Source organism: Pseudoalteromonas pernae (assembly GCF_039831865.1).
In the GTDB taxonomy this organism is placed as follows: Bacteria; Pseudomonadota; Gammaproteobacteria; order Enterobacterales; family Alteromonadaceae; genus Pseudoalteromonas; species Pseudoalteromonas pernae.
Window position 1 is genome coordinate 317,286 of the sequence record NZ_JBDODM010000003.1, and the last position, 57,671, is coordinate 374,956.

Annotated in this window: 41 protein-coding genes (2 of these 41 cut by a window edge); 15 read left to right on the plus strand and 26 right to left on the minus strand. The window is 46.3% G+C overall.

Annotated elements, in window-relative coordinates; translation table 11 throughout:
* On the minus strand, nucleotides 1–2,185 hold the 5' portion of the coding sequence (locus tag V1358_RS09465; protein ID WP_347393377.1) for a TonB-dependent receptor. Its footprint begins 101 nt before the window's first position; only the first 2,185 of its 2,286 coding nucleotides appear in the window; the start codon lies at nucleotides 2,183–2,185; its stop codon lies beyond the left edge, outside the window.
* A 242-nt stretch (nucleotides 2,186–2,427) separates the two neighbouring features.
* On the opposite strand from V1358_RS09465, the gene V1358_RS09470 reads away from it, so the two are divergent.
* On the plus strand, nucleotides 2,428–3,432 hold the full coding sequence (locus tag V1358_RS09470) for a sensor domain-containing diguanylate cyclase (RefSeq protein ID WP_347393378.1): 1,005 nt from the start codon (nucleotides 2,428–2,430) through the stop codon (nucleotides 3,430–3,432).
* A gap of 332 nt (nucleotides 3,433–3,764) precedes the next feature.
* Here the strand turns inward: V1358_RS09470 and V1358_RS09475 are convergent, their stop codons facing one another.
* The 6 genes from V1358_RS09475 to V1358_RS09500 all read right to left on the minus strand — a co-directional run bounded on the left by V1358_RS09475 (nucleotide 3,765) and on the right by V1358_RS09500 (nucleotide 11,660).
* Nucleotides 3,765–5,720: an RICIN domain-containing protein gene (locus V1358_RS09475; protein ID WP_347393379.1), complete on the minus strand. Its 1,956-nt coding sequence runs from the start codon at nucleotides 5,718–5,720 to the stop codon at nucleotides 3,765–3,767.
* A gap of 67 nt (nucleotides 5,721–5,787) precedes the next feature.
* Nucleotides 5,788–7,008 (minus strand): aldose epimerase family protein, encoded by a 1,221-nt coding sequence (locus V1358_RS09480; RefSeq protein ID WP_347393380.1) that lies wholly within the window; start codon nucleotides 7,006–7,008, stop codon nucleotides 5,788–5,790.
* A gap of 122 nt (nucleotides 7,009–7,130) precedes the next feature.
* Nucleotides 7,131–7,715, minus strand: coding sequence for a beta-phosphoglucomutase family hydrolase (locus V1358_RS09485; protein ID WP_347389747.1), 585 nt, complete (start codon nucleotides 7,713–7,715; stop codon nucleotides 7,131–7,133).
* 68 nt (nucleotides 7,716–7,783) lie between these two features.
* Nucleotides 7,784–9,283, minus strand: a complete 1,500-nt coding sequence (araA, locus tag V1358_RS09490; RefSeq protein ID WP_347393381.1) for an L-arabinose isomerase — start codon at nucleotides 9,281–9,283, stop codon at nucleotides 7,784–7,786.
* Nucleotides 9,284–9,315: 32 nt separating this feature from the next.
* Nucleotides 9,316–10,011 carry an L-ribulose-5-phosphate 4-epimerase gene (locus tag V1358_RS09495; RefSeq protein WP_347389749.1) on the minus strand — a complete coding sequence of 232 codons (696 nt, stop codon included), beginning with the start codon at nucleotides 10,009–10,011 and terminating at the stop codon, nucleotides 9,316–9,318.
* Complete coding sequence (locus V1358_RS09500) at nucleotides 10,008–11,660, minus strand: ribulokinase (protein ID WP_347393382.1); 1,653 nt, start codon at nucleotides 11,658–11,660, stop codon at nucleotides 10,008–10,010. Before V1358_RS09500 ends, V1358_RS09495 begins: the two co-directional genes overlap by 4 nt.
* Before the next feature lie 158 nt (nucleotides 11,661–11,818).
* Between V1358_RS09500 and tal the strand changes: the two genes are divergently transcribed.
* Entirely contained in the window at nucleotides 11,819–12,772 is a 954-nt protein-coding gene (tal, locus tag V1358_RS09505) for a transaldolase (RefSeq protein ID WP_347393486.1), read from the plus strand.
* Between the two features lie 108 nt (nucleotides 12,773–12,880).
* Here the strand turns inward: tal and tkt are convergent, their stop codons facing one another.
* Complete coding sequence (gene tkt / locus V1358_RS09510; protein WP_347393383.1) at nucleotides 12,881–14,875, minus strand: transketolase; 1,995 nt, start codon at nucleotides 14,873–14,875, stop codon at nucleotides 12,881–12,883.
* A gap of 221 nt (nucleotides 14,876–15,096) precedes the next feature.
* Here tkt and V1358_RS09515 point away from each other — a divergent pair, with 221 nt between their 5' ends.
* Together V1358_RS09515 and V1358_RS09520 are read left to right on the plus strand one after the other, a co-directional pair.
* Complete coding sequence (locus V1358_RS09515) at nucleotides 15,097–17,016, plus strand: hypothetical protein (protein ID WP_347393384.1); 1,920 nt, start codon at nucleotides 15,097–15,099, stop codon at nucleotides 17,014–17,016.
* A 157-nt stretch (nucleotides 17,017–17,173) separates the two neighbouring features.
* Entirely contained in the window at nucleotides 17,174–19,081 is a 1,908-nt protein-coding gene (locus tag V1358_RS09520; RefSeq protein ID WP_347393385.1) for a hypothetical protein, read from the plus strand.
* 67 nt (nucleotides 19,082–19,148) lie between these two features.
* Here the strand turns inward: V1358_RS09520 and V1358_RS09525 are convergent, their stop codons facing one another.
* Complete coding sequence (locus V1358_RS09525; protein WP_347393386.1) at nucleotides 19,149–22,925, minus strand: S8 family serine peptidase; 3,777 nt, start codon at nucleotides 22,923–22,925, stop codon at nucleotides 19,149–19,151.
* A gap of 442 nt (nucleotides 22,926–23,367) precedes the next feature.
* Here V1358_RS09525 and V1358_RS09530 point away from each other — a divergent pair, with 442 nt between their 5' ends.
* Entirely contained in the window at nucleotides 23,368–23,829 is a 462-nt protein-coding gene (locus tag V1358_RS09530; RefSeq protein ID WP_347393387.1) for a carboxymuconolactone decarboxylase family protein, read from the plus strand.
* 17 nt (nucleotides 23,830–23,846) lie between these two features.
* Here V1358_RS09530 and V1358_RS09535 read toward each other — a convergent pair whose 3' ends face one another.
* The 10 genes from V1358_RS09535 to V1358_RS09580 form a co-directional block, all read right to left on the minus strand.
* Entirely contained in the window at nucleotides 23,847–24,014 is a 168-nt protein-coding gene (locus tag V1358_RS09535) for a DUF2986 domain-containing protein (RefSeq protein ID WP_347393388.1), read from the minus strand.
* A gap of 167 nt (nucleotides 24,015–24,181) precedes the next feature.
* Nucleotides 24,182–26,368: an OsmC domain/YcaO domain-containing protein gene (locus tag V1358_RS09540; protein ID WP_347389757.1), complete on the minus strand. Its 2,187-nt coding sequence runs from the start codon at nucleotides 26,366–26,368 to the stop codon at nucleotides 24,182–24,184.
* 263 nt (nucleotides 26,369–26,631) lie between these two features.
* Nucleotides 26,632–26,976 (minus strand): hypothetical protein, encoded by a 345-nt coding sequence (locus tag V1358_RS09545; protein WP_347393389.1) that lies wholly within the window; start codon nucleotides 26,974–26,976, stop codon nucleotides 26,632–26,634.
* A gap of 159 nt (nucleotides 26,977–27,135) precedes the next feature.
* A complete protein-coding gene (gene katG, locus V1358_RS09550) occupies nucleotides 27,136–29,346 on the minus strand; it encodes a catalase/peroxidase HPI (protein WP_347393390.1) in 2,211 nt (736 codons plus the stop codon).
* Between the two features lie 220 nt (nucleotides 29,347–29,566).
* A complete protein-coding gene (locus tag V1358_RS09555; RefSeq protein WP_347393391.1) occupies nucleotides 29,567–29,839 on the minus strand; it encodes a DUF4242 domain-containing protein in 273 nt (90 codons plus the stop codon).
* Nucleotides 29,840–29,971: 132 nt separating this feature from the next.
* The gene (locus tag V1358_RS09560) at nucleotides 29,972–31,552 is read right to left on the minus strand and encodes an ABC-F family ATPase (protein WP_347389761.1); all 1,581 of its coding nucleotides are present in this window, start codon (nucleotides 31,550–31,552) and stop codon (nucleotides 29,972–29,974) included.
* A 158-nt stretch (nucleotides 31,553–31,710) separates the two neighbouring features.
* On the minus strand, nucleotides 31,711–31,920 hold the full coding sequence (locus tag V1358_RS09565; RefSeq protein ID WP_347393392.1) for a hypothetical protein: 210 nt from the start codon (nucleotides 31,918–31,920) through the stop codon (nucleotides 31,711–31,713).
* A gap of 103 nt (nucleotides 31,921–32,023) precedes the next feature.
* Entirely contained in the window at nucleotides 32,024–33,595 is a 1,572-nt protein-coding gene (locus V1358_RS09570; RefSeq protein WP_347389763.1) for a sugar porter family MFS transporter, read from the minus strand.
* A complete protein-coding gene (locus V1358_RS09575; RefSeq protein WP_347389764.1) occupies nucleotides 33,592–34,596 on the minus strand; it encodes a LacI family DNA-binding transcriptional regulator in 1,005 nt (334 codons plus the stop codon). The genes V1358_RS09570 and V1358_RS09575 overlap by 4 nt, the downstream gene beginning before the upstream one ends.
* A gap of 46 nt (nucleotides 34,597–34,642) precedes the next feature.
* Nucleotides 34,643–35,980: a GH1 family beta-glucosidase gene (locus tag V1358_RS09580; protein WP_347393393.1), complete on the minus strand. Its 1,338-nt coding sequence runs from the start codon at nucleotides 35,978–35,980 to the stop codon at nucleotides 34,643–34,645.
* A gap of 146 nt (nucleotides 35,981–36,126) precedes the next feature.
* Between V1358_RS09580 and V1358_RS09585 the strand changes: the two genes are divergently transcribed.
* Together V1358_RS09585 and V1358_RS09590 are read left to right on the plus strand one after the other, a co-directional pair.
* Nucleotides 36,127–37,383, plus strand: a complete 1,257-nt coding sequence (locus tag V1358_RS09585) for a sugar MFS transporter (RefSeq protein ID WP_440589696.1) — start codon at nucleotides 36,127–36,129, stop codon at nucleotides 37,381–37,383.
* 2 nt (nucleotides 37,384–37,385) lie between these two features.
* Nucleotides 37,386–39,947: a glycoside hydrolase family 3 protein gene (locus tag V1358_RS09590; RefSeq protein ID WP_347393394.1), complete on the plus strand. Its 2,562-nt coding sequence runs from the start codon at nucleotides 37,386–37,388 to the stop codon at nucleotides 39,945–39,947.
* A 49-nt stretch (nucleotides 39,948–39,996) separates the two neighbouring features.
* Here the strand turns inward: V1358_RS09590 and V1358_RS09595 are convergent, their stop codons facing one another.
* Nucleotides 39,997–40,449 (minus strand): ASCH domain-containing protein, encoded by a 453-nt coding sequence (locus tag V1358_RS09595; protein WP_347389767.1) that lies wholly within the window; start codon nucleotides 40,447–40,449, stop codon nucleotides 39,997–39,999.
* A gap of 204 nt (nucleotides 40,450–40,653) precedes the next feature.
* On the opposite strand from V1358_RS09595, the gene V1358_RS09600 reads away from it, so the two are divergent.
* The 5 genes from V1358_RS09600 (at nucleotide 40,654) to V1358_RS09620 (ending at nucleotide 46,500) form a co-directional block, all read left to right on the plus strand.
* The gene (locus tag V1358_RS09600; protein WP_347393395.1) at nucleotides 40,654–43,080 is read left to right on the plus strand and encodes a TonB-dependent receptor; all 2,427 of its coding nucleotides are present in this window, start codon (nucleotides 40,654–40,656) and stop codon (nucleotides 43,078–43,080) included.
* Nucleotides 43,081–43,092: 12 nt separating this feature from the next.
* Nucleotides 43,093–43,794: a response regulator transcription factor gene (locus V1358_RS09605; protein ID WP_440589697.1), complete on the plus strand. Its 702-nt coding sequence runs from the start codon at nucleotides 43,093–43,095 to the stop codon at nucleotides 43,792–43,794.
* 2 nt (nucleotides 43,795–43,796) lie between these two features.
* On the plus strand, nucleotides 43,797–45,023 hold the full coding sequence (locus V1358_RS09610; RefSeq protein ID WP_347393396.1) for a sensor histidine kinase: 1,227 nt from the start codon (nucleotides 43,797–43,799) through the stop codon (nucleotides 45,021–45,023).
* Nucleotides 45,024–45,205: 182 nt separating this feature from the next.
* Complete coding sequence (locus V1358_RS09615; RefSeq protein ID WP_347389770.1) at nucleotides 45,206–46,033, plus strand: MipA/OmpV family protein; 828 nt, start codon at nucleotides 45,206–45,208, stop codon at nucleotides 46,031–46,033.
* Nucleotides 46,034–46,308: 275 nt separating this feature from the next.
* Nucleotides 46,309–46,500, plus strand: coding sequence for a DUF3185 family protein (locus V1358_RS09620; protein ID WP_347393487.1), 192 nt, complete (start codon nucleotides 46,309–46,311; stop codon nucleotides 46,498–46,500).
* Between the two features lie 65 nt (nucleotides 46,501–46,565).
* On the opposite strand, the gene V1358_RS09625 is transcribed toward V1358_RS09620, so the two are convergent.
* Nucleotides 46,566–47,897 (minus strand): alpha-amylase family glycosyl hydrolase, encoded by a 1,332-nt coding sequence (locus V1358_RS09625; protein WP_347393488.1) that lies wholly within the window; start codon nucleotides 47,895–47,897, stop codon nucleotides 46,566–46,568.
* Nucleotides 47,898–48,385: 488 nt separating this feature from the next.
* On the opposite strand from V1358_RS09625, the gene V1358_RS09630 reads away from it, so the two are divergent.
* Nucleotides 48,386–50,995, plus strand: a complete 2,610-nt coding sequence (locus tag V1358_RS09630) for a TonB-dependent receptor (RefSeq protein ID WP_347393397.1) — start codon at nucleotides 48,386–48,388, stop codon at nucleotides 50,993–50,995.
* A 100-nt stretch (nucleotides 50,996–51,095) separates the two neighbouring features.
* On the plus strand, nucleotides 51,096–52,139 hold the full coding sequence (locus V1358_RS09635) for a helix-turn-helix domain-containing protein (RefSeq protein ID WP_347393398.1): 1,044 nt from the start codon (nucleotides 51,096–51,098) through the stop codon (nucleotides 52,137–52,139).
* A 65-nt stretch (nucleotides 52,140–52,204) separates the two neighbouring features.
* Here V1358_RS09635 and V1358_RS09640 read toward each other — a convergent pair whose 3' ends face one another.
* Complete coding sequence (locus tag V1358_RS09640) at nucleotides 52,205–53,701, minus strand: serine hydrolase domain-containing protein (RefSeq protein WP_347393399.1); 1,497 nt, start codon at nucleotides 53,699–53,701, stop codon at nucleotides 52,205–52,207.
* A gap of 322 nt (nucleotides 53,702–54,023) precedes the next feature.
* On the opposite strand from V1358_RS09640, the gene V1358_RS09645 reads away from it, so the two are divergent.
* Nucleotides 54,024–54,335 (plus strand): hypothetical protein, encoded by a 312-nt coding sequence (locus V1358_RS09645; protein WP_347389774.1) that lies wholly within the window; start codon nucleotides 54,024–54,026, stop codon nucleotides 54,333–54,335.
* 55 nt (nucleotides 54,336–54,390) lie between these two features.
* On the opposite strand, the gene V1358_RS09650 is transcribed toward V1358_RS09645, so the two are convergent.
* The 4 genes from V1358_RS09650 to V1358_RS09665 all read right to left on the minus strand — a co-directional run.
* Nucleotides 54,391–54,558 carry a hypothetical protein gene (locus V1358_RS09650; protein WP_347389775.1) on the minus strand — a complete coding sequence of 56 codons (168 nt, stop codon included), beginning with the start codon at nucleotides 54,556–54,558 and terminating at the stop codon, nucleotides 54,391–54,393.
* A gap of 126 nt (nucleotides 54,559–54,684) precedes the next feature.
* Nucleotides 54,685–54,897 (minus strand): transcription antiterminator/RNA stability regulator CspE, encoded by a 213-nt coding sequence (cspE, locus tag V1358_RS09655; RefSeq protein ID WP_347389776.1) that lies wholly within the window; start codon nucleotides 54,895–54,897, stop codon nucleotides 54,685–54,687.
* A gap of 366 nt (nucleotides 54,898–55,263) precedes the next feature.
* On the minus strand, nucleotides 55,264–56,718 hold the full coding sequence (locus tag V1358_RS09660; protein ID WP_347393400.1) for a coniferyl aldehyde dehydrogenase: 1,455 nt from the start codon (nucleotides 56,716–56,718) through the stop codon (nucleotides 55,264–55,266).
* 86 nt (nucleotides 56,719–56,804) lie between these two features.
* A protein-coding gene (locus tag V1358_RS09665) for a parallel beta-helix domain-containing protein (protein ID WP_347393401.1) crosses the window boundary here: on the minus strand, nucleotides 56,805–57,671 show its 3' portion. It continues 657 nt past the right edge of the window; the window shows 867 of its 1,524 coding nt (coding positions 658–1,524); its start codon lies off the right edge, out of view — the gene reads right to left on this strand; its stop codon occupies nucleotides 56,805–56,807.

Consider the following 57,671-nt stretch of genomic DNA (forward strand, 5'->3'; position numbering starts at 1 on the left):
CGTTACCAAAGTTCAAACGTGTCGTCAGATTTTCGCTAAAGTTGTAAGTCGCGAACAGGTTATAAACTGTGTACGAAGGCACTTCTGGGCCCGTTGAACCGGTATCAGGTTGACCACCTGTCATACGTCCTTTGTAAGTTACATCGCCACCAAAGGCAAAGTCTTCCGTTAGCTGATAGCGCGCTTGTGCATAGAGGCTTTCTTTAGCGAACAAGGCCAACGGTAAACCTACGCTGTCAGGGTTCGACGCTGACTCTAGAATTTCTGAGTCCATCTTCGCCGCACTGATTTGAATGCTGAGCTCATCAGTAAGCTGGCCATTCATGGCAATTTCAATGCCTTTAACTTCGTGCTTTCCGGTGTTTAGCGCACCCGTTACTTCATAACCACTGCCCGCACCTTCCATGATGTCGTCTTTGGTTAGGCGAAATGCTGCGAGCTGCACAAACAGACTCTCGTCATTAAGCGACATCTTGGTACCGAACTCAAGGTTACGCACCGTTTCTGGTTCCGCATTAGCGCTGCCCTGTGAGTCCGTGCATACACCGCCGTAGCCACAGTTGCCGCCTACATCAGATTCACCACCATTGATGTTTGTTGCACTACCGTAAGAAGCGTATAAGTTGATGTCATCGAGCACTTCATACACGACCCCTAAGTGACCATTGGTCAGGGTGTCTGAAAATTCATACAAGGCTTCACCGTTGCGGCCATTGGTTAAATTGCTGTAATCGTAGTTATCGATACGAATACCGGCGAAAAGCATCAAGTCTTTCGTCACTTGCATGGTGTCCATGAATGAAAGTGCTGAGACTTCATAACTGTAATCTGAGGTGAAGTCACCTTTTACCGCTTGTGAACGGTCAATGATATTGTTCAAGTTTGTCGCTGTGTTGCCATTGGCATCGATCGCACAGAAGTTCTGGCCAACACCGCCACGCCCTGCTGTCCAACAATTTGGCGAATCGATACTGCCTATATCTGTATATCGACCATTGAGTACCGAATAGTCAGCGTATTCACCGCTTACAAGGAACTTGTGCTCAACTGAACCTGTCTTCAGTTCGGCGAAAAGATTCAATTGTGTGGCAAAGTGTTCCACATCTTGATAATTCGAGTGCGATCCGAAAGTGAAGGTCCCAAAGCCATTTACGCGGTCATTGGCGTCTTCTTCTGTGAAATAGCCGGTGGTACCGCCCGCACTCGTTGCTAGGTAGCCATTATCCGTTTTACCGTAGCGAGTGATGCTGTAGATTTTCCATGCGTCGTTGATTTCATACTCAACACGCAATGTACCCGAAGCAGCTTCTGAGTTAAGGAAGTCCCCCTCTTGTGCATAAACCGGGATATCTTCAATGATTTCGCCATTAACCATAGTAGAGCCTAGGTCAGGCACATCTTCAGCGTTGAGGTAATAGAAGTCAGTCCAGATCTTCAGATCTTCGAGGTTGTCATACAAACCAGAAGCCAAAATACCTTGTCGCTCACGCTCGGCACCGTCGCGTTTGGGTGCATCTTCTTTGGCCGTCATGATGTTAATGCGCGTAGCGAAGTTGTCAGTCAGTGGGGTGTTCACATCCACCGCCGCGCGCAGGTAATTATCGCTACCTACACCCACATCGACTCGGCCAAAGTCATAACCCAGGGATGCTTTTTTGGTGATACTGTTTACCGCACCACCCGATGAGCCGCGACCAGCAAAGGTTGCACTTGGGCCTTTAGTAATTTCGATTTGCTCTACTGAGAAGCTTTCACGAGTGTTCATACCTGGGTCGCGAAGACCATCAACGAACACGTCTGAACGTGCTTCGTGACCACGAATAATGTAACGGTCGCCGAATGCATTACCATTTTCACCCGTACCTAACGTCACACCTGCTTGAGTCGATAACACTTCTTTTAAGTCCGAGCGGCCAGACTCTTCAATTTGGTCTTTGGTCAGGACGGTGATAGTAGTGGGCATATCCACTAAATCTACAAGGCGACGTGCATCACCCGATTTCCTGACGTTATAGATAGAGTTTCGTACACCGTGGATTTCGATGAGTTCAATCGCTTCTTTCTCTTTTTCAACTGCGGTTTTCGCATTGGTTTGAGAGTTAGCATCATTTGCATGTGCAGCAGAAATAGTTAAAGCTAGCGTGCTCAATAAAGCCGTTGAGCCGAATACGTTGTTCTTTGACATTATGATTCTCTAGTATTCACAGAAGGTTGGAGGCATTGTAAATGAAAAAAACAAAATGTAAACGCAGTTGAGAATCATTATCACTACTATTTAAGTTAGTTAAGTTAACATCTGTTTTAAGCACTTCTTAATAGCACTTTTACGATTAGCTTATTGTGCCCTCGCCGCAGCACATCGCTCACAGAATCAAGACAAGATTTTTTCTAAACCCTCTTCTAAACTTTTATCAAGATTTACATTTTGTGACACCCGCAACCATGCCAGAAAATGAAAAGCTGCTAGAAATTATTCGCATACAGTCCGCCATCGCGAAACAAGGTCTAGAGTTCGCTGATGTAATGGAGCAAGTCGTTCAACAAAGCTTAAACCTCACAAGCTCTGATGGTGCAGCCATTGAATTAGCGGAAGATGGAGACATGGTTTATCGCGCTGCATCTGGTATCGCCAAAGACTTTTTAGGTCTGCGTTTAGACCAACAACGGAGCTTGTCAGGTTTATGCGTGCGTACCAGACAAAGCCAGTATTGCCAAGACACCGAAACAGATGAGCGCGTCGATAGAAATGCAACGCGCGCTCTAGGGGTGCGCTCGATGATAGTTATTCCATTGTTTTACGATGACGTTGCTGTCGGCGTGCTCAAAGTGATGTCACATCGAGAACATAACTATACAGATGAAGATGTTGAGGTGTTAAATTTACTGCGTGATGTTATTGCCTCTGCGCTCTATTTTGCACAACAACACAGCAGAAGCGATTTACATTATTTAGCTACCCACGATAGCCTAAGTGGGCTTCCGAACCGCGCATTATTTATGGACAGGTTTCACAAACTGCACCTCAATAGGCTTCATGATAACGAGCTATGTGCCATTTTCATGGTCGATATGAACGGGTTAAAAACCATGAATGACAAACATGGTCATCAATTCGGTGATGCAGCCATAGTTGAAACCGCAAAGCGATTGCTTTCTGCGACTAGGGCTACGGATACAGTTGCCCGTATTGGCGGTGATGAATTTGCTTTAATTGTGGCACCACTGCCAGACCCACATTACATCAATCAGGTGATAACCCGAATCAAAGACAAAATGGGACAGCCATACAGCCACCAAGCTCAAGACTTCGCTTTAAGTGTCAGCATAGGACATGCTGTTTATCATGACGATGCGTCTACTATTCAGGACTTGATGCACATTGCGGATCAAAGAATGTACAGTAACAAACGCGCGCATTATCAAATGCAATAAGTTAGATAGGTTCACTTCTTACATCACAATTCACAGACACATTTTTTGCTCTTTTATCGAGGCAAAAGCATCGCTTTGGCTCATTACACATCAAAATGGATTCCACCTACCGCGCTTTCTACCTCAGGCATATTCCTCTTTACTGGCAAAGTGCTCCTAGATTTACACTCTAACATTTCTCCGCGCGGCGCTTACACATCCACAATACTTGCGCTGGTTAATGACTACAGCACTGATTATTGGTGGATGCAATTCACCCCAGCTGTGTGATCACCATAAAAAAAGCCACTGCATTGCAGTGGCTTTTGTTCTTTTGGGCAACAATAATTCGCTTAATTAGGCTCGCGCAAATGGAATACTTGGCAACGGGTCGCCAGCTCGGGTTGCTGCGCGAAGTTGGTGTGCTCAGCCAAGCCGCAATCACTTAAACCTAACGTTTGTTTGGTGTAGCGGTTGATAAGCATTACACCGCCGCCAGCAACAGGGTTAATACGCCACTGCGCTGTTTTCTCGCTACATGCCGCCATTTCGACATTCGCGCCTGGTACTACAGCATTGCTCGCTACAGCCACACAGGTATCGCTTTGTAAGTTGTTTTTCAAACTCACATAGCCGGTATCGGTTGGTACAAAATGCCATTTCTGCGCATCACTGTGCTTGTAGGCTTGTTGCTCCACATTCACGCCCGCTTTTGCGCTGCTATCGGCTACAGCAAGGGTTTTGCCGCTTTGCTGATTCAACACCACAACTTCACCCACAGGCTGTAGTTGCCATTGATTACACGCACTTTGCTCGTTGCTTTGCAACACAGCTTGGTTTTGTGCACTTGAGCAGCCTGCAATTGCAAGTGGCTTGCCTGAGTAGCGGTTAGTGATCGTCACATTACCGTCAGACGCTGGAGCAACCTGCCATTGCTGGCAATAAGTGTTGCGCCATGCCGCTGATTGCGCTTTAGCATTGTCGGTTGTTGCACATTGCGCTACTTCGAGGAATTTAGAGTCTTCTCGGTTGGCCAAGCGGATATAACCATCTGTCGTTGCATCAAGTACCCACTGGCCGTTAGTGCCAGTACATTGGCGCTGCACTGCTTTAGGGTCTTGCGGGTCAGAGGCGATGTCCAAACAAAGGTTAGTTGTGGCATTAACTAAATGATAACGCTGACCTTGTACACGAGTCACCAGCGGGCCATATTCACCTGAAGGTGGCGCCACTTCCACACCCGGTGTGAGTGGTTTGCCAAAGTTAGGCGTACCGTCATCATTCCAGTCGAACTTTTGTGCGCGCAGCGAACGAGTGGCGCTACAGCCGTGCTCTACCGAGTCATTACCATGGTAAACAAGCCAATCTTCACTGCCATCTGGCGACGTAAAGAAGCCATTATGACCTGGGCCAAATACTTCGTCGGTGCGGCTAAAGACGGGTTCATCAAACTTTTTCCAATGGTCGATGTTCATTGGGTCGTCGCCCACTAACTCAAGCAAGCCTAATTTGTAGTCTGGCGTATTACAGAAACTCGCCGAGTAAGTCATGAAAGTGCGGCCGTTGTGCTGCAGGATTTCCGCGCCTTCAGTTACCTTGCGACCACTGATCTCCCAATCAAGCTCGGGGCGAGTTAAAATAACATGCTCAGTACCTTCTTTGAGCTTCCATGGGTTTTCCATTTCGGCAATGATGTTGAGCTGCTGATCACCCTGCCACTGCGAGTAAATCACATACAATCTGCCGTCTTTTTCGAGGTAGTTACCATCAATGTTCCACACATCAGGCATTAACGCGCCTTTGTATTCGTAAGGGCCCATTGGGTCGTCACCGGCACTTTCCAGTACATTCAGATGTTGGTGATCGAGCGTGCCATCTTGGCCAGCCGTATACATCATGTACCAGCGATAACCGTTAGGGCCTTTTAGGCGATGAAATTCAAATGCCCAGAAGTTACAACAACGTTTTGGGTCGGTATCAGACCAGACATTAATTGGCGTCGCATCAGCAAGGCCAGCAAGCGTTGGCGATTTACGCATCACTAACTCAGATGTCCATGTCGTAGTGGTGAGGTAATAGTTGCCATCCCAATACTCTAGCCATGGATCGGCACCATTTGGAAACAGTGGGTTGGTGAAAATACCATTGTCTTGAATAGGCGCGGCTTGCGCTGGTGCAACCGTTGGTGCAACCTGAGCCAATTCTTGCGTCTGCTCTTCATTGGTTGAAGCACAGCCGCCGAGCAAAAGGCTGCTCAGCACAGCTGCGCTCAGAAGGCTTTTACGCTGCTTTGTTATTGCTCTAATCATATGAAACTCATTGTGTGAATTAAAAAAACACCACCGTTAACTGCCCGTCACGGTGGTGATAATGTATTTACTTAACACCAAACTCATAGACAATACGCGTTGAATACACGCTGCCTGGATGCAATACAGTGGATAAGAACTGAGGCTGGTTAGGCGAGTCTGGATTGTGTTGTGGTTCTAAACAAAAGCCGCTACGAAAATCGTGCTTCAGCCCCGGTTGCGAAGTACTGCCATCGAGAAAGTTACCAGAATAAAACTGCACTGACGGCTCTTCCGTGAGGACAGTCAAAGTGCGTCCAGAAACCGGCTCATACACCTTAGCTGCTTCGATAAGCTGACCATCAGCCACATCTTTAAGTACAAAGTTGTGGTCGTAACCTTTACCTAGTTTGAGTTGCTCGTCTTCGTCATTGATATCTTTACCAATCGCTTTCATCTTACGAAAATCAAACGCAGTACCTGCAACCTTAGTAATTTCGCCAGTAGGGATGAGACCACTATCAACAGGTGTCATCGTTTGTGCATTGATTTGTAGCTGGTGATCTAGGATGTCGCCCTTGCCCGCAAGATTAAAGTAACTGTGCTGGGTCATGTTCACTATGGTTGGCTTATCTGTGGTCGCAACAAATTGCATGTCTAGTGAATTATTGTTGGTCAATGTATAGGTTACTTCAGTAGCAAGGTTACCCGGATAGCCTTGATCACCGTCGGGGCTCAACAACGTGAGCTTTACACCTGCACTGTTGGCTGTCGTGAATGGCTGCATTTGCCATACTTTTTTATCGAAACCTTGCACACCGCCGTGGAGATGGTTATCACCATCGTTCTTAGCCAGTTGATACTCAGTACCATTTAAGCTGAATTTACCGCCAGCAATACGGTTACCGTAGCGCCCGATAATCGCCCCGAAATACGTGCTTGAAGCCACATAATCTGCAACGTTATCAAATCCTAGTACGATATTGCCGCTGTTACCTTTCGCATCTGGTGTAGTAATACGGGTAATAATGCCACCGTAACTGATCACATCTACTTCAACACCGTTGGCGTTAGTCAAAGTCACTTTATTTATTGGGGTACTGTCTGCGAGGGTATCGAAATGCTGCATCGTAGCCGTAGGCACTGAGTTCATAGCGTCTCCTTGGTGAGCAAAAGCATTCGGCACTACAAATGATACTAACACGCCCACCATGGCAAACGTTGAAGCATAGTTTTTGGCTTTGCTCTGTAAGTTTTCATATTCTGTGAGGCTGTTGTAGCGCTCGCTCATAGCTGTGTTAGATAACATTGTAGTCGCCTTTTATATTTATTTTATACTTTTATATTACAAATATAGTAGCATATGCAAGGTTATCACGGTGAAAAGTTGCAAAGGAGCGCCCAATCACCGGGAAATTGAAGGGATTAAATCTAGTCTTGGATCTTGCCGTTTTTGACCATAATGCAGTCCATTCCCCCTGCAATCGCAGCACGTCGGCCGATATCAGTGTCTTCAAACACCACGCAACGCGTTGGCTCTACACCGAGCTGTAATGCCACACTCACAAACGTCTCTGGATGTGGTTTACCGTGGGTGACATCACTGGCGGTGACCAAGGCTCCTAGTCGAGGCAATAAACCATGCTTTGCTAGCAATTCTTCTGCATGGGAGCGCTCAGCACCAGTCCCGACTCCGATTGGCAATTTACCGTGGTACTGTTCGAATACAGCGAATGTTTCCGCAATCGGCGTTGGGTCGTGATCCATAGCCACCCAAAAGTCATGTTTGCGAATCGCTATTTCCTCAGGGTCGTGGTCCAATCCATATTGCTCATTTAATAGCGCCACTGTTGCCTTGGTTGGCACACCACCGAGCGAGTGCATGTAGTCATAATCAAACGGGTAGCCGTACTCAATACAAACCTGCTCCCACGCTTTTAAGTGCGAGCCCATTGAGTCAACTAAGGTGCCATCCATATCAAAGATAATGGCGTCATAGGCGCTGAGATCTTTCATCACTACTCCTGTTTTTAAATGCAAAAAGCCAAGGGAAAACCCTTGGCTTATTCGTTCACTCGCTTGGCTTACAGGCCGTTTTTAAGTGCATAGTAAGCGGCGTTATGACGTAGCTCGGTCTTCAAACCACGAATGGTGGTTGCGTCATCAATAACCACAGTTTCGACACCCGCCATTTCCGCGAAATCAACGATCATATCCGTTGTTACCGCTTGGCTATAAGCCGTGTGGTGCGCGCCACCAGCGTGGATCCACGCAGCTGATGCAACAGATAGATTCGGTTTTGGCTCCCACAATGCTGATGCCACTGGCAAATGCGGCAGTGCCGCTGGCGGCTCAACAGTATCAACTTCATTAATAATGATACGGAAACGATTACCTAGGTCAATTGGCGATACGTTAATAGCAGGACCAGGCTTACCGGTAAACAGTAAGCGAGCCACATCACAACGCATACCAATGGTGTGTAAGTGAACATCAAGTGTTGGCTTTTGTGCCGCAATTGACGGACACACTTCTAACATGTGCGCACCGAGTACTTGGTCTGTACTGCCCATGTTGTAGGTGTAATCTTCCATAAATGAACAACCGCCTTCACGGCCTTCACCCATCACTTTCATGATGCGAACCATGGCTGCTGTTTTCCAGTCGCCCTCACCGCCGTAGCCGTAACCTTTAGCCATCAAGCGCTGTGTCGCCAAACCCGGAAGACCCGTTAAACCAGATAAGTTTTCGAAGCAGTTAGTGAATGCTTTAAAACCACCTTCGTCTAAGAAACGCTGCATGCCTAGCTCAAGGCGCGCTTCGTTTTTCAGCATATTCACTTTATAGTCGTCTGCCAAAGTCTCTGCTGGGATATGGTAGTCGTTTTTGTACACTTCAAGTTGTGCCGCAACGTCTTCGTCACTCACTTGGTCAACGATTTTGGCAAGGTCACCCAAACCAAAGGCATGTACTTCATAACCAAAAGTGATTTGTGCCGATACTTTGTTACCTTCAGTTACGGCAACTTGGCGCATGTTGTCACCAAAACGCGCCACTTTTAGGTTTTGGCTTTCGTTCCAACCCATTGCTGCACGGCACCAATCATCGATTTGCGCTTGCACATCAGGACGCTGCCAGTGACCGGCCACCACTTTGCGCTCTTTACGCATCACAGTGCCGATAAAACCAAACTCACGGTCTCCATGCGCACTTTGGTGCGTGTTCATGTAATTCATGTTGATTTCAGACCAAGGCAGTGCCGCATTAAATTGCGTATGTAGGTGCAGCCAAGGCTTACGTAGTTCGTTCAGACCCGCAATCCACATCTTCGCTGGTGAGAATGTGTGCATCCACAGGATCAGACCAATACAGTCAGGGTTGCTGTTTGCTTCTTGGCATACAGCATGAATTTCTTCAGGTGATTTTACAGTTGGTTTGCATACCAATTTCACCGGTAAGTTTGCAGCTTCGTTCAGGCCAGCAACGATTGCATCGCTATCACGCGCAACTTCTTCCAACACCTTAGGACCATAAAGATGTTGTGAGCCAGTGACAAACCATACTTCTTTCATCATTGTCGTCATGTGAGTATCCTCTTTATATTGCCACGGCGGCGTTACTTGCTCTGGCCGTAATAGGCGTTTTTACCGTGTTTACGTAAATAGTGCTTGTCCATGACCGACTGCTTCAGCACGTCGCTACGTGGGTCAAGGGTGCGTGTTAGATAGGCCATGCGAGCAATTTCTTCTAAAAGAGCCGCATGATAAACAGACTGAGCTGCGTCTTTACCCCAAGTAAAAGGCGCGTGTCCGGCAACCACCACCATAGGTGCAGCCATTGGGTCTCGGTCTAAGTAGGCATCAGTAATTTGAATGCCGGTTTCAAGTTCGTAATCACCGTTCACTTGCTCGTCGGTCAGTTCGCGGGTGCAGGTAATGTCACCGTGAACGTAATCTGCATGTGTGGTGCCCAAACAAGGAATGCTTTGTTTTGCCTGTGCCCATGCGGTGGCATAAGTCGAGTGCGTGTGAGTGACCCCACCAATCGCATCAAAGTGACGATATAAGTGCACATGGGTTTTAGTGTCTGACGATGGGCGCATGTCGCCCTCAACGATGTTGTTGTCTAAATCAACAATCACCATATCTTCGGCCTTCATTTGGTCATACGACACACCGCTTGGCTTAATGGCAATAACGCCTTTGTCGCGGTCGATTTGCGATACGTTGCCGAAGGTGTAAATCACTAAGCCGCGCTGTTGCAGCTCCATGTTAGCTTCATATACTTCGCGTTTGAGTTCTACAAAGCTCATACTGCACCTCCGTCTACATAGGCGCCAAGCGCTTGATATTTCTTATAAAGCGCGTCATAAACAGCGACTCGCTCTGGGTTTGGCTGATATTGCTGACACACAGGCGATGCCATCACTTTTTGGGCACTAGCAACGTCACTATGCGCACCTGCGGCTACGGCAGCCATAATCGCAGCACCCAAGGCGCAGCTTTGCTCGCTCTCAAGCACATCAATTGGGCAATTCCATACATCTGCACAGGTTTGCATTACATATTCTGATTTCTTAGAAATACCACCAATGACCACAACCGATTCAATCGGTACGCCTTCATCGCGAAAACGCTCAGTAATTGCGCGGGCGCCGAATGCAGTCGCTTCAACTAGCGCCTTGAAGAATTTGGGCGCATCAGTGCCCATCTTCAAACCAGTTAATGCCATTGCAACTGTTTGATCGGCATCAGGAGTACGACGACCATTCACCCAATCAAGGGCTGTCACATCTTTCTCAGTCACAGGTAGGGACGCTGCAGCTCGAGAAAGATCGACCAACATCTTGTCTTCGATTTTCTCGAGCAGCGCCTGCTCTTCACCACTTAACCCAGTTTGTTGTTTCAGCGGCCATGCAAGTAAGTTTTTGAACCATGCATATAAATCCCCAAATGCTGACTGACCTGCCTCAAGGCCAATCATTTGTGGGATCACAGAGCCATCCACTTGACCACAGATACCACGAACACAGGTATCGCCTAACTGCTCTTTGCTGGTAACGGTAATATCGCAGGTTGATGTGCCCATTACTTTAGTCAGCACACCCGGACGCACATTGGCAGCAACTGCACCCATGTGACAATCAAATGCACCAAAACCAACAACAATGCCCTGAGGTAGGCCTAAGCGTTCAGCCCATTCGGCGGTGAGCTTGCCAGCTACTTGGTCGCTCGGTTGGGTTGCTGCGTTTAGCTTATCGATTACTCCATCAAGAAGCGGATCGATGGATGTGAAGAAGTCATTCGGCGGGAATCCACCCCATGCTTCATTCCACATCATTTTATGACCTGTTGCACAACGACCTAATTCGAGTTGACGCGGATGTGTGGTGCCACACATCAATGCCGTGATCCAGTCGCAATGCTCAACCCATGTGTAAGTTGCAGCCTTCACAGCTCGGTCTTGGCGAAATACGTGAAGGGCTTTTGCGAAATACCATTCTGATGAATAAATACCGCCCATGTAGGCGAGATAATTGACGTCATTGTTGGTAGCTGCCGCGGTGATCTCCGCCGCTTCTTTAACCGCTGTGTGATCTTTCCACAACACGAACATCGCGTTAGGGTTGTGCTCAAACTCGGGGGTCAATGCCAACGGCGTACCCTCGTTATTGATAGCGACAGGTGTTGAGCCAGTTGTATCAAATGCCATCCCGATGACTTTATCAGCAGCACCAGCAGGCGCTTGGCTCCAAAGACCATTTACCACTTGCTCTAGGCTGTCGATGTAATCCTGAGGATGCTGACGGAACTGGTCTTTGCTTGGCTCGCAATATAGACCCTGCGCCCAGCGCGGGTAGTTCACCATGTTGGTCGCAATCTCTTCACCAGTTGCTACATCAACTAGCAGAGCTCGAACCGAATCAGACCCGTAGTCCAACCCTAACGTGTATCGAGACATAAGTACCTTCAATGATTTCTTATAAATTATTCATTACTTTTAATTGTATGATAATATCAATAATGTAATATTGCAAAGGTAATATATAAATACAAATAAACTTCATTGAAGCGCACGCAATGCAACGCATTGATCCACACTCAGGACAGGAACTCGTTATGACAAGCCAGTTAGAACAGCTTAAAAAAATGACTACCGTGGTTGCCGATACCGGCGACTTTGAAGCAATTAAGGTTTACCAACCGCAAGACGCAACAACCAACCCTTCTTTGTTGCTTAAGGCGATGCAAATTGAAAAGTATCAGCCATTAGGCGCCGAGGCTGTAGCGTGGGCGAAAGGTCAAGGTAAAAACAATGCACAAACAGTTAAACTAGCTGCCGATAAATTATCGGTCTTGATTGGCAGCAAGTTGATGCAACAAGTACCTGGCCTAGTTTCTACTGAAGTAGATGCGCGCTTGTCTTTTGACACCCAGGCAACTATTGAGAAAGCTGAGCAACTGATTGCCCTGTATCAGGAGCAAGATATCGATACCTCACGTGTACTGATTAAAATTGCCTCAACATGGGAGGGTATTCAGGCAGCAAAGTACCTTGAAGAAAAAGGCATCCGCTGTAACCTCACGCTGCTATTTTCATTCGCCCAAGCACGCGCCTGTGCAGAAGTGGGTGCCTATTTGATTTCTCCGTTTGTGGGCCGCATCCTCGATTGGTACAAAAACGACCAACCAGAGCAAGACTTCACCGGTGCAAACGACCCTGGCGTGCAATCTGTGACGAGTATTTATAACTACTTCAAAGAGCATGGCTACAGCACTGTGGTAATGGGTGCGAGTTTCCGCAATATCAGTGAGATTCAACAGCTAGCTGGCTGTGACCGTTTAACCATCAGCCCAGCGCTGCTAGAGGAGCTTGCCAATAACAATGAGCCACTGTCACAAATGCTTAGTGCTTCAACGGAAGTTAAACCTGCGCCAAGCGCACTGAGTGAGCAGGCATTTCGTTGGCAAATGAACGAAGATGCGATGGCGACACAAAAATTGGCTGAGGGTATTCGTCAATTTGCGATAGACCAAGAAAAACTTGAGGCAATGTTGGCTGAACTTATTTAAGTCTGCGTTGCCTACTAACAACAGTAGATATCCCAATAAACAAAAAGCCCAAGAGTTAGCGCCTTGGGCTTTTTTTATATCAACTTAATTGGGGGCCCTCGTTCTCACTTAGGCTAGTAGTGCATTGGCCTTACTGACAACATTCTCAACGGTGAAACCAAAGTGTTCAAGTAGCACACCACCCGGTGCAGATTCACCGAAGCTTTGCATGCCAACAACATCACCATTGTCACCGATATACTTGAACCAAAAGTCACTATGAGCCGCTTCAATAGCTACTTTTGCAACACCTTTTGGTAATACGCTTTGGCGATACTCTTGAGACTGTGCATCAAAAGCGGTTGTGCTTGGCATTGATACCACGCGCACAGCTTTACCTTGCTCGGTTAATGCCTGTGCTGAGTCAAGGGCTAGATTCACTTCCGAACCCGTGGCAATCAGGATGATTTCAGGGCTACCTTCACAATCTTTTAGAACATAACCACCTTTGGCAATATCTTGTACTTGCTGCTCGCTGCGCGCTACCGCTTGTGTACCTTGGCGTGAGAATACCAACGCTGATGGACCATCTTGACGAATGAGCGCTTGGCGCCATGCTTCTGCTGATTCGGTCTCGTCACACGGACGCCATGTTGCGAGGTTTGGCGTCATGCGCAAATTAGCAAGTTGCTCAATTGGCTGGTGCGTTGGGCCATCTTCACCCTGACCGATTGAGTCGTGAGTGTAAACAAACACACTTTTAGCTTTCATTAACGCCGCCATGCGCACAGCATTACGCGCGTACTCCATGAACATCAAGAACGTAGCGCCAAATGGAACAAAGCCACCGTGCAAGGCAATACCATTCATGATTGCGCTCATGCCAAACTCACGAACACCATAGAATACATAGTTACCGTCATCATGCTCTTGAATGCCCTTTGCTTGTGGCCAAAGGGTTAAGTTAGAGCCTGCTAAATCCGCTGAACCACCGATAATTTCACTCAGCTGATTAGCAAAAAAAGTAATCGCGTTTTGCGACGATTTACGCGTCGCAATGTTCTGCATGTTCTCTTGACACTGGCGAATGTAGGCATCCGCTTTGTCATTAAAATCGGCTGGTAGCTCACCATTAATGCGGCGAGTATATTGTGCCGCTAATTCTGGGTGTGCTTTTTCGTATGCCGCAAAAAGACTCTGCCACTGTGACTGTTGCTCAAGACCCCGCGCTTGCGCACTCCACTGGCTGTAGATTTCACTTGGCATTTCAAAAGGAGCATGCGGCCAGTTCAACTGCTCACGCACTGCGGCAATTTCCTCATCACCTAATGGTGCGCCATGGCAATCATGTGAGCCCGATTTATTAGGTGAACCAAAGCCAATTATGGTCTTGCAGCAAATTAGGGTTGGTTTATCCGTGTTTGCTTGTGCCGCACTGATAGCATCGCTGATGGCCTGCATATCATGACCGTCAACATCGCGAATCACATGCCAACCGTAAGCTTCAAAACGCGCCGGTGTATCATCTGAGAACCAGCCTTCCACTTCACCATCAATGGAGATGCCGTTGTCGTCCCAAAACGCGATCAATTTACCAAGGCCCAAAGTACCCGCTAGTGAACATGCTTCGTGAGAGATCCCTTCCATCAAACAGCCATCACCCATGAAACAATAGGTGAAGTGATCGACAACATCGAAGTTTGGTTTGTTGAACTGCGCCGCCAGCGTCTTTTCCGCAATTGCCATACCCACTGCGTTAGCAATACCTGCCCCTAACGGGCCCGTTGTTGTTTCAACACCCGGTGTATAACCATATTCTGGGTGGCCTGGGGTTTTCGAATGCAGTTGACGGAAATTACGTAAGTCATCCATGCTAACGTCATACCCACTTAAGTGCAGCAGCGCATACTGCAGCATTGAACCATGACCATTTGAAAGCACGAAGCGGTCACGGTTAGCCCACGTAGGATCGCTTGGGTTGTGGCGGTAGAAGTTTTGCCACAACACGGCTGCGATATCAGCCATACCCATCGGCGCACCTGGGTGGCCTGATTTTGCTTTTTGTACCGCGTCAACGGCAAGGATGCGCACCGCGTGCGCTGATTGTGATGTTGGAAGCGTCATAAGTCGTATTATCTTATCTATTAATATTATACTACAAATGTATATTACAACTGATACTGCAAATAGCAAGCTTTGCAGCTAAAGAGGCGGGTTGACTCTACCTAGGAGTCGCTACACCGCTAGAAAAAATGACTACAGAATAACAACTTGTTGAACCGGGTTGTTTTTACAACTCAAAAATTGAACAATGATGTTGGTTAGTTGTGCAAACAAGGATGAATATGAAAAAGCTAGGTTTTGTAAGTGCTTTTGTGTTGATAGTCGTTTTAGCTATCGTTTACTTGATGATTAAAAGAGAGATTCCTGCGCACGAACAGGCACAAATACAAAAAAGCACAGCACCTTCCTCTGGATTAAAGTCAACATTTAGCAATGCATCGCCTGATATTCAAATCAACGAATTTGAACCAACACCCAAGCCAGAAGTTTTTGTTTCTTCCGAGCGTTGTGAGCAACTTCAACGCAGTTATTACGAGCAACACAGAGGCAGAAATAACGAATACCTTGCCATTGCATCACAGCTTCGCAAACAAGGCGAAAGTGTCGACAACATTACTCTTGCCTTATTGCACGGTGGCGTTGACTGGATAACAACTGACATCTGGCGAATTCGCACACAGATTAGAGAGGCAACGTTAAAGCATCAACACGCCATCAAGCACTTCTTAGAGTCTCAAATCCCACAAGACGCATCCTCTGATGAGCAAAAACAGCACGCCCAACTCCTGCAATCTCAACTGAAAACACTCGATTTGATCGTTGCCAATGCCCACCAGCCTTTGGGTAATACGCCGCATTTAAACCTCGACTATGTGTATAACACAGTATTCGATATGCGTGACTTTCAGCTTCTGACCTTTTCAGATACCTCTACGCAAGTACTTGTTGATAGCGTCACGGCTATGCTCGAACACGTTGATGCAGAACTACTTAACTCGCCTGAGCTGTCGCCCATTCACCACTTCATTGGCTCGCTATTGTTCACTGGTAAAACAGAAGCTGCCACCTTACTTGCACAACGCTACCCGCAAGCATTTAAAAATGATTCCATATTTATTAATCGCTCTCAGCAAGCAACCATAGAGATTCTGACCCTGTACACAGCCGCACGTAAAGACAAAAGCATGGTAGCTCAATTACTTGATGCTGTTGACCTTAATCGCATGCAGCGCTATTTACCTGATGATTCTGGAGCGAAGATGAAGCTAAACACAACGCTGCTTGCAAACGAAGGCTTCAAGTTGAACGTCAGCCCATTTACATCGATACCACTTGAATCGCCCCCACTGGAAATTACCCTTGAGAGTGAACACCAATTTACTAAACAAGAACAAAGTGAGTTTGATACCTGTAGCTCGCAAAATGAATGGCTTACTGAGCGCACAAAAACACCGCAGCAGTGGCAACAGTATGAAACGTCACCGTTTATTGATTCCGTTATCAACTCACCTGAGTTTAAAGCCTGTGAAAATAGCAAAGCGATAGACGCCCAGGCCCTTGTCATGGGTATCGCAAGCGAAATATTAGGCAAAGGTAAAGGTCTTGAACAGTGGCAAAACCTCACTATGGATGATATTGACGTATCGTCACTCTCTGATGATAAACGCACTGCTTTAGCATTAATCGCCACGTCGATAGCCAGTGGTAATGAAGCCTTGTCACGCGAACAAATAGTAGGCCGATTAGCCAACATGGGGCTCACCCCCTCTTTTGACTCAACAGAAATACTATCTGAATTTGTAAACCAACCGGAACTGACCATGTGGCTAGAGACACTTACTGACTTACCACCAGATACGGCATTGAATCTCGCCAACGTCATAGCGCACCGTGGTTCGTTAAGGGAATACAAATTAATAGAGCCGTTTATTGTGCGACCCGACTCACAACAGCTAGATCCGCTATATTACCTGCTCCAACGCGATCCATTTGTAATAGACAACCGTCAACGTTCAAGTGCGCAATTCTTAAAATACCTTCTGGAAACAGGCTATTCCGTATCCAGTCAGCACGAAAGACAAATGGTGAGAATGCAGACAACAAATGCGCAAACTTATCTGAGAATTATTGAGCAATTTCCAGAATTAGCTGTCGGCGATCCAAACGATTACTTTGCTGTAAATTGCGATAATCAGAAATAGGTGCCTAAATAATAGTCACTGTGCAGTTTTATAATTGCTTTTCACTGACTACGCAGTTTGTGTAGTCAGTTCAATATTTTATTTTTAATAACGGTTGTTTTTTGTACTAAAAAATTAAAGAATGGAAGCTAGTTGCAAGTGGCTTACAAGGATGACAATGAAAAAACGAATCGCTTTTACGTTAGTAATAATATCAGCAACCTGCGCTTATTTTTGGCTGAGTACTGCCGATTCAAAGCAATCTCACACAGCGTTTAATATAAAGGCGCAAGAATCAACCACCAACGCCACAATCGCCAATTCTAAAGCGCCCAAAAAAACCTTCACTCCAACACCCGCGCCAAAGCCAATCGAAGACCTAGAACAATGCAAAAGTGTGCTCAAAGATTCGCGTAACATCAAAATGCAAAGACAAAAAGAGTACCTTGACCAAGCAGACGCTGCGCTTAAACATGGCGCTAACTTTGATGAAGTCACACGCGCACTCATTGCAGCCGGTGTAGATTGGCAAGCTTGGGAAAGCTGGCGTAAACATGTGCAACTGCGTACAGCGCTGTCACGCAACTTCGATATCTTGCAGGACTTCGTATTTCAGAAATACGAATCACCGCAAAACACGAGTAATAACTCGCAAGTGATGGAGGAACTCGACGTCAATCTTGCAACTTTGCAGGCAATGGCTGATGGTTCAAAACCAGTGGTTAACGGACTTTCAAACTTTAATTTAGACACCCTCTATCGTATATCGCTGGAATATCCTAAATTCAGAAAACAACTCAATGAAAACCCTGTAGCCTCATTGCTCGTCGAGCGCGCAACCGAGTTGGTTGCAAATGTGCCACCTGAGTTGCTCAATGATGCGCAACTGAGCCCAGTGAACATGCTTGTGGCTGAGCTACTATCAATGGGAAAAACCGAAGCAGCCACATTACTGATGCAAAAATATCCAAAGTCATTTAGTAATGAGTCAATGTTTGTTAGCCCTATTCAAAAGCAGGTTCTTAAACATTTTCAAACCTTCCCATCAGCCTCGCAAGACGCTGTCATTATGGAGCAACTTATTGCCGCAAGTGGTCTTGATGGACAAACCAAATACCTAACTCAACATAGCCTTTTATCAAATGACGTTAATTTAGACTCACTAAAAGCTCAAGGGATCACAGTTTCAGTGTCACCATGGAGTACAATCCCGACCAATGACCTCACAATCCAGTTGTCAGCAAGTGACTCAGCGCAGATGGACGAATATCAGCAAGCGCTTGTTGATGCGTGCCAATCCCCGCGAAAATGGCTCGCAGAGCGTTCATTTTCAGTCTCTCAGTGGAATGAATTTGAGGAGAGCGATTTTGTAAAAATGGTGAAGGCCTCCGCTGAATATAACGCATGCTCAAATTCTAAAAAGGTTTCTGAGAACCAGCTGAGGCAACGTGCATACAACATTTTAATGAACCAAAACAAAACCCTCGCGCAAATAAAGCAGCTTGAGTTGGATAACCTTAATCTCCCGGAGATATCCGATGCTGAACGCTCTGCTTTGGGTCTTACGGTGACGCGATTAGGCTTACGCGAAGGTTTTAGCAATGAAGCGATAATTAATAAACTGGCTGCAGCAAACCTCACCCCTAACCCACAACATAGTGAGGCTTTTTCCGCATATGTGGGTAAAGAAGTGATGACCTTGTGGCTAAAACAATATACGCAGTTGTCCGCAGCGGATGCACTTGGCCTTGCCAACACCATCGCAAAGTATGGCGACATTGCTCAATATCAACTCGTTGAGCCGTATTTGGATATTTCATCTAATGCCATCGATCCTTTGTACTCTCATTTAGCAAGTATCCCCTACAGACATCGATTTCCGATTTATCATCATGTACCTAAAGACCAAGCTGGACCATTTTTAACTTACCTTATGAATAATGGTGCTCAAGTCCAAAGCCACCACTTGCGACAAATGATGAAATGGCAAATTGAAGCGCCCGAGCAGTATCAAGCATTGACAACAATTTATCCCGAGCTCACCGTAACCCAGCCAGATGAGTATTTTGCGGTGCGGTGTGATTGAATTTATTTTCAATAAAGAAAAAAGCCGACGTTAACGTCGGCTTTTACATGTAGGGAGATTGCAACGCTTACTTCAGCATGTATGCGCGCATTGTTAGTTGCTCTGCAGTGCTTGTGCCGTAGTCAGCCATTTCAATACGTAGGTGAACAAAGTCACCTGCAGGTGCGTCGTTTGGTACAACAGCAACCCACTCGCCATCTACTTGTTTGATCTCTGCATCTACCCAGCTCTCAGGTGCGAACTTGGTGAACACAGGACAATAGATGTAAGCTGGAATGTTGCTCATTGTACATTCTTGACCATAACCGTATTGCAGTTTGACATCTGCCAGTGACACTTCACCCACACCGTCTAGCACACCAGACAGCTTAATGTGAGCAGGCTCGCCCGCATTCATGCTGTTATTGATGTCTACAGGTACATCGACAACTGGCATTAGGATAGGTTGTACACCCTGTACTGTTTCGTCAGTCATAAAGGTATAAGTACCTTGGTACAATGAACCCAGTGAATCTTTCACCGGTGAACGCTCACCTACACCGCGTAAATAAGAACGCATGGTTAAGCTAACTTCATTTGAACCGTGGTCAAGCGTCAAAGTGCCTTGATAAGGAGAAGCGTTTTGACCATTTACCATTAGACCGTATGCTGAGCTACCTGCGTAGCCAAGAATACCATCGTGTCCAGCGGCGTCGCCAAATGAAGCCATGTTGAATGACAATACATTGGTATCGCGGCCAATAATCGGAATACCACTTGTGCCTAAGCTACCTACACGTTGCGTTTTGAACCACGAAGTCGACTCTTCACCTGGGGTCATAATACGGACACCATCAAAGTACGCGCCTGAGCTATTAATTTGATAGTTTGGCATTACTACGTTTGTCCACGCATTTTTAGGTGTTGCAGTGAAGTATTCGTCACGCTCAATTGGCAACATGATCATTTGCGAACTACCTGTTGAGTAAAACTCACCAGTGCTGTTGGTCATGCCCATCACGTCGGTCCAAGCTGGACGCTCGTCGCCTTGCGAGTGGTATTTACTCTCAATCTTACGCATTTTGTGTTCTTGCAACACAATTTGACCCGCTTCAATGCGACCATCTGTGATGTGATTGATAGAGTAAGCATAAGGTGAGCGCTCAGCCGCGACACCAGACCAGCTAACCGTGTTACGACCTGCGGCGATTTCCGCTGCAAGTAGTTCACCTTCAGCTGAGCTAATACCGATCACTGGCACTTTTGGTGTACCGGTGATGCTGCCTTTGTAGCGACCATCACGACCAGGACGATAGAAAATCACGCCGATAGCGCCATGTTTCATGGCATTACCTACCATGTAACTGGTGATGTAGTTAGGGTTAGCGATAAGTGCAATTTTACCTTCTAGGTCGAACTGGCTCCAATCTGTGTTGTAACCGGCATCGCCTACTGGTAACACTTCTGCTGATCCTTCACCGTGGAAAGACAGTGCCAAACCTTGTTTGATGTAATCAAACTCAGTGCCGTTTTCCATCATTACTTTTGTTTCTGGTGCCACTGCACGCGTGGTAATGAATGAACGGAAACGATCATCATGGCCTTGTGACCAAGCATACATATCGTTTACGTAATCAGGTGCCATTTCGATAGCAGCTAACTTAGCTTGTTTCTCGTCATCAAGTGCGTAGGTAAAACCAAATGAGTAACCTTGCGGGTCAAGTGGTTGTGACGCTTTGAACGTTACTTGTTGTGCATTTCGGGCATCAAGGTTCAGTACCGTTGCGCTTTCAATCTTGCGATCCAAAATAGCCATCTGGGCTGCAGATTCAACCAAACCAGAATTTGAATCTGGGTTATCGAACGTCATGATGTTCGCAACGATCGTGTAATTACCTGTTGGTACGCTTACTTCAGCTTTGCCGCCAGTTAAGCGCAGCAGACTGCCCCAATCGTCTTCTTCATTGATCAAGTAAACTTTTGAAGGGAATGATGCACGATTACCCCAACGGTCTGTCAAATTAACCGTCAATGGTACTTGTGGTTGGTCAACCCAAAAAGACACTGGAACAACAATCTGTTCATCTTGGCCACCAACGGTTGTGCCTGTGATTTTACCTGTGATTGCGCCGTATGCACCATCGCGCATCGCCACAGAAGGCTCAATCCATACAGGTACATCAACCTGACCATTTGCAGGTACGGTAATAGACTTAACACCCAGACCAGCAACGGTTGCTGGCAATTGTGTTTTACCATCTTCACCGATCAAATCTAATTTCAAGTTAAAGGTGATTTCTTCGCCTGTCGTGTTTTCAAACGTGACGCTGCTTTGAGTGTATGCGTCATTTTGACCGTAACCGAAATAACCTAATTCACGGTTCGGCTCAGCAATAACTGCTTGGCTTACCGCACGGTTAATGTCCATCGCACCCGCACCTTGCTCTAACACATGTTTGTCAGAGAAAACGGCTGATGAAGTCAGTACTTTTTTAATCTCTCTTGGTGATAGGTCTGCACGAGCTTGCATCACAATAGCTGCACCACCCGCTACATGCGGCGCAGACATAGAGGTACCTGAAAGTGCACGGTATGCCGTCGCACCACGACCACCTGAAGCTGCTGCTACTACCGCAACACCTTGTGAAGCAATATCAGGCTTCGCTGAATGACCATCTGGTGATGGACCACGAGAAGAGAATGAAGCGGTATTGCCATCACGGTCAATCGCGCCCACAGTCAATGCGCTTGGCGCACAGCCTGGTGAACCCACCGTTTCACGGGTAAAACTGTTGCCCGCTGAAATAACGAATAAAGCACGGTCACTAAGCGCTTCAACCATATCCACAAGAGGACCATCACATGATGTCGCCGAACCACCAAGAGACATGTTTACGATGTCTGCATTTTCTGACATGACTGCCCATTGCATGCCATTAAGAATGCCATACATTGAACCGCCGCCGTTATTGCTCAGTACCTTACCAATCACAAGATCAGCGTCTGGAGCTACACCTACCCATTTACCGTTTGATTCAGCACCTGTACCTGCAATCGTCGACGCAGTGTGCGTACCGTGGCCATTAGTGTCATCCACAGCATTCATTGAATAAGTAAAGTCGCGTGATGCTACCACTCGGCCCTGTAAGTCTGAATGCTCAAGATCATAACCGGTATCAAGAACCGCAACCTTCACGCCTGCACCTGTGTAATAGCGCGCTGCATCACCATAGGCCCCTGTAAGCGGCACTGTTGGCGTTAACGTGTCTGCTTGGTTAACCTTATGGGCAAAAATAGCCGCATCAAGCCATACGCCGTCAATATCACCCTGGGCTACAAGCGCTGAGAATACATCCGCAGCTTTGCTCTTATCGATGCTAAACGCCGCGCTGTCGATTAATTCAATTTCACCTGTCAGTGACGTGCCTGCTAACTCTTTTGGTGTTGCCGCACCTGCCAGCGTACCATCGCGATATTCGACGATAATTGGCAGCTTATCGGTCATTTCATCTGCATATCCTGATGCATGCAGCTTGTTGATGTTGAATAGCTCTAGGTCAATAGCACCTGAGTCTACCAGCTCTTGCGCCTGGCTAGGCATAACATAAGTGTTACCACCACGCATGAAAACACTGGTAATGACTTCATTGCCATCTTTACCCAGCATACGAATACCACCAAGTTCACCTTGCTTGTTCACGACAGCCGATACTTTGTCGCCAGTAATCAGTGTGAAAGTCAGTGCTTGCGCGTTTGTGTTTTGTGCCAAGTCGTCACTTTGAGCTAGCACTGGTTGTGCTAAGCCCAAACTTAACATGGCCAGATAGGTCGCTTTCAAGCGCCCAAACCTACGTGGTTGCTTCATCTTCAACATCCTAAAAATTGGTTATTTATTTGCACGGGGAGCGTGTCATCCGCTCTTCAATAAACCTTATTCATATTGTCATATGAATGTGATTAACCTATTTACGGTATCGGTTTGAGTAAATTACGACCATCAAATTTGTGTACTATTTTGTCGGACACATGTACCAAAATGTATCATTTACGTTTGTTATAAGCGTAATAAACGAATAGCTATCTGAGGACATTGAAGTTTTATGAAGGCGCCGATATTCATCAAGAAACGGTGGCGGAAAATTACACAACTAATTTGGTCGTAATACCCATGACACTTTCTCACCCTTGAAAGCCAAAGTACGCACTAAAAGAGTGAATCAAGAAGTTACGAGCATGTCGTAAATATTCAATTATCTTTGGTGCTCATTCGCTAATTTTTCCGAGACCACAACTTAGGAGAAACAAATATGGCAATACGTACAAACTATTATGAATTAGCCCCCAAGGCGATAAAGATATTGATGGCGCAAGAAGACTATCTAGCAACCCAATTCAATACCAGTGCAACGCTCACACAGGGAATTTGGGAATTAGTTAAACTGCGAGTATCACAGATAAATCAATGTGCTTATTGTATTGATATGCACAGTAAGGATTTACTGCACAACGGTGAATCGGTAGAGCGAATTATTGGCTTGAATGCTTGGCGTGACATGCCTTGTTATTCGGATATTGAAAAAGCGGCACTAGCGTGGAGTGAGCACATAACAGCGGCGCAGTCTGTGGATGATAACGTTTATCAGCGTCATGTTCAGCAACTGGGCGAGCAGGCACTACTTGATTTGACTCTAGCGGTGAATGCTATTAACAGCTGGAATCGCGTCGCCAAAACGTTTAAGCCGGATGTGGGCAGCTATAAAGCACGCTAACTAAGTAAGCCCTAGGATCACTGTTCAGTAGATGAAGTTTCTTCTGCCGAAGTGTCTTCTTGTTGCGCTAACTTTTCGCGCTCGGCTTTTGAAACGTAAGCCGGTTTATTGCTCTTGTGCAATTTGGCATTGGCGCGTTTGTCTTTCGCTTTAAGCTTGGTGAAAATCTTCTTTTTACGGTTCATGGCTACAAAATACAGGGGATTTCTGTGGCTATTATACCTTGTAATAATGGTTCAAGCCGAGATGATTTTAAATGCAGCCTGATCAACCACAACCCAATAAAAAAGCGGATCATTAAGATCCGCTTTTTATATTTAAATTCAAAGCCCTACTTCGGACTATGAGCATATCAGCCTTTGTTATACAGCTCACCACGCGCTTTGTGTAGTTTCTTATAACTGTCGATTAGACGTAGGTGCTTGTCCAAACCTTCTAGCTTCATGTTGGTCGGGGTTAGGCCGTAGAAACGTACATCACCCGTGACCAAGCCCACCGCATTGTCCATGGTTTCTTGACCAAACATGCGTGTGAAGTTGTGAATGAAATCGTCTAGTTCCAACTCGTCATCAAGCGTGACTTCCAACACTGCGTTCAACGCTTGATAGAACAAGCCACGCTCAACCGTGTTGTCGTTGTACTGTAAGAAGTCACCAACTAATTCAAATGCTTCTTCTAACTCACCTAACGCTAGGTAAATTAGAATCTTAAGTTCAAGAATAGTTAACTGGCCCCAGACTGTATTTTCATCAAACTCAACACCAATAAGGGTGATGATGTCGATGTAGTTATCGAGCTGGCTCTCTTCTAAACGCTCAACCAATGCCGCTAATGCATCGTCAGACAATGAGTGCAGGTTTAAAATATCTTCTCGGTATTGCAGTGCTTTATTGGTGTTATCCCAAATCAAATCTTCCACCGGATACACTTCTGAGAAATCAGGCACAAGGATACGACACGCACTGCCAATTTCTGTAAATTCAGCGATGTACGCTTCTTTACCTAGGTCAGCAAGAATGCCAAACAACGCATCGCTCTCTTCTTCGTTCGTGCCGGAGAAATCCCACTCAACAAAATCGTAATCCGCTTTAGCACTGAAGAAACGCCATGAGATCACACCCGTTGAATCAATAAAGTGCTCAACAAAGTTCTCAGGCTCAGACACTGCCATCGAGTTAAATGTTGGTTTTGGCACGTCATTCAAGCCTTCGAAGCTACGCCCTTGCAACAGTTCGGTGAGGCTTCGCTCAAGCGCTACTTCCAAGCTTGGGTGTGCACCGAATGATGCAAATACGCCGCCTGTTCTTGGGTTCATCAAGGTCACGCACATCACGGGGAATTGACCACCTAGTGACGCATCCTTAACCACGATTGGGAAGCCTTGCTCTTCTAGCTTTTCAATCCCTTCAACAATGCTTGGGTATTTGGCTAGCACCTCTTGTGGTACATCTGGCAGCACAATTTCTTGTTCAATGATTTGGCGTTTAACCGCACGCTCAAAAATTTCCGATAAACACTGTACCTTCGCTTCGTTGAGGTTATTACCTGCACTCATACCGTTGCTTAAGAACAAGTTTTCAATCAAGTTCTGCGGGAAGTACACCGTTTCGCCGTCAGAGTGACGAGTATACGGAATTGAACACACGCCGCGGTCCACACGACCTGAGTTGGTGTCTACTAAATGTGATGCTTGCAGCTCACCTTCAGGGTTGTAAATCTCTAAACAGTAATCATCCAATATGCCCTCAGGTAGAGCATCATCTTCACCTGCTTGGAACCACTTTTCATTCGGATAATGAACAAATTCACTGTTTGCAATTTCTTCGCCAAGGTATTGATCGTTATAGAAGAAGTTACAGCTTAGACGCTCGATGAATTCCCCTAATGCCGAGCACAACGCGCTTTCTTTAGTGGCACCTTTACCGTTGGTAAAACACATAGGCGATGCCGCATCACGAATGTGCAATGACCACACGTGCGGCACGATATTGCGCCAAGACGCGACTTCAATCTTCATACCCAAATCAGCGAGCATGCGCGTCATATTTTGAATGGTTTGCTCAAGCGGTAAGTCTTTACCTAAGATATATGTGCTGTGGTCAGGGTCTGCTTCAACCATCAGCATGGCTTGGGCATCTTCGTCGATGTTATCAACAGGGTCGATTTGGAATTCAGGGCCGGTTTGCACTACGCGCTTCACCGTACAACGTTCAATTGAACGCAAGATACCTTGACGGTCTTTGTCAGAGATACTCTCAGGTAGCTCTACCTGAATTTTAAAAATCTGATTGTAGCGATCTTCAGGATCAATAATGTTGTTTTGCGAAATACGGATACCGTCGGTTGAAATTTCTCGCGAGTTACAATACACCTTAACGAAATACGCCGCACACAGAGCAGATGACGCCAAAAAATAATCAAACGGGCTTGGCGCTGAGCCATCACCTTTGTAACGGATTGGCTGGTCGGCAATCACGGTGAAGTCGTCAAACTTGGCTTCTAGTCTGAGGTTATCGAGAAAATTAACTTTAATTTCCATAAGTTATCGGTACCCTAAAAATCGCAAAGACCGAGCTTAGCCAAGCTACATTGCAGCGAATATGGCAAAGTCGGTCAATCTATAAAATTTAATGTTCCAATTATCGTCTTTTTGAGCGCAATCGTCTTGGTTTATTTTGGAATTATTTAAACCAAGTTATTTCAAGTCGCAAAATGACGTTGGATTGAATGCAAGTAAGCGCTTGCTCAAAATTAAAAAGGCAGCTTTCGCTGCCTCATTGATGCCACTCAAGGTGGTAGTAATTATTTATCTACCGGCTCAAAGCGTAACGACATCAAACCTAAATCGCGTACCAGTACGTCACCATCTTCAATGAGCCAAGTTTGTTCTTCATTGCCTGATTTAAACACCAGATAGTCGCCAGACTTAAGTTCACGCACAAAAATTTCATCAAACTCAGTACGCTGACCATCCGCTTCAATGAAGTTTTCACCAATGTAGATTTTCTTTACGCCAGCCAGTTCAGACAAGGCGTTAAACACTTTGTTATCCGACGTGCTGACATAATGCCCTTCAAAGCCGTGGCCGCCACAGCCCAACATGAATAAGGTGGTTAAAATGATAAGGGAATATTTTACGTACTGCATATCTGATACCCATTTAAATAATACGACGAGCCCTACACAGGCCCCATGGCTGGCGCTTTTGCAAGGACGGTGAATTTTACACCATCCTTAATGCGATACCAATACGCATAAAAAAAGGGCCGCGTTTGCGGCCCTTTTGAGTAACATCACAACTGTTATTTATTTCAAATCGAAACGATCTGCGGTCATTACTTTTGTCCAAGCATCAACGAAGTCATTTACGAACTTCTCTTTCGCATCTTGTGAAGCATACACCTCAGCAATAGCGCGTAATTCAGAGTTTGAACCAAAGATTAGGTCAACGGATGTTGCCGTCCACTTCTTCTCGCCGCTAGCACGGTCGAAGCCTTCGTATACACCCTCTTCCTTGCTTGATTTGCTCCATTTGGTAGACATATCAAGTAAGTTCACGAAGAAGTCGTTGCTCAATGTGCCAGGTTTGTTGGTTAACACACCGTGATCAGAGCCTTTGTAGTTGGCATCAAGTGTACGCATACCACCCAGTAGCGCCGTCATTTCTGGTACGCTCAAGCCGAGTAGATTTGCACGTTCTACTAGCATGCCAGTCGGTGATTTCCATGCACTGCTGTAGTAGTTACGGAACGCATCAGCTGTTGGCTCAAGTACTTCGAATGATTCAACATCGGTGTACTCAAGTGATGCATCCATACGACCTGGCTTGAATGGTACAGTGATAGTGTAACCTGCATCCTTCGCGCCTTTTTCAATCGCAGCCGCACCACCAAGAACAATCATGTCAGCAAGTGAAATTTGCGTTTTACCTGCTTTTTTGTTGAATTTGGTCTGAATTTTCTCAAGTACTTTTAGTACTTTTGCGACTTCTTCAGGGTTGTTCACTGGCCAGTCTTTTTGTGGCGCTAAACGTAGACGTGCACCGTTTGCACCGCCACGCATGTCACTGTCACGGTAGCTAGATGCTGATGCCCACGCAACGCGCACAAGTTCAGACACTGTGAGTTTAGAATCAAGAATTTGCTCTTTCAAATCAGCAATTTGTTTGTCATTCACAAGGGTGTGGTTGGCCTCAGGAATGTAGTCTTGCCAAATTAATATTTCGCTTGGTACTTCATCACCTAGGTAACGAGCACGCGGACCTAAGTCACGGTGATTCAGTTTGAACCATGCTTTAGCGAAGGCCAGTTCGAATTTTGCAGGATCGGCGCGGAAGCCTTCTGCAATCTTGCGGAACTCAGGGTCTTTCTTAATGGCAATATCTGTGGTGAACATGATAGGCGCGTGACGCTTACCTTTAACATGCGCATCAGGAACTAAATTTTTCGCAGCTTCATTGGTTGGGATCCATTGAATCGCACCCGCTGGGCTGGTTGTTTGTTTCCATTCAAAGTTGAATAGGTTGTCTAAGTAGTTCGTTGTCCACTGTGTTGGTGTCACTGTCCAAGCACCTTCAAAGCCACTGGTCATAGTGTCTTCAGCCATGCCTTTACCACACTTGTTCTTCCAACCAAAACCCTGGTCTTCAATTGGTGCTGCAGCTGGCTCTTTGCCAACGCAATCTGGTTTTTTAGCACCGTGTGCTTTACCGAATGTGTGACCACCAGCGATAAGTGCAACGATTTCTTCGTCATTCATTGCCATGCGACCAAATGACATACGAATATCGTCAGCTGCAAGCAGTGGATCAGGTTTACCGTGCGGGCCCTGCGGGTTTACGTAGATAAGACCCATTTCAACTGCAGCGAGAGGACCTTTCAATTTGCCCTTTTTATCGCGACGCTCGTCTGTCAGCATCTTGCCTTCTGGACCCCAATAAACCAAATCAGGTTCCCAATCGTCTTCACGGCCACCGGCATAGCCAAAGGTTTTGAAGCCCATGTCTTCGAGCGCTACGTTACCCGTTAACGCCATCAAGTCTGCCCATGAAATATTGCGACCGTATTTTTGTTTTATCGGCCACAGTAAACGACGCGCTTTGTCTAGGTTACCGTTATCAGGCCAGCTGTTTAGTGGGTCGAAACGTTGCTGACCGCCACCTGCACCACCGCGGCCATCGAATACTCGATACGTGCCTGCTGCGTGCCAAGCCATGCGGATAAAGAAAGGACCGTAATGACCATAGTCTGCTGGCCACCAGTCTTGTGATTGCGTTAACACCGCACGGATGTCTTCTTTCACCGCTTTAAGGTCGAGGCTCTCAAACCCTTTCGCGTAGTCAAAATCTTCGCCGTAAGGGTGCGACTCTACACCGTGTGCACGAAGTGGGCTAAGGTCTAACTGTTCTGGCCACCAAAATTGGTTTGACTTAGGTTCAACAGCTTGCGCGCTGATCGATACCACTGACGATACAGCCATCGCGACTGCCGTGATAAGTGGAAGTGTTTTTTTACCCATGAATATTTCTCCCCGTTTGGAGTAGTGTGATTAACGGGAATAAATATAGACCATGGTTTTAATCGATTGGAGTGAGAAAAAACGATTGAATCAATCGGTTATTTAGATGCTCAGTGAATATCAGTGCTAGGCAGGTTTTTTACTTATTTACGAGAAGCTTAAGAACTATTTGAGGGAGCCTAAGTACGGCACATGATGCGCTTAGGCCACAAAACTTACGTTATTCCGCGGTAGTTGGGTCAATCATGGTCTTCACCTCGTGGATAGCCTTGATGGGAAAATCGCCCATTTCACCATGCTTGCGGATCAGTGTTTCATCCGGTGCAATATACACGCAGAACACTTTGTTGTCGGTTACATAGCTTTCCAACCACTGTACTTGAGGGCCTAGTTGCCCCAAAACATCACAAGACCGCTGGGAAATTCCTTGTAAATCATCCTCTGATAACTGCCCTGCTCCTTCAATTTCTCTTTCAATTACGTACTTTGGCATTGTCCGTCTCCTTCAAGAGTAGGAGCTAATAAGTATAGTCAAATTCACGTAGTTACGGAGGGAAAAGTCAGGAAGAATATGAAGTACAAGCTTCCCGTTGGCACACTCAGCCAACAGGAAGTAAGGTAAGAATTAAAGGCCTAAGCTCTTTAAGTACTCTTCGTATGTACCATGGAAATGAACGATACCCTCAGGCTGAATATCGATAATCTGCGTTGCCAAGGAAGATACAAACTCACGGTCATGACTCACGAAGAATAACGTGCCTTCGTAGTTTTCTAAGGCTAGGTTCAACGCTTCAATTGATTCCATATCAAGGTGGTTAGTTGGCTCATCAAGCACCAAAACGTTTGGATTGATCAGCGACATTTTACCAAACAGCATGCGCCCCTTCTCACCACCTGAAAGTACTTTTACTTTCTTTTTCACGTCATCGTTTGAAAACAACATGCGGCCAAGGGCACCGCGCACGACCTGGTCATCGCCAGTCGTCCACTGCTTCATCCAATCGAACAGAGTTGCATCTTCTTTGAAGTCATCCGCATGATCCTGTGCGATGTAGCCAATTTTTGCCGCCTCAGCCCATTTAACTGTGCCTTGATCCGCTGCGACGTCACCGAGTAAACAACGCAGTAAGGTTGTTTTACCCGCACCGTTTTGACCAATAATCGCTACGCGCTGCCCAGCTTCAACTTGTAGGTCGAAATTGTTGAATAGTGGTTTCTCGAATGCTTTTGACAAACCTTCAACAGTGACAGCTTGACGGTGCAGTTTCTTGTCTTGGTCAAACTTGATGTATGGGCTCACACGGCTCGAAGGCTTGATATCTTCAAGCTGAATTTTATCAATCTGCTTCGCACGTGACGTTGCTTGCTTCGCCTTAGAGGCGTTGGCAGAGAATCGGCTAACAAAGCTTTGTAACTCTGCAATTTGCGCTTTCTTCTTGGCATTTTCGTTGAGCTGCTTTTCACGGGCTTGCGTTGCCGCGGTCATATACTCATCGTAGTTACCAGGGAATAGACGTACTTCACCATAATCTAAATCAGCCATGTGCGTACACACAGTGTTTAAGAAGTGACGGTCGTGCGAGATGATAACCATAGTGCTTTTACGCTCAACCAAGATCTGCTCTAACCAACGAATGGTGTTGATATCCAAGTTGTTGGTAGGCTCGTCTAGAAGTAGCACTTCTGGATCGGAGAACAGCGCTTGGGCAAGAAGTACACGTAGCTTCCAACCTGGCGCGACTTCGCTCATTGGGCCGAAGTGTTGCTCAATAGGAATTTCCAAACCAAGCAATAACTCACCAGCACGACTCTCTGCTGTGTAACCATCCATTTCTGCAAATTGCGTCTCTAAGTCGGCCACTTCCATGCCTTCTTCTTCGCTCATTTCTGGCTGGCTGTAAATGTAGTCACGACGCTCTTTGACCGCCCAAAGTTCAGTGTTACCCATCAATACTGTGTCCATGACACTGTATTCTTCGAATGCAAACTGGTCTTGGCGAAGTTTACCTAAACGCACGCCTTCGCCTAGCATCACATTGCCTGCAGAAGGTTCTAAGTCGCCACCCAAAATTTTCATAAAGGTCGACTTACCACAGCCATTCGCACCGATTAAACCGTAGCGATTACCGTTGTTGAACTTTACTGATACATTTTCAAAAAGAGGCTTGGCGCCAAACTGCATGGCGATATTAGCTGTAGCGATCAAAGAAGTGTTACCTTTGGTTGGTCAAAAAAAGGACGCGCAGTGTAACTGAATACGCGCTACATATAAACCAAAAGCGTGATTTTTAGCGCCGTTTAACGCAAAAAGCACACTCTGTAAGTGTGCTTTTGTTAACTCGGCTTATCTGTGAGTAACTTACGCTAGATTTGCGGCTTCTCTTTGTTGATGGGTGCGGCGAAAATGTATACCACCCATGTGAACCAAAACAGGAAGACTTGCACCAGTATCCAAATCAGCTTTTCTGTGCCGCTGGTTTTGTTAGAACGGGCGATTAAGATCGCAGGCAACAGCCACACAAGCAATAAAATGGGTATCACGAGCAGCATTGCCATTGTGCCATCAGAAGACATACAAACATCCCTTTAAGTTATTGATGATTAAATTATTTTTATTCTAAGCTTCTAAATAATAGTCGCAAGGTGATGTTATCTCAAACAATTGTGAACTGCGCGATTATTTTCCCGAGGAGCTTAAATCGAGTTCTAATTGCTCTAATGACTTACCCTTTGTCTCAGGCAAATAACGCCATACCAAGGCTAGCGACACAATAGCAAAGATGCCATAAATCGCGAACGTCGGCGCAGCACCATAGTTGGCTAATTCCCACGGGAATATAAGCTGCACTAAGAAACTCACCGCATTGTTGACCACAGTAACCACGGATATAGCCACAGCGCGTACTTCGTTAGGGAAAATTTCCGAAAACATCACCCACATCACAGGCCCAAGCGATACCGCAAATGCAGCGACGAACAAGGTAATGCCCACCAGCACAAGCGTCGCGTTCATGGCAATGGCCTTAGCCATAATGGCTCCTTGATTGGCAGCTGCATCCTCGCCTAAAGATTCTTGTAGTGCGCCTTTAAATGCCACATCGTTGTCGTATGTTTTGCCAATCATCGGGGTCAGGCGCTGCATCACAGAATCAGGAAGTTGTTCTGACAACTGTGCGACCGCTTGTGGTTTTATTTGGTAGGTTGCTTGATTAAAGCCCCAACTACACAGCGCCATGCTAATGGCAATGCCCGTTAAACCGAACAACAACAGAGGCTTGCGGCCATAGCGGTCGATGGTCAGCATAGCTACAATAGTGAAAATTACGTTCACAACGCCAATCCATACTGCCTGCGCGAACGCCGTATTTGTGCCAACACCGCTTTGTTCAAAGATGGTCGGTGCGTAGAAGAAAATAACATTGATGCCAGTGATTTGCTGGGCGATTGCTATTAACAAACCAATCATTAACGCAAAGCGGACTTTAGTTCCAAACACTGTTTTAATACGCTGCATCAGTGGCGGCACTTTGCTTTGCAGTGATGCACGCATAGTACGTAATTGCTGCTCGATTTGTTCTGCCGAGAATAGTTTTGACGCAACCGACTCAGCTTCTGCGTCCAATCGCTGCATCAACAACCAACGCGGGCTACGAGGGATCACAAATAGCAATAGCAGCCAACATAATGCAGGGATGAGTTCCAAGCCAAGCATCCAACGCCAAAGGTGCTCACCTAAGGCGATACTTTGTACCCACTCGGCGTCGCTTTGTGCCCACTGTAATAGGCAATAGTTACTGAAATACGACACCGAGAATCCAAGCACAATATTGAGTTGGTTAATAGAAACGAGTTTGCCACGGTGCTCAGGAAGGCTGATCTCAGCGATGTACATGGGCGCAACCATGAGCGAGCAAAATGCCATGCCACCAATGAAACGGGCGATCACTAGCATCCAGTAGCCTTGCGCTAAGGCCGATGCTGCGGCGGAAATAACAAATAGCGCGGCGATGCCGATTAAAGTTTTACGCCGACCGATGGCATCACTCACTACACCTGCAAACAGCGTTGCCAGAAGACCACCGAGTGTGGGTGAACTCACTACAAAACCTTGCTGCCAACTGGTTAATTGGTATTGCTCAGAGATAAAACCGATAGCCCCCGAAATAACGGATGCATCAAAACCAAAGATGAATCCCCCCAACGAGACAACTAGGGTGTAAAACAGCGCTGGCGGGATCAGTTTATTCATTTAATTTCCATCAATGAGTCGCGCACCACCAATTTGGGTGCAAATAAGTTAGTGTGCGCGGAGGTTTTCTTTTGTTTGTATACGTGTTCAAGTACCCAATGAGCCGCTTCATTACCCATTTTTTGAATCGGGTTATCTATGGTTGTCAGCTTCGGATACAGATAACGTGCGAATAACACATCATCGAATCCCACAACGGAAAGTTGCTCTGGGATTAACACACCTTGTTCACGAGCAGCGGTCATAGCACCCGATGCCATTTCATCGTTAGCGCAAACCAAAGCGGTAAAAGGCTGATTCACGGCGACAAGATCTAAATAACCTTGCGCGCCTTCATCTTCATGGAAGCCACCTTCAACCATCAACTGCGGGTTAAACTTAATCCCCGCTTCGCTTAATGCACGTTTATGGCCCTGCAGACGCTCGGTTGCATCTTGTTTAAATAGTGGGCCACTAATGTAAGCGATGGACGTATGTCCGGCATCAATCGCAGCCTTTGTCGCCAAATATCCACCGAGCTCGTTGTCGGTGTAAAAGCAATGTTCAGCCATTTCTTCGATACGGCGGTTGATTAAAACAACTTCCACATCACGTTTGCTAAGTTCCAACAGATATTCATCGCTCACTGCTTCTGCATGCAAAATCAGCGCATCGCAGCGTCTATCCAATAAAAACTCAATAGCGTCTTTTTCTTGCTGCTCATCGCTGTGACCTGCGGTAATAATGACGTGTTTACCTGCGTTGCGCAGTACATCTTCCACTGTGCTCATCATGTTGCCAAAGAACGAACCGTGTAGTGCAGATACCAATAAACCCACACTGTTACTGCGATTTGAGGCAAGAGATTGGGCAATAGAATTGGGCTTATAGCCAAGCTCGTCCATAGCTTTGAGCACTTTATCGCGGGTGCGATCACTCACCCTCGCATTACCGTTCATTACACGAGAAACGGTAGCGAGTGAAACACCTGCAGCTTTTGAAACTTCGTAGATGGTTGCCATTATTGTTCTTGATAACTTCCTGATAGGCTAACGCTAATACAAACGGCTAATAGAGTCTATTGTTTAACAATGCTTTATACGCCAAAGCGCTGTGTTTCAGCGTGCGCTTTTGGGACGCATAATCGACATACACAATGCCAAATCGTTTGCTGTAACCAAGCGCCCATTCAAAGTTGTCCATTAAGCTCCAAGCAAAATAACCACGAATATCTACGCCCTGCTCAATAGCGCTGTTGACTGCGCGCAAATGACTATTGAAATAATCGATTCGAGGCTTATCAACCACTTCGCCATCAACAAGGTGATCATCAAAGGCTGCACCGTTTTCCGTGATGTACATTGGCGGTAAGTCATAACGCTCATGCAACTCAACAAGTAACTTGGTAAAGGCCAAAGGCACGATTTCCCAGCCCATCGCCGTTAAATCTTCTCCGTAAGGGGGAACTTGCTCAAACCAACCCTGCCCGTCGCTTTTGTAAACAGCGCGGGTGTAATAATTCACACCAATAAAATCATTTTTTTGCGCGATGATATCCATATCGCCCTGAGCGATATGGGGCTGCGCATCAGCACTAATTTGCGCCATCACATTCGGATAGGTGCCTTCAAGGAGCGGCTGAATGTACCAATGGTTGTGATATTCATCGCCCATACGCGCAGCGTCGATGTCTTCTTGAGAATCAGTGGCACTGTAGGCGGTAGAAAAGTTCAGGACAATGCCGCACATGCTGTTTGGCACGTTCTTTCTTAACACCTTCATCGCCAAACCGTGGGCTAGCAACAAATGGTGCGCGGCTTGTCGACCATAAGCTTGGCCCACTTTTCCTGGCGCGTGAATACCTTCTTCATAACCTAGGTACGCTGAGCAAAATGGCTCGTTGAGTGTGGCGTAAGAGTATACGTCTTCACCTAATGCCTTAGAAACAGCATCGGCATATTGAGCAAAGGCGTGCGCGGTATCACGGTTAAGCCATCCCCCTTGATCTTCAAGGTATTGCGGCAGATCCCAATGATACAGAGTGACAAACACCTTAATGCCTTTAGCGTTGAGGGCTGCAGTCAAGTTTTGGTAGAAGGCCAACCCCTGCGTGTTCACGGAGCCATCTTCATTCATGACTCTGCCCCATGCGATAGACAAGCGGTAGGCGTCTACTCCTAAACCTGCAATCATTTCCACATCTTGTTGCCACAACTTCACATGCTCACATGCAACATCTCCGTTGGTGTTATCCGCAATGGTGTTTGGCTGTGCACAGAAGGTATCCCATATACAAGGGATACGGGTATCAATTGCACCTTCAATTTGAAAGGACGAAGTTGCCACACCATAGATAAAATCGCGGCGTAGCATTGCTGACTCATCTGGCAAGCTGATTGTAGGCATCAAAGTATCAGATCCATTTTTTTGATCCCATATTTGGGATTTTTTATTTGAATTCGTATGCGCTTTCTGCAATTATCAAAATAAATGTAAGCGCTTTCATGATTAAATGTAAGCGCTTTCCTTCAAAAGATCAACAGGAGAACGCAGTGGCCATTTCATTACAGCAACAACCTGCGCAAGAACAGAGCGCGAGCGGCGGCGGTTCGTACCGGTTCGCACTTGTGGCACTCACGTCACTTTTTTTCATGTGGGGATTCATCACATGTCTTAACGACATACTGATCCCCTATCTAAAAGGGGCCTTTGAACTTAACTACACCCAAGCTATGTTGGTGCAGTTCTGTTTCTTCATTGCTTATTTCATGGTCTCTTTGCCAGCGGGTAAACTCGTAGGGCGCATAGGTTATCAACGCGGAATTGTTGTTGGACTTGTGGTGGCCAGCTTAGGCTGCATACTGTTTTATCCAGCAGCAAGCGCAGGTATTTATGCATTGTTTTTGATTGCGTTGTTTGTACTGGCATCGGGTATTACCATATTGCAAGTTGCAGCTAACCCGTATGTGAGCGCATTAGGTCCGGCTGAAACAGCTCCTTCACGTTTAACCATGACGCAAGCATTTAACTCGTTCGGCACCACTGTCGCGCCGTTCTTCGGCTCCATTCTTATCTTTACCGAAGGCGCAGAAGTGATCAAAGGCGACGCTTCAGCAACCCAAGGGCCTTACCTTATGCTTGCTGGGGCATTGCTGATATTGGCAGGCATTTTCGCCAAACTAGCACTGCCTCGAATCACCAGCCAAACGGGTGAAGATACCGCAGACACCCGAGGCTCTGCATGGCAATACAGTCACTTAACCCTTGGCGCACTCGGCATCTTTATGTATGTGGGCGCTGAAGTTGCCATTGGCAGCACTATCGTCAACTTCTTTACTCTTGATAGCATTGCTGGAATGCATGAAGGCGAAGCAGCTAAATACCTAACCTATTATTGGGGCGGCGCCATGGTGGGTCGTTTTATTGGCGCAGCTGTGATGCAAAAAATTTCGGGACGTACCGTACTTGCGTTCAACGCCATCAGTGCCATTGTGTTAATCCTTATTGCTGTATTTTTTGATGGTATGCTGGCGATGTGGGCCATTTTGCTTGTGGGCTTGTGTAACTCTGTGATGTTCCCAACCATTTTCAGCTTAGCATTGAACGGCTTGGGTAAGCATACTGCGCAAGGTTCCGGAATTTTATGCTTGGCGATTGTAGGGGGGGCTATTGTGCCACTACTACAGGGCATGTTGGCAGACGGCATCGGCTTACAACTGTCATTTTTATTACCAGCGCTTTGTTATGTGTATATCGCCTTTTACGGCATCAAGGGTGCTAAACCTCACGTTATCGAATCAGGAAAATAACAATGAAACGTACTTTAAGTTCTGTTGCGGTGAGTCTTGCTGTATTGGTTAACGCCGGTTGCTCACAAGAGCAAAAGCAGCAAGAAAACACGCAAATTGAAACTCAAACTGAAACTTCACAACAGCTTTGGCCAAAAATTAATAACCAAGTGGCTAAGTTGAATGACGTGGAAGAGCGTGTTAGCGAGATCATGGCAACCATGACGCTAGAGCAAAAAATTGCGCAAATGATCCAACCGGAAATTCGCGATATAACCGTTGAAGATATGCGCAAATACGGCTTTGGTTCATACCTCAACGGCGGTGGTGCATTTCCTAACAACGATAAACACGCCAAGGTCGAAGACTGGGTCGCCCTCGCTGAGAAAATGTATCAGGCCTCAATTGATGATTCACTTGATGGCAGTACCATCCCAACTATGTGGGGTACCGATGCCGTACATGGCCACAACAATGTTATCGGCGCCACACTATTTCCTCACAATATTGGTCTAGGCGCAGCAAACAACCCTGAGCTTATTGAAAAAATAGCCAAGGTTACTGCAACAGAAGTGCTGGCGACCGGTATAGACTGGATTTTTGCGCCAACGGTGGCAGCCGTGCGCGATGATCGCTGGGGTCGAACTTATGAAGGTTATTCAGAAGATCCGGAGATCATCAAAGCTTACTCCCACGCTATCGTGACAGGTTTGCAAGGTGAACCCGGTGAAGGCTTCCTTGGTCAAGGCAATGTGATCAGCACTGTGAAACACTTTGTGGGAGACGGCGGCACAGTAGGCGGTGATGACCAAGGCGATAACGTCAGTTCAGAAGAGGAGCTCTACAAGATCCACGCTCAAGGATACGTAGGTGGCCTCAATGCAGGCGCTCAATCTGTAATGGCTTCATTCAATAGCTGGCATGGTGAAAAAATTCATGGCAACAAGTACTTACTTAACGATGTACTCAAAGATCGTATGGGCTTTGACGGCTTCGTAGTGGGTGATTGGAACGGCCATGGTCAGGTAGCCGGTTGCACCAACGCCAGCTGCCCACAGTCAATTAACGCTGGCTTAGACATTTTTATGGTACCCGGTGATTGGAAAGCCCTGTATGACAACACGCTTGCACAGGTGCAAAGTGGTGAAATTCCACAAAGTCGAATTGATGATGCAGTACGCAGAATATTGCGTGTAAAAGTTCGTGCCGGTTTGTTTGAAAAGCCAAGCCCAGCACAACGTTTGTACGCAGCAAAAAGCGAGCTAATTGGTAAGCAAGAACACCGCGAAGTCGCGCGCCAAGCAGTGCGCGAGTCGTTAGTGCTGCTCAAAAATAATGAGCAAATTTTGCCTTTAAAACCAAACACCAAGGTTTTAGTTACAGGTGACGCTGCCAACAACATCGGTAAGCAATCCGGTGGTTGGACGATTACATGGCAAGGTACCAACAACGAAAATGCGGACTTCCCAGGCGGCACTTCTATTTGGGATGGCATTTCGGCTCAGGTTGAAGCCGCTGGCGGCAAAGCCGAATTGAGCGAAGATGGCAGTTTTGAGCAAAAACCCGATGTCGCCATTGTCGTATTCGGTGAAGAGCCTTACGCAGAGGGCCATGGTGACCGTGCCAATCTTGAATACCAAGCTAGCGACAAACGCGACCTTGCGTTGCTCAAGCAACTTAAAGAACAAGGTATTCCAGTCGTTGCCGTATTCATCAGTGGTCGTCCAATGTGGGTGAATCCTGAATTGAATGCCTCAGATGCCTTCGTAGCGGCATGGTTACCTGGTTCTGAAGGGTTAGCTGTAGCAGATGTATTATTCACAGATGCAGAGGGCGAAGTGCAACATGACTTCACCGGTCGTTTAAGCTATTCATGGCCAAAAACACCAACACAAATCGTAAATCGCGGTGATGACAATTACGATCCCCTACTCCCTTATGGCTTTGGCCTAAGTTATGGCGATCAAAGCACATTAAGCAACGAACTGGACGAGCAAGCTTCAAGTGCGAACTCACAGCAATCGAGTGTTGCTCTATTCACTGGCACAGTGCAAAAGCCGTGGCAAATGTGGCTTTACTCTGGTGATGAAAGCTTCACTGTCAGTGCCAATACTCATGAAGTAGGCGCGCTTTTCTACCGCACTATCGATAAGGTAGTTCAAGAAGATGCGCGCAAATTACGCTTTGATGGGAGCGCAAATGCGGGGATTCGCCTAGCGAGTAAGAGCTTCTTCAGAGAAGACCTGCGCGCTAAATTAGGCACCGATGTGCAATTAAGCCTCAACATTAATTTGGCGCAAGCACCGACTGACGCAGTGTATCTAACGCTAAATTGTGAGAGTGAAGGCGATGTGGCTGGTTCTTGTGTGGCGAAAGTAGGCATCAGCGAGCAACTAAAAGCGATGGAACTAAACACTTGGCAAGCGCTAAGCGTTGACCTCAATTGCTTCGCAGCGCAAGGCTTCAAACTGCAAAGCACGGTGGTTCCTTTTGAGTTGAGTACATCAGGCAAGCTCGATATCAGTATCGCCGACATCAACTTAGAGAAAAAGCCAGAGCAAGGCTCACAGCTAAGTTGTCATTAATCCAACTTGTTTTATCCTCCCAAAAGCGGCCTTAGGCCGCTTTTTTTTGCTATGGGAACACCACTTCAAATTGCTCGCATACGATTGGCATGTCTGCACATGGAGCAAAGCCTGTATCAGCTAATTCTCGATGATAATACGGCCAATGCACTTTCTGCCAATAGGCTAAGCTCCTATCACCTTCGCCTTCAATAAATGCATATTGCTCGGTAATTTGATTGTATGGAACGACATCAACCGCCACCGTTTTGATAATACACACCGCCTCTCCCGCAAAGTTGGTCACCACATTGAGATCACCTATTTGTGGAAGCGCTGTGTTTGTTGCTTCATACCACCAAAGCGAAGGAGACGTCGCACGTTTAATACCCGCCAGCACCAGTTGTGCACATTCGTCTGCATCATCTTGGTTATCACAAAAATGCCAGCTTTCTATCGCTGTTTGAGGTTGCCCAATTTTGTCGAAATAGGCAGTGACCATTTGATCTACGCACACACTCATATTGTGGTTCCTTTCTAATCAATCCCTAGCTACCAATGTTAAAGCGCATACCAATGCATGGGTTCTCTGCCGCTCCTTGCCTCTGCTCACTGTTTTTTTAGATATTTTATGTCTCTTAGACATTTCGGCGACATTTTAGTCACATTCGCTTTGCTAGCCTCAACGTGTTTCATCAAATTACCTAATTTTTTGGAGACGGGCAAAATGAGAACACAATTTATACAGGCAGTATGGTTAAAGATAACAAGGTGCGTGCAATTGGGCTCAATATCCATGCTCGCGCTTTGGGCGCTACTGATAAGCTTTCCACAGTTTATCTACGCGGCCGAAGCACCCGGCGCACTGACCATTTTAACGAAAGACCAGAGTTCAGATAGACCCCTTGCGAGTGTGCAGATCACCCTCAAGGAGCGAGAAACATCCAAAACCCAAACGTTTGCAACCGATGAACAAGGCCGCATAGTCATTGAGTCACTCGACCCAGGGCTCTACTCTGTAAGCCTAACAAAAGATGGCTTTGCTTCATTGTATGAACCGAGCTTACGAGTAATCACACGTAAAAATATCAAGGTCGCTTTTAAACTTACAGAGCAACCCATCGAGGTAATCGAAGTGCAAGCGCAACGAGGTTACACATCTTCCGCTGGGTCTAACACCTACCTCGACAGAGAAGCGCTACGAAGTGCGGTAGGAGGTGGCGCGGATCCGTTGTTGTCCCTTGATGGCTTGCCGGGGTTAGCCTCTGCCAGTGAATTCGCAAGCTTCAGCGTGCGAGGCAGAGGTCCCAGAGATAATTTGTTACTCGTCGATGAGTTCCCGTTTGATAAAGCCGTGCACTTTGATGCCACATTAGGGGAAGAAGAAGATGTTGGTGGCGGCGGCCGCTTTTCTATATTTGCACCCAATGTTATTGCAGGTGCTGATTTCTCACCTGGTGGTTGGGAGCCTGCATATGGAGGTCGAGCGGCGTCGCTACTAAAACTGGAGGTCGCTGACGGAAATCCAAGTCCATCTGCAAGCTTTCGTTACGACCTTGCCGGCTATGAAGTGGGATACGATGGACCTGTTGGCATCACTGATGAAGCTACCATGCTTGTTTCAGCAAGACGACTAGACTTCGGTCAATTGTTTGAAACTATCGAAGAGCTAGACATAGGCGAGCCAGTTTTGAGGGATGTGCTGGTCAAATCTGTCATTCCTATCAATCTTGAACACACCCTTGAAGTGCTGCTAATTGATACTCATGAGGACTACAGCCGAGACGTGACGCACGTGTTTGCATCACCTAATTTTGAAGATGCTTCACTGCAAAACTCCGAGCAAGACAGCGATTTATATGGCTTAACACTGCGCTCGCTAGTAAGCGACAAGGCCGTTTGGACCAACAAAATATACTACCGTAAAAGTGACAAACTGAGTTCCGAGGGCGAAGCCTTTCCAGACCAAGTGCCTGTGGGGACACCGGCAGAAGATATTCCGGTGAGAGAAAATATTATAACCATAGGTGAGAAGGAAACTGAGTACGGTTGGCGAAGCGATTTTGAAACAACAAACAAATGGGGAAAGCTCAGTACTGGTGTGCGACTTACTCAAGTTGAATTGGATTACAACACGGTTTTAGATGGTGAGTGGATCCGCTTTGTCTACGATGAAGATGATTTTCGGCCTGACCCCGGACAACAGTTTATTGTCCTGACGCCAGATAACATCAACTCCTCAATCAAGCAAAAAGAAACGAGCTATGTGGGTTACCTTAATCAAGTGTTTGAATTCAACAAGTGGGATGTTGGCGCGGGTATCCGATTTGAACATGACGGTTTTGCTGACGAAAATGTAGCGTCGCCGCGTTTCAGTGTTAACTGTCGACCAAATAATACAATCCGCTATTTCGCAACTGCGGGGGTATTTCATCAGTCACCTAGGTACTTAGATCTCGCTGCTAACGAATCCAATGATCTCAAGACTGAAAAAATAACCCATGGTAGCATTGGCTTAAAATATTTCCCGAGCAACAATTGGTCGTTATTAACGGAAGCCTACTATCAAAACCTTGACGACTTGGTGGTAGACCTTGACCGCACAAGTGGCACCTACGCCAACATAGGTGAAGGCAGCTCATACGGTATCGATTTTGTGCTCAATGGAACAATTTTCGAAGGGCTTTATACGTCAGCAACCTACTCTTACAACGATGCGGTTGTTGATAGAAAAGACGGCCAAGGTGAAGTTGCTGCTCAGTTTAGTCGCGAGCATGTCGCAACGCTGGGTCTGACATGGGAAATAAACGACCGCTGGAAGGTCGCTGGGCGCTACAAATATCTTTCTGGGCGACCTGACGACGAGTTTATTATTCATGAAGATGTGTTAGGGCCTGGGCAACCATTGCGCTACTCTAAGGAAATTACGCAGCGCAACGTCGGTCGTAAAAGCGGTTCTGGTCTATTAAATGTCCGTGTTGATTACCGCCGAGCGTTCGGCCCAGTTGATGTCACAGCCTTTCTTGATGTCATCAATATTACTGAAGCATCATCTAGCGATGATACCGATTTTGATTACCGTCGAGGTGTCGAAGTAATAGACAGCGGCGAGGCTGAGCCACTGATTGGTTTGCGATTGGATTACGCCTGGTAAGGGGAACAAAGTATGATACCTGCGTTTGGCGCAGCGGCCATTAGAGTGTTGATTGTTGAAGACAATCGTGACATTTGCGCCAACATTGCTGCCTATCTGGAAAATCATCACTATGTGTTAGATTTTGCCTACGACGGTATTAGTGCGATGCACTTGGCATTGACGAATCCCTATGATGTCATTGTGCTGGATTTAATGCTTCCAGGGATGGATGGATTAAGTTTGTGCCAAAAACTGCGTGCCGATGCCAAGGTAGATATCCCCGTATTGATGCTAACAGCAAGAGACACTCTCGATGACAAACTTAAAGGCTTTGCCGTGGGTGCCGATGATTATTTGGTGAAGCCTTTCGCGTTGCAGGAGTTACATGCCAGAGTGCAAGCACTTTACAAACGTAGCCATGGAAAATCAGATAGGTTGTTGGCTGTGGGTGACTTGGTTCTGAATAGGTCAACCTTGCAAGTGCATCGCGCTGGACGGCACATTGCGCTCAACCCTGCTTGTATGAAAATACTTGAACGTTTAATGGCGGAATCGCCTGCAGTCGTGACCCGCGAAACACTCGAAGCGCTATTGTGGGCTGATGAGCGCCCTGATGGTGATGCTTTGCGCTCGCACATGTACAAACTGCGCCAAGCGATCGATAGGCAATTTGAGCGCCCTCTACTGCATACTGTGCACCGAGTAGGCTACCGCATTGCAGAGGATGTTTAGTCATGTATCGACTCAGCTTACGTAAGCGCGTCGCCATAGCCTTTGCGATGTGTGTTGGCATACTCAGTGTGCTTTGGGGATTTGCGTTTTTCGCAGCAATAAAGCTCAGCGAAGACCGTGTGCTCACGAGCCAACTTCAATATGCAGCTGATAACTATCCCTCAATCGCGCTTAACCTCACGGGTTATGAAGACGCTAGCAGCTTGCCTGAATCTCTCCAAGAGTGGGCAAAGACACCACCACGCCCTGGTATTTACGAATTCGAAAGTGAAGAGTTGCATGTTGCAGTCATCTCTAAGGATGAGGGGCAATATGCGTTTGTGGTGTTTGATGTAGCAGGTGTTGAGGCTGCGTCACATGAGGATTGGTGGTGGTTGCTAGTGATCACGGGTGTGGTCGGCACTTTAGGCGTTCTTGGTTTTTTACTGGGTGTTGTGGTTATGCGCAGGGCAGTTCACCCCGTTATACAACTAGCTAAAGCAGTAGCTAACATAGACCCTGAACGACTCTCAGCGGATGACCTTAAAAGGATTGAAGCGTGCAGACTTGGCGATGATGAGGTTGGTTTACTTGCCAAAACGATAGAAAAGGCGCTTGAGCGTATCAGCGCCTTTGTTGAACGGGAGCGCTACTTCACCAGTTCAGCAAGCCATGAACTACGCACGCCGATAACGGTCATTACTGGCGCGGTTGAATTACTAGAGCAAAGCAAGATGTCGGTCGCGGATGGTAAGGCGTTAGACAGAGTCAAGCGAGCAACCCTTGATATGAAAACCATCATTGAGATGTTCTTATGTCTTGCACGCGAAGTGGATGATGGCCAATATGACGAGAGCTTCGCAGTGATACCGCTGTTAAACAAAGCACTGGATCAACAAGGGTACCTGCTTAACGGGAAGTCAATTGACATTGAAATCAACGATGATGTGGCCCCGACGGTCTGCGGACATCCACAGGCATTTTTCATAGCGGTTAATAACCTAGTGCGCAACGCGTTCGAGCACACGCTTACAGGACAAGGCCCTATTGCCATTGTACTCAAAGACCATGAACTCTCGATAACGAATCACGTCAATAATGACTCTGATGTGCAAGCAAACGCAGCTTCAGCGTCTCAAGGTTATGGCTTAGGATTGGGCATTGTACAACGTCTATGTGAGCGTAACGGTTGGTCATTCACACTTAATAGAGATGGCGCTCACATAGTCGCCAGCCTTTCATGGTCATAAGCAACGGGTAACCAACGACTGTGCCACCATCCAGCACTGTCTATATCACTTTAAACGATAGACATTAGCTACCTCCCCTACAGGTTGATTTCGCAATAACATCTCTTAATCATTTCCTATACTACACTTAAGAAAATTCGCTAAGACAATATGTTATATGACATTTATAGTGAGGGAACATCATGAATAATTTAATAAATGCGTCATTGGTCGTGCTTGCGTGTAGCTTCTTTTCTCAATCAGTGATGGCTCAAGAGGAGCGGTCAGTTTTAGTTCCTTTACCCTCTTTTGAAGACTTTACTGAAGGGCATGATGGATGGGCGTTCGGGTTAGGATTGGGCATTGAGTACGAATCAGCTTATGAAGGTTCTGACGAGTTTGAGCTCGAATTGGACCCTGTTGGCGCAGTACAGTGGCGCAAGGGCGATAACATTTTCTTCTGGGCAGGCGAAGCCATAGGTTGGCGAGGTCTTCGTTCTAAAACATGGCTGTTCGAAGTTGCTCTGGCCTTCGAGGAAGGGCGTGAAGAAAGTGATTCAGATGATGGCCATTTAGATGGTCTCGGGGAAGGTGAAGAAGGCGCTGAATTAGTACTGCAATTACGCCATGCCTTTGACGATGATTGGCGCTACTGGTTCGATGGCCGAGTTACGGCGGGAGAAAACGGCAACATCGGTTTATTAGGTTTTGGCCGACGTTTTGGTGATCAAAGTGATGGCAGCGGCCATGAGCTCTCTGTGGCCGTGGTATTTCATGATAGCGAATATGCAAATACTGATTTTGGTATAGATATGCGTCAAGCGGCTGCTTCAGGATTACAAGAAACCGATTTAGGCGGTGGCCTGCGCTCTGTGGGGGTCAATTATCATTATCGCCATTACATTAATGACCATTGGGAAGTCTTCGCTGAAGCACTGTATGAAGGTTATTTTGGCGACATCAAGGATAGCCCCATCACTCGTAACAATTATGAAGCTGAGGTAGGCGGTGGATTTGTATATGTATTTTAACTCTGCCTTGTAGTTAAACGCTTCTGTCTGTTGCGTTGCCACCAAAAGAGGCGGGGTTAACAATGACAGAAGCGGTCACAAAAATCAGCGCTAACAGAACATATCCAAGGGGAATGAGTTTGTAATTCGTTGGTTTTAAGGAAACAACATATAACTTTAATTCCTTTCACGGTTCAGGCTAAGTTTTCAATTTAGGCACTAAATACATGCAATTATCTGCATAAGCATGCTATGGTGACAAAGTCCTTAGTCTAAATAACAACAAATTTGAGGTCATTATGGGTAAAATTATCGGTATCATTCTAATCGTTGTGGGTGTTGCGTTAGTCGCATGGGGTTACAACGTGTATGACGCAGTTGAAGCGCAACTCACTCGTTCAATCAATGGCGAAACGCCGATTGAAGCGTGGATTGGCATGGTTGGCGGTGCAATTTGTGTGGCCATCGGTGTATTCAAACTCAAGTAATTAACTGATTTACTCATAAAAAAGCCCGCTCTAGCGGGCTTTTTTATTGCTGTTAACGTGACAGGTTATTTTACATAAACCTTAAAACCCCATGCCGGCAAGGTTAACGCCGACTCTGCTGTAAACACAGCGCTGCCATCAGTTAACGCTTCTTTGTATTCTCCTTGGAATAAGGGCTCTTTAAACGTTACGGTTTGCTCGGTGGCTGATAAGTTAAACACCGCAAATACTTTGTCGTCGCCTTTAGCGCGCACAAAGCTCAACACTTCTTTTGGTGAAGAGTTAGGCACATGCACCATGCGCCCACCAAATTGGCCATTCCATAACGCTTCATTATCATGCTTCAATGCAAACAAAGATTGATACAAGTCGCCAATCGGATGAGGCTGCCAATCAATTGGGTCGCGCTCAAAAAAGGCCAGCCTGCGGTTATTACCTGCCTCTTGGCCGTTGTAAATCATCGGGAAGCCCTCGCCCACAATCGACAACGCAATCACTGCCTCGAGCGCATCACCGTAGTTTTCAAACATGGTGCCTTCCCACGCATTGGTATCGTGATTGGCAACCCCTACTAAACGGTAGGCTTGTTCAGGAAAGGCGCTTTCATTCCAAGAGTAATAAACAAACAAGGCGCTGACATCCGCGTGTCCGTTAATAATCTTATGCATTTTCTCCGACCAAGACCATGCGTACGTCATATCGAATGCGTGTGCATGTAGATCCCGAGATTCCCACTCCGCGAGCATCAATACAGGCTTAATTTCATCGAGTTCACGGCGCACGTTGTTCCAAAAATCCACTGGCACAAAACCCGCTACATCACAACGATAACCATCCACGCCCACTTCTTTTACCCAGTACTTCATTGACTCGGTCATGTACTCACGCAGTTCAGGCTTTGAATAATCGAGGTCAATAATGTCAGACCAATCCCACCAAGGGGTCGGGCGGAAGTTACCTTGATAATCTCGCTCGTACCAATCTGGGTGCTCAAAACGCAGCCAGTTATCCCATGCTGTGTGATTCGCAACCCAATCCAAGATCACGTACATGCCCATGTCATGCGCTTCATCTACAAACGCTTTTAAATCAGCTAACGTGCCTAATTCTGGGTTAACTTTACGGTAATCTTTTACTGAATAAGGGCTGCCTAATGTCCCCTTGCGGTTTTCTTCACCTATCGGGTGGATTGGCATCAACCAAATAATATCAATACCCAGCTCTTTCAATCGCGGTAGCTGCTTTTGTGCTGAGCTAATCGTTCCCTCTGGAGTAAACTGGCGGGTATTAAGCTGGTACATGACCGCATTTTTTGACCACTCGGGGTGTGTGACTTTTACGTAGGGGGTCGGTTCATACTCACTTTTTGCCGTGTTGGTTTGGGCACACGCCACCATCAAACACAGGGCAAAAAAGAGAAAACTATGTCGTAAAAATAAATACATAGACGTCCTTAAACAGTGAACAAAAAATAAGCGTTGATTCGAATATACCCCCCATGATGTAGTGCAACAACAAACTGCATACGTATTCACTTTAAATTTACATAATCGATTAAGTTTTTGCGAATTATTGAGCAAATGAGTTACTAAGGTCGAAAAAAGCGACTTCAAAATCGCCCAAAATGATATGCTACTGCCATATTTCTGCTACCAAACGTCAACATGCTTTTCTCTAAAAGAAACCAGTAATACTGCGCTTTGCGTAAGATTTTTTAAAAATCACTCAGGCTTATTTCATTATTCGTCAGTATTTTTTAATTTCAGTTAAGCTTTTCTCAATCGCTCTCCCTATAGTGGTCTTGAAGAACAAAGGCTGTAACGTTGCATTAAACGTCGACTCTCGAACAATAATTACAACAAGCGCAAGCTTCGGGGAGAACACCATGTCACACGCGTCTGCATACAAGCGCACCCACACACTACAAAACCCAAACAAGATAATGCGGGCATTATCTCAGGCAATGATTTCATCGTTGCTTATCGCTCCTTTGTGTATTAATGCAGCTGAGCAAGCACAAGAAAAAGAAAACGATCTTGAAGTGATCACCGTCACTTCGCAAAAACGGGTGCAAAACATCTTAAAGGTGCCAATCACGGTGGGCACTGTATCCGCAGACACCATTGAAGAAACCAGCTCACTGTTACTCAGTGATATCGACAAATTCATCCCTGGCTTCAATTTTAGTGATGACAGCATGACCCAATCGGGCGTGAGTATGCGCGGTATTTCCAGTCCGAATATCAGCGTTGGTGGCGACCCTTCATCTGCAACCTTTTATGATGATGTGTACATGCCACGCGCCGCACAAAACGTAATGTTTTCAGATATGGCGCGTATCGAAGTATTAAAAGGCCCACAAGGAACACTGTTTGGTCGCAATGCGGCAATGGGTGTGGTGAACATGGTGCCAAACGCACCGAGTGATGAGTTTGAAGGCTTTGCTAAAGCAACGCTTGGCACCGATAACCTACAACGCTACGAAGGCATGATAAATGTGCCACTTGCTGACGCTGTGTATATTCGCGCCAATGTATTGTCGAACAACCAAGACGGCTTCGTTGATAACGTAAACGATGGGCAGTGGAATGCAGATTTTAAGACATGGCAAATGGGCGAACGGGCACATAACGCCGCACGCATTGCCTTGTTGTGGGATATCAGCAGCCAAACTAATTTCCAGATCTCCTATGATTGGGACGATTTAGAGCAAGCACCATCAATGAATATTGGTATCAGTGAATATGCCTACAATGGCGGCGCTGATTACATGGGCTCAAAAGCGGATAACGATGTAAGAAATGGCGTTGAAGCACGCGACATGTATGGCGTTACCGCCAAACTGAATCACACTTTCAACGACGAGTGGTCGATGAAGTACGTATTAAGCTATCGCGATTGGGAAACTGAAAACCGCCAAGATGAAGATGGTACCGGTGACATCCGCCGTTACTTTGATACCTCAAACAACGAAGACTCGGATATCTTCTACACGGAGCTGCAACTCAACTATGTGAGTGACAAAATCAACGCGGTAGCAGGTTTTTCATACTCCAAAGAAGACGTAAGCCAAACGACCGAACTGAACATGACCACTGATACCTATGCAACCTTGGTTACGGGTGATTTGAATAAACAAATCGCTGCACTCACAGGTGGCATGGTGCCGAGCATGGAACACATGTGGAATGCCGATGAATGGGCAAACACTCTCAATATGCTTGGTTTAGGTGACGCGATTATGGCCGCCATAGGTATGGCCGGCGTGCCACTCAGCGCAGATATCGTCAATGCCACAGGCAACCTGACTTACGATATTGTCTCAACGCAGCTTCCTGCTCTGGCCAATCCGGGTGTTCCACCTGAGTTTTTACCCGCATACGTGCCTGAACTGTTCGGTCCTGAGTATCAAGGTCAGTTCTACCAAGAAACCGTAAACAACACGGGTGATTTCACTAACTGGGGGATATTCGCTGACATCGACTACGCCATTAACGACAAGTGGAACATCATAGCCGGTTTACGCTATTCCAAAGACAGCAAAGATTTCACTTGGTTTACACCAATTAATAACTTCTCTGGTGTGCCGATTAACAGCGTGGTGGCGATGCAAGGCGGTGCGCAGCTACCGTTAAATAACTTACTATTTGATGCTGTGAACTACGCTGCTTCAGATTCATGGAATAAACTCACAGGCCGCTTGGTTTCTAGCTACCAGCTAACTGACGACGACATGGTGTTTGCATCCTATTCAACAGGTTATAAATCAGGTGGTTACGACTCTTTAGGCGCGACAAGTGCAGGCGTTCCCATCGCTTTTGACCCAGAAGATACCACTAACTTTGAAGTGGGTTACAAAGGCATTTGGGCAGACAAAGTCGTGGCCAATATTAGCGCTTACTACTTAGAGTTAGAAAATCTACAAAACAGTATTTCATCGAAGCGCCCAGGTGATACCACAGCAATTCCATTGATCATCAGTGTCGATAAAGACATCGCCGGTATCGAGTTTGACCTCCGTTGGATGGCCACGAAGAGCTTAACGCTGGGTGTTGTTTCCGAAGTACGCTCAACCGATACCAAGACCCCGATGTTCTATAACAGCCAAGGTGATTTAATTGAGGCGCAAACGCGTTCAGACAATGCCGCTCTCAACTACACACTCATGCTTGATTGGATGCCAGATTTCGGTGTTGGCACAACCAATATGCACCTAGACTACGCCTTTGTTGAGAATAACAACGGTAATCAAGCTGGCTTGGAGGACTTCCGCGCGGGGATCCCTGAGTTTTACAAAGACGTTAAAGACTTAAACGCACGCATCTCATGGGCTAATGACGCAGACAGCCTTGAAATTGGCGTGTGGGGTAAAAACCTACTCGATGAGCGCCGTGTAGTCGGCTTTACTACCCTGACAGCCGATGTATTAGGCACGCCCGGTGTGCGTACTAATCGCGGTTTAGAAATGGGCGTCGATGTAAAATACTCGTTCTAATACAAACGGCTCAGGCCAAGGCTGCCCAGCTTGGCTTGAGCGTTTTTTTATGCTTTGATGGGGGTGTGTTTTGCAGTCCGACCCTAATGTCATTAATTTCATGGCCCAATTTTTTTCTCACTTCGCATTAGCGCAAATTACCTTGTGTGCGCTTCTGCTGTTTCCGCTTAGAAAGCAAAATCCGTCAATCAACTTGTTTGTTATCTTGATGCTTTGTGCGAGTGGGTACTTACTTAGTTCTTTGTTCTCGCCAGCCCCCTACTCTCTTTTAGGGTGGTTAACGCAGATCTTACTTAATGCCTTACCAGGCGTGTTCTGGTTAGTAAGCCTTAGCGTGTTTGGCGATCATACTAAACTGCGGCGCTGGCAATACGTAGTCGCTTCCCTCACCATGGCTGTGCCGCTAGCCAGTGCGCTCATTGAAGTCGTGTTCTCACTTAACATCAAAGATTACGTGGCTATTCACGGCTTATTGAAATATGGCATGCTGGCATTGGAGCTGGTACTCATTTGCCACGCCTTGGTGATTTCTATTACCTATTGGCGTGATGATTTAGTGCAGGAGCGTCGCTATATTCGCGGTGGCGTGATTGCGGTTTCTGCCTTATACATCATTGCTGTCATCGCCTTGGAACAGGTGCTTGATGTACAGTGGGATGGCCTCAACATTCTTATCAGCGTTTCTTTTGCAGCATTGATCACAGCAATTAATGTGCTGCTCTTCCAATTAAAAGAGTCCAGTCTGTTTGAGACGGTGAAAACACAGCAAGCCGTAGAGGAAGAAAAAGCGGCGCAACCGAAAAAGTCTCTAGACTTGGCGAGGGTTGTGCAATCAATGGAGCAAGACAAGCTCTACAGACAAGATGGTATTACCATTTCAGAACTCGCCAAGCATTTAGCTATCCATGAATATAAGCTGCGAAACCTTATCAACCAAGAACTAGGTTACCGCAACTTCAATGACTTCTTAAATCACTACCGCATTAAAGAAGTCACTGAGAGCTTATCGAGCACCGAATTTGATCATCTGCCTGTGCTCACACTGGCGCTGGAAAGTGGCTTTAGAAGCCTAAGCTCCTTTAACAAAGCCTTTAAGAACACCCACGGTATAACGCCTACGGCGTTTCGTAAGCAAGCGAGTTAAACCGGTTTAATACCGCTAGAGTCATTTCAAAATAGCCGCGTAAAGAGCATACGCGGCTGTTGTTACTACAAAGTAGCGGTTTGCTTCATGGCCAACTTTTCTTCAATCGCACTGAGCCTCGCTTTCGCGGACTTACTGTGCGGGTTGATGTCTAAGATGCGCTGATAATAGCTTTTCGCTTCTTTAAACTGCTCTAACACTTCATATGCCTCGGCCAAACTGCTCAAGTAATAGGTTTGCTCATCATTTTGTGAAATCGCAAACTTGAACACCGCAATTGCGTCCATTACACGGTTTTTTTCAAGCAATTTATTGCCCCACTCGACCAATATTTCCAAGTCAATCATCACACCGGTATCAGCCTGCGCTTGTGCAAACGTGGACGCAAAGTCATCAAAACCTTGTTTCTCAGTAAGCTTTAACAGGTATGCGCCGGGCTCAAATGCGAGGCGTTTGCTGGGGTCGTTGAAGTCTGGAATATAAAACGCGGCGATATCATCAACAAACTCAATAGGTAGTGAACCAATTAAGTTCGTTAATACAACAATAGATACGTCATCATCAGGGTAAGTGATCAGGGTCACAGCATTGCCACCACTAGCACTGACAGCGCGATGATACTTGCGTTGAATAACTTGAAAACCTAAGGCATACCCATTTTCTAGATTACTGAACCCTTCGGTGCGACCGTTATTTAATCTAACCGGCTGCCACAGTGTGTCGATATCTTGGACCAACTCACCTTGCTCCAAAGCAACAATGTATTTTGCCAGCTCTGATGCGGTTGTGCTCATGCCTGCTGCGGTTCTTAGCATATATGGAAACTCACCGTAAAAGTTTTGGTATTCACCATTACCCAAATACAGATACTGCCTCGCCTGATTGGGCACCATACGCTCTAAATAATCAAAACCAGCATCAGCCGTTTGCACCATACCCGTCGGTTTCAGCTGTTGTTTAGTGATGTATGCAGGAAAACCCTCAGGGACGTATTTATCAATCAACTTGCCTAAAATAACGTAACCCGTCTGGTTGTATGAAAAGCGGGAGTTGGGAGTAAATAGGAAATCACGCTTTTGCACTTCTTGCCACGATGCTTCAGCATCTCGATGCACAATAGTATCGACATTCACTGTAGACGACAAAATACGTGGCAACCCAGTCGTATGGCCCATTAGTTGCGTAATTTTAAGCGTATGCCAACGCTCGGGAAGCTCAGGTAAATGTTTACCAATTTCATCGTTAACATTCAGATGTCCTTGCTCAGCGAGTTGCATAATAGCAACACCTGTAAAGGCTTTGGTCATTGAGTTAATTGGGAAGAGCGTCGCATCCTGCACTGGCACTTTATGTTGCAAATCGGCGTAGCCGTAATTGCCTTTCTTGACGACTTTGCCACCTTTAACCACCGCCAATTGCAATCCTGGGATATGCTTTTGCTGCATGACCTCCTGAACAAATTCATCGACTGAGTCTGGCTTAGCCCACATAGAGAATGAGGCAAGCAACGACATAGTCGCGCAGATAGAAGCTAACAAGCGCCCTTTATTATTGTTTTTCATTGAACATCCATTACTTATCCATGTTGAGTTGTGTGCGATTCTAATGGAATTAGAGTTTCAACAAAAAAGTACTTTGTTTCAAAATGTTATACTGAGATTCAAGTAATTAGGTGACGCCATTTAGGTCACTTGCTAAGCAGTTTGGTTATGTTTTGGATAGGTAGAGTTAAAATTAAGCAAACGATCGCTTAGAGCCGATTCTAGATTGATTTAACGCTCATTTTCCCGCATGTTAACAATGAGTACTGAGTCTTCTAAACTTAACTCACTACGCGAACACCCAAAATGATTGGGGTCTAGTCACTAACGAAAGAAGCGATGCATGACAGAATCAGATTTAATCTCGCAGCTGGGGCAACGAAAACAACAACAAAGCGATCTCGTAAAAACGGTGCATGAGCACTATGGCGATTACGTGTTTGACTCAGAAGGTTCATTGCCCACAAGCGAGAGTGTGTATTTTCCGCTAAAAAGCGGTGTGCTTGAGGGGTATTGGCTAGATACAGACGTTGGCGATTATGCCAATCTCGTGGGTAGAACACTGGCGTCCATCGACGATTTATACTTTTTTGTCTTCACCCCGCAACAAATGCAGGACTTGGTGTTTAACGCTGAGGATGACGAGGAAGAGTAAGCGCACAGGAGAGCGCAAGCTCGCTGTTAAGAAGCGTTTAACCAACTTAACGTCATTACATAGCTAGAAGCCAGTTGATAAACTGCCTTGTTTCAATTGCATTGTCTAAACTCACGCTTTTGCGTGCCGTACTGTCGGTAAAAACCACACAGAATTTATTGACTGAAATAGTCGCGATTGGCGGCTGAGCATTAATAACAGCGCCATTAAATGTTTGTATCATATTTATAACTTAGTATTTTGAATTTTCGGTGTACTGTAAAACAATTAATGAAGGGTCGTTCAAGGAGAGAGTATTACGGTAACTAGAAGAAGGTTAGTCAGTTACTAACCTTCACGATATCAACTATTAAACAGGAACTACGTTCGCTGCTTGAGGTCCTTTTTGACCTTGTTCAATAGTGAACTGTACTTGCTGGCCTTCAGCAAGTGATTTGTAGCCTTCAGCTACGATAGAGCGAAAGTGAACGAATACATCGCTGCCACCTGCGCTTGGTGTTAGGAAACCAAAACCTTTATCTTCGTTAAACCACTTTACTACGCCAGTTACTGTATTAGACATATTTTAAAACCTTTTATTAATTAAATAAGTGATGACAAGTCATCGAATAGCATCAGAAAAACAGGTAAAACATTAACCAATAGAGCAAATGTAAATACTAGTTCGACTTAAGATTAATAAAAGAAGAAGCAGAGGTGCATAGTGCAGTAACAGGTAAAGCTTTAATTTTCCAAAGCCAGCGCAGAGTACGCTACATTCTCAGGAAAGTATATCTTTTTATCACTTTTGTTTGATTTTTATTCAGCGAAACAACCTAAAAATAAATCAAAGCTAATATTTTCAATAGCTTGCGTATTTACACTGAATTTAAATACTTTTCTCATCGCGCTCCTGTATTCCCTATAGAAGCGCAATTTGACCACTTCGCTAACGAATAAACAACTTGTAAAAAAGCTCATGGATACGTTTTCCGTAAGGAGGGTAAAGCAATTTACCGCCATTGAGTGCGCCGAGTTTGTGCACGGCTTTGGCTTTGGAAAAAGTTTGGAAACCTTCATAGCCATGGTAGTGCCCCATTCCCGACTCACCTATCCCACCAAACGGCAAATCAGCCTGCGCTAAATGCGTCATGGTGTTATTAATGCACACGCCGCCTGAGTGCGTGGTGTACAGCACTTGCTGTTGCTCACGCTTACTGTTGCTAAATAGATAAAGCGCCAGCGGACGCGGACGCGCATTCACGAATGCAATCGCCTGTTCGAGTGTTTGATAAGGAATAATGGGTAACAATGGGCCAAATATTTCTTCTGTCATAATGCGAATGTCGGTGGGCACATTTTCAATCAATACAGGTGGCATCTTTCGCGTCTCAGCAAATGACTCATTCGCTGGATTAACCGAGGTACACTTGGCACCGCTGAGCTTGGCGCCAGCTAATAACCCCTGCAAACGTTGATGTTGCGCTTCGTTGATTATTGCGCCGTAGTCAGGATTGTCTTTCACTCGCGGGTACATACGGGCAAAAGCATTTTTATACGCTTCGACAAATTCATGCGTTTTATGCTCTGGGCATAGCACGTAATCGGGTGCCACACAGGTTTGCCCTGCATTCAAAGACTTACCAAAGCAAATGCGCTCTGCTGCCATTTCTAAATCAACATGATCAGTAATGATCACTGGTGACTTACCGCCCAATTCCAGCGTCACAGGGGTAAGGTTTTCCGCCGCCGCTTTCATCACTCGCCGCCCTATTGCAGTCGAGCCTGTGAAAAACAAGTGATCAAAGGGCAACTGGGTGAATGCCGACGAAATCTCAACACCGCCCATAGTGATCGCCACTTTGCGCTCAGAAAACACTTTGGCCACCAAAAACTGCAAGCACTCATTAAACTTAGGTGTGTGTTCAGACAATTTAAGCAGCACGCTGTTACCCGCTGTTACTGCAGCAATAAGCGGGCTTAAGCTCAAAAACAAAGGATAATTCCACGGCACGATTACCCCCACTACGCCGAGTGGTTGGTAAACAACCTTGTTACTCGCGGGCAAAAATACCAAAGGGGTTTTACGGCGACTTGGTTTAGTCCATTTGCGGATATTGCTGAGCGCATTATCGATAGTTTCAACAAAGGTTAACAGCTCTGCCAAACGCGTATCATCGCCGCTGCGATGACTAAAATCCTCACTGATAGCGTGAATTATCTCGTCTTGGTGCGCCAAAACGACCTGTTTTAGGTGCTTTAACTGCTCTATGCGTTCATCAATCGGCGGATAAGGGTTGCCCTCAAAAGCAGCGCGCTGAGCGTCGAACAAGGCATGTAGGTGCTCAACGGGAGTATCCTGCTGGGAATGTAGTGTGTCTGTATCCATCAATGCTTTATTCATTATCTATACCGCTTGGTTGGTCGCCAATAAAAATGAGCAAGCCAAACGCTCAGGGGACGTTTGACTCGCTCAGCTCTGGTTCTGTATTACTTGGTTTGGGCCAACAGATAGTTCGCCACAGCTAGACGTGTTTCTTCATCTAGGTAGTTTTGCGGCGGCATCTCTGGGTAGTCCTCACGCTTTTTGGTTGGGTTAGCGATGAAATCCGCAATCCCTTGTGGGTTATCCATATACAGCGCCTGAATAATTTGCACCGGTGGGCCAATCATGCGTCCTGTGTAAGTATGGCAGCCAGCACACACACCGTTGTAAACAACTTTGCCGCGCTCAGAAGGGTCAATAACACGCGGTGGTACAGGTTCATCAAGCAAATAGGTAATGATATTGTGCGTATTAGTGAAGTCGCATTCGGCCCATGAATTTACACCAACGGTAACATAGCGATGGCGGTTGATGATGCAGCTGCCGTTCGACTTACCAACGCGAACGATATCCGGCTGGCCTTGTTTTAGCTCAGTCAGCATCAAGGCTTTAACTTCATCTATGGTGTCGTAACCATTGTGGTACATCATGTTGTTTAAGATTTTGATGCCATCTGGGTTGGGATCCGACTCGGGATCGGTAGTCACTCCAGGTGCGTTAGCATGGTCGGTGATAAGAATACCTGTGGTTTTATTGTCTTTGATCAGGTTGTTCTCAACCACCACGTCATCGGACGCCATAATCAAGATGCCCGTGCCCGATGGAATACTCGCCACCATAGAGCCCGGCGCGCCAAAGTTCACGTGGTTGTTGTCGTAAATAAAGTTGTTACGGATGATCACATCGTAGGTATTTTTTATAGGTAAACCTGGGGTGATAAACGCCAAGATACCGCCAGCGTTGTTATATACATTGTTGTTTTCAACAATGGCGTGACGTGAGTTTTCAATTTCAATCCCCGCCACATTCTC

Coding starts and splice junctions, on each gene's coding strand:
- V1358_RS09475 (WP_347393379.1), bottom strand. CDS start 5,720: ATGATTAGAGCAATAACAAAGCAGCGTAAAAGCCTTCTGAGCGCAGCT.
- V1358_RS09480 (WP_347393380.1), bottom strand. CDS start 7,008: ATGTTATCTAACACAGCTATGAGCGAGCGCTACAACAGCCTCACAGAA.
- V1358_RS09485 (WP_347389747.1), bottom strand. CDS start 7,715: ATGAAAGATCTCAGCGCCTATGACGCCATTATCTTTGATATGGATGGC.
- araA (WP_347393381.1), bottom strand. CDS start 9,283: ATGACGACAATGATGAAAGAAGTATGGTTTGTCACTGGCTCACAACAT.
- V1358_RS09495 (WP_347389749.1), bottom strand. CDS start 10,011: ATGAGCTTTGTAGAACTCAAACGCGAAGTATATGAAGCTAACATGGAG.
- V1358_RS09500 (WP_347393382.1), bottom strand. CDS start 11,660: ATGTCTCGATACACGTTAGGGTTGGACTACGGGTCTGATTCGGTTCGA.
- tal (WP_347393486.1), top strand. CDS start 11,819: ATGACAAGCCAGTTAGAACAGCTTAAAAAAATGACTACCGTGGTTGCC.
- tkt (WP_347393383.1), bottom strand. CDS start 14,875: ATGACGCTTCCAACATCACAATCAGCGCACGCGGTGCGCATCCTTGCC.
- V1358_RS09515 (WP_347393384.1), top strand. CDS start 15,097: ATGAAAAAGCTAGGTTTTGTAAGTGCTTTTGTGTTGATAGTCGTTTTA.
- V1358_RS09520 (WP_347393385.1), top strand. CDS start 17,174: ATGAAAAAACGAATCGCTTTTACGTTAGTAATAATATCAGCAACCTGC.
- V1358_RS09525 (WP_347393386.1), bottom strand. CDS start 22,925: ATGAAGCAACCACGTAGGTTTGGGCGCTTGAAAGCGACCTATCTGGCC.
- V1358_RS09530 (WP_347393387.1), top strand. CDS start 23,368: ATGGCAATACGTACAAACTATTATGAATTAGCCCCCAAGGCGATAAAG.
- V1358_RS09535 (WP_347393388.1), bottom strand. CDS start 24,014: ATGAACCGTAAAAAGAAGATTTTCACCAAGCTTAAAGCGAAAGACAAA.
- V1358_RS09540 (WP_347389757.1), bottom strand. CDS start 26,368: ATGGAAATTAAAGTTAATTTTCTCGATAACCTCAGACTAGAAGCCAAG.
- V1358_RS09545 (WP_347393389.1), bottom strand. CDS start 26,976: ATGCAGTACGTAAAATATTCCCTTATCATTTTAACCACCTTATTCATG.
- katG (WP_347393390.1), bottom strand. CDS start 29,346: ATGGGTAAAAAAACACTTCCACTTATCACGGCAGTCGCGATGGCTGTA.
- V1358_RS09555 (WP_347393391.1), bottom strand. CDS start 29,839: ATGCCAAAGTACGTAATTGAAAGAGAAATTGAAGGAGCAGGGCAGTTA.
- V1358_RS09565 (WP_347393392.1), bottom strand. CDS start 31,920: ATGTCTTCTGATGGCACAATGGCAATGCTGCTCGTGATACCCATTTTA.
- V1358_RS09570 (WP_347389763.1), bottom strand. CDS start 33,595: ATGAATAAACTGATCCCGCCAGCGCTGTTTTACACCCTAGTTGTCTCG.
- V1358_RS09575 (WP_347389764.1), bottom strand. CDS start 34,596: ATGGCAACCATCTACGAAGTTTCAAAAGCTGCAGGTGTTTCACTCGCT.
- V1358_RS09580 (WP_347393393.1), bottom strand. CDS start 35,980: ATGCCTACAATCAGCTTGCCAGATGAGTCAGCAATGCTACGCCGCGAT.
- V1358_RS09590 (WP_347393394.1), top strand. CDS start 37,386: ATGAAACGTACTTTAAGTTCTGTTGCGGTGAGTCTTGCTGTATTGGTT.
- V1358_RS09595 (WP_347389767.1), bottom strand. CDS start 40,449: ATGAGTGTGTGCGTAGATCAAATGGTCACTGCCTATTTCGACAAAATT.
- V1358_RS09600 (WP_347393395.1), top strand. CDS start 40,654: ATGAGAACACAATTTATACAGGCAGTATGGTTAAAGATAACAAGGTGC.
- V1358_RS09605 (WP_440589697.1), top strand. CDS start 43,093: ATGATACCTGCGTTTGGCGCAGCGGCCATTAGAGTGTTGATTGTTGAA.
- V1358_RS09610 (WP_347393396.1), top strand. CDS start 43,797: ATGTATCGACTCAGCTTACGTAAGCGCGTCGCCATAGCCTTTGCGATG.
- V1358_RS09615 (WP_347389770.1), top strand. CDS start 45,206: ATGAATAATTTAATAAATGCGTCATTGGTCGTGCTTGCGTGTAGCTTC.
- V1358_RS09625 (WP_347393488.1), bottom strand. CDS start 47,897: ATGGTGGCGTGTGCCCAAACCAACACGGCAAAAAGTGAGTATGAACCG.
- V1358_RS09630 (WP_347393397.1), top strand. CDS start 48,386: ATGTCACACGCGTCTGCATACAAGCGCACCCACACACTACAAAACCCA.
- V1358_RS09635 (WP_347393398.1), top strand. CDS start 51,096: ATGGCCCAATTTTTTTCTCACTTCGCATTAGCGCAAATTACCTTGTGT.
- V1358_RS09640 (WP_347393399.1), bottom strand. CDS start 53,701: ATGAAAAACAATAATAAAGGGCGCTTGTTAGCTTCTATCTGCGCGACT.
- V1358_RS09645 (WP_347389774.1), top strand. CDS start 54,024: ATGACAGAATCAGATTTAATCTCGCAGCTGGGGCAACGAAAACAACAA.
- V1358_RS09650 (WP_347389775.1), bottom strand. CDS start 54,558: ATGATACAAACATTTAATGGCGCTGTTATTAATGCTCAGCCGCCAATC.
- cspE (WP_347389776.1), bottom strand. CDS start 54,897: ATGTCTAATACAGTAACTGGCGTAGTAAAGTGGTTTAACGAAGATAAA.
- V1358_RS09660 (WP_347393400.1), bottom strand. CDS start 56,718: ATGAATAAAGCATTGATGGATACAGACACACTACATTCCCAGCAGGAT.